This window comes from Nonomuraea sp. JJY05 (assembly GCF_043496855.1).
Classification (GTDB): Bacteria; Actinomycetota; Actinomycetes; order Streptosporangiales; family Streptosporangiaceae; genus Nonomuraea.
In genome coordinates, this window is record NZ_JBIEIS010000063.1 from 1 (window position 1) to 55,660 (window position 55,660).

At 71.8% G+C, this 55,660-nt stretch carries 53 protein-coding genes; 23 read left to right on the forward strand and 30 right to left on the reverse strand.

What is annotated here, in order from left to right:
- On the reverse strand, window positions 1-1,074 hold a 1,074-nt coding region (groEL, locus tag ACFKCF_RS55305; RefSeq protein WP_394504706.1), incomplete at its 3' end, for a chaperonin GroEL.
- 192 nt (window positions 1,075-1,266) lie between these two features.
- On the opposite strand from groEL, the gene ACFKCF_RS55310 reads away from it, so the two are divergent.
- Complete coding sequence (locus tag ACFKCF_RS55310) at window positions 1,267-1,878, forward strand: TetR/AcrR family transcriptional regulator (RefSeq protein ID WP_394504708.1); 612 nt, start codon at window positions 1,267-1,269, stop codon at window positions 1,876-1,878.
- Window positions 1,879-2,012: 134 nt separating this feature from the next.
- Here the strand turns inward: ACFKCF_RS55310 and ACFKCF_RS55315 are convergent, their stop codons facing one another.
- From ACFKCF_RS55315 to ACFKCF_RS55335, 5 genes are all read right to left on the reverse strand, one after another.
- Window positions 2,013-3,500 (reverse strand): MFS transporter, encoded by a 1,488-nt coding sequence (locus ACFKCF_RS55315; protein ID WP_394504710.1) that lies wholly within the window; start codon window positions 3,498-3,500, stop codon window positions 2,013-2,015.
- 126 nt (window positions 3,501-3,626) lie between these two features.
- Window positions 3,627-4,178 carry a TetR/AcrR family transcriptional regulator gene (locus ACFKCF_RS55320; RefSeq protein ID WP_394504711.1) on the reverse strand — a complete coding sequence of 184 codons (552 nt, stop codon included), beginning with the start codon at window positions 4,176-4,178 and terminating at the stop codon, window positions 3,627-3,629.
- A gap of 230 nt (window positions 4,179-4,408) precedes the next feature.
- Window positions 4,409-4,999 carry a TetR/AcrR family transcriptional regulator gene (locus ACFKCF_RS55325; RefSeq protein WP_394504713.1) on the reverse strand — a complete coding sequence of 197 codons (591 nt, stop codon included), beginning with the start codon at window positions 4,997-4,999 and terminating at the stop codon, window positions 4,409-4,411.
- Window positions 5,000-5,053: 54 nt separating this feature from the next.
- Window positions 5,054-5,224, reverse strand: a complete 171-nt coding sequence (locus ACFKCF_RS55330; protein ID WP_394504715.1) for a hypothetical protein — start codon at window positions 5,222-5,224, stop codon at window positions 5,054-5,056.
- 90 nt (window positions 5,225-5,314) lie between these two features.
- Window positions 5,315-6,037 (reverse strand): MerR family transcriptional regulator, encoded by a 723-nt coding sequence (locus ACFKCF_RS55335; RefSeq protein ID WP_394504716.1) that lies wholly within the window; start codon window positions 6,035-6,037, stop codon window positions 5,315-5,317.
- Window positions 6,038-6,273: 236 nt separating this feature from the next.
- Between ACFKCF_RS55335 and ACFKCF_RS55340 the strand changes: the two genes are divergently transcribed.
- The 5 genes from ACFKCF_RS55340 (at window position 6,274) to ACFKCF_RS55360 (ending at window position 13,302) form a co-directional block, all read left to right on the forward strand.
- Window positions 6,274-7,494, forward strand: coding sequence for an MFS transporter (locus ACFKCF_RS55340; protein ID WP_394504718.1), 1,221 nt, complete (start codon window positions 6,274-6,276; stop codon window positions 7,492-7,494).
- Between the two features lie 112 nt (window positions 7,495-7,606).
- Entirely contained in the window at window positions 7,607-10,465 is a 2,859-nt protein-coding gene (locus ACFKCF_RS55345) for an AAA family ATPase (protein WP_394504720.1), read from the forward strand.
- Between the two features lie 48 nt (window positions 10,466-10,513).
- Window positions 10,514-11,509, forward strand: coding sequence for an alpha/beta hydrolase (locus tag ACFKCF_RS55350; RefSeq protein WP_394504721.1), 996 nt, complete (start codon window positions 10,514-10,516; stop codon window positions 11,507-11,509).
- Window positions 11,510-11,578: 69 nt separating this feature from the next.
- Entirely contained in the window at window positions 11,579-12,535 is a 957-nt protein-coding gene (locus ACFKCF_RS55355; RefSeq protein WP_394504724.1) for an alpha/beta hydrolase, read from the forward strand.
- A gap of 41 nt (window positions 12,536-12,576) precedes the next feature.
- Window positions 12,577-13,302, forward strand: coding sequence for an alpha/beta fold hydrolase (locus tag ACFKCF_RS55360; protein WP_394504726.1), 726 nt, complete (start codon window positions 12,577-12,579; stop codon window positions 13,300-13,302).
- A gap of 21 nt (window positions 13,303-13,323) precedes the next feature.
- Here ACFKCF_RS55360 and ACFKCF_RS55365 read toward each other — a convergent pair whose 3' ends face one another.
- From ACFKCF_RS55365 to ACFKCF_RS55385, 5 genes are all read right to left on the reverse strand, one after another.
- A complete protein-coding gene (locus tag ACFKCF_RS55365) occupies window positions 13,324-14,184 on the reverse strand; it encodes a LysR family transcriptional regulator (RefSeq protein WP_394504728.1) in 861 nt (286 codons plus the stop codon).
- Window positions 14,185-14,296: 112 nt separating this feature from the next.
- Window positions 14,297-15,541: an NAD(P)/FAD-dependent oxidoreductase gene (locus ACFKCF_RS55370; RefSeq protein WP_394504729.1), complete on the reverse strand. Its 1,245-nt coding sequence runs from the start codon at window positions 15,539-15,541 to the stop codon at window positions 14,297-14,299.
- 120 nt (window positions 15,542-15,661) lie between these two features.
- Window positions 15,662-17,317, reverse strand: coding sequence for a helix-turn-helix domain-containing protein (locus ACFKCF_RS55375; RefSeq protein WP_394504731.1), 1,656 nt, complete (start codon window positions 17,315-17,317; stop codon window positions 15,662-15,664).
- A gap of 54 nt (window positions 17,318-17,371) precedes the next feature.
- Window positions 17,372-17,713: a TraR/DksA family transcriptional regulator gene (locus ACFKCF_RS55380; RefSeq protein WP_394504733.1), complete on the reverse strand. Its 342-nt coding sequence runs from the start codon at window positions 17,711-17,713 to the stop codon at window positions 17,372-17,374.
- Between the two features lie 31 nt (window positions 17,714-17,744).
- Window positions 17,745-18,503, reverse strand: coding sequence for a rod shape-determining protein (locus ACFKCF_RS55385; RefSeq protein WP_394504735.1), 759 nt, complete (start codon window positions 18,501-18,503; stop codon window positions 17,745-17,747).
- A 152-nt stretch (window positions 18,504-18,655) separates the two neighbouring features.
- Between ACFKCF_RS55385 and ACFKCF_RS55390 the strand changes: the two genes are divergently transcribed.
- Window positions 18,656-18,880 (forward strand): hypothetical protein, encoded by a 225-nt coding sequence (locus tag ACFKCF_RS55390; RefSeq protein ID WP_394504736.1) that lies wholly within the window; start codon window positions 18,656-18,658, stop codon window positions 18,878-18,880.
- Here the strand turns inward: ACFKCF_RS55390 and ACFKCF_RS55395 are convergent.
- Together ACFKCF_RS55395 and ACFKCF_RS55400 are read right to left on the reverse strand one after the other, a co-directional pair.
- Window positions 18,877-19,254, reverse strand: a complete 378-nt coding sequence (locus tag ACFKCF_RS55395; protein WP_394504738.1) for a hypothetical protein — start codon at window positions 19,252-19,254, stop codon at window positions 18,877-18,879. The genes ACFKCF_RS55390 and ACFKCF_RS55395 overlap by 4 nt on opposite strands.
- Window positions 19,255-19,461: 207 nt before the next feature.
- Window positions 19,462-19,842 (reverse strand): winged helix-turn-helix transcriptional regulator, encoded by a 381-nt coding sequence (locus ACFKCF_RS55400; RefSeq protein WP_394504741.1) that lies wholly within the window; start codon window positions 19,840-19,842, stop codon window positions 19,462-19,464.
- Window positions 19,843-19,936: 94 nt separating this feature from the next.
- Here ACFKCF_RS55400 and ACFKCF_RS55405 point away from each other — a divergent pair, with 94 nt between their 5' ends.
- Window positions 19,937-20,365, forward strand: coding sequence for a RidA family protein (locus ACFKCF_RS55405; RefSeq protein ID WP_394504743.1), 429 nt, complete (start codon window positions 19,937-19,939; stop codon window positions 20,363-20,365).
- 375 nt (window positions 20,366-20,740) lie between these two features.
- Here the strand turns inward: ACFKCF_RS55405 and ACFKCF_RS55410 are convergent, their stop codons facing one another.
- Together ACFKCF_RS55410 and ACFKCF_RS55415 are read right to left on the reverse strand one after the other, a co-directional pair.
- Window positions 20,741-21,121, reverse strand: a complete 381-nt coding sequence (locus ACFKCF_RS55410; RefSeq protein WP_394504745.1) for a DUF2255 family protein — start codon at window positions 21,119-21,121, stop codon at window positions 20,741-20,743.
- Between the two features lie 35 nt (window positions 21,122-21,156).
- Entirely contained in the window at window positions 21,157-22,146 is a 990-nt protein-coding gene (locus tag ACFKCF_RS55415) for an aldo/keto reductase (RefSeq protein ID WP_394504748.1), read from the reverse strand.
- Window positions 22,147-22,403: 257 nt separating this feature from the next.
- Here ACFKCF_RS55415 and ACFKCF_RS55420 point away from each other — a divergent pair, with 257 nt between their 5' ends.
- On the forward strand, window positions 22,404-23,306 hold the full coding sequence (locus tag ACFKCF_RS55420; protein WP_394504750.1) for a helix-turn-helix transcriptional regulator: 903 nt from the start codon (window positions 22,404-22,406) through the stop codon (window positions 23,304-23,306).
- Window positions 23,307-23,321: 15 nt separating this feature from the next.
- On the opposite strand, the gene ACFKCF_RS55425 is transcribed toward ACFKCF_RS55420, so the two are convergent.
- Window positions 23,322-23,909, reverse strand: coding sequence for a TetR/AcrR family transcriptional regulator (locus tag ACFKCF_RS55425; RefSeq protein WP_394504752.1), 588 nt, complete (start codon window positions 23,907-23,909; stop codon window positions 23,322-23,324).
- Window positions 23,910-24,044: 135 nt separating this feature from the next.
- Between ACFKCF_RS55425 and ACFKCF_RS55430 the strand changes: the two genes are divergently transcribed.
- Window positions 24,045-24,809, forward strand: a complete 765-nt coding sequence (locus ACFKCF_RS55430) for a class I SAM-dependent methyltransferase (protein WP_394504754.1) — start codon at window positions 24,045-24,047, stop codon at window positions 24,807-24,809.
- Between the two features lie 106 nt (window positions 24,810-24,915).
- Window positions 24,916-25,950, forward strand: a complete 1,035-nt coding sequence (locus tag ACFKCF_RS55435; RefSeq protein WP_394504756.1) for a hypothetical protein — start codon at window positions 24,916-24,918, stop codon at window positions 25,948-25,950.
- Here ACFKCF_RS55435 and ACFKCF_RS55440 read toward each other — a convergent pair.
- Entirely contained in the window at window positions 25,945-27,138 is a 1,194-nt protein-coding gene (locus ACFKCF_RS55440; RefSeq protein ID WP_394504757.1) for a cytochrome P450, read from the reverse strand. The genes ACFKCF_RS55435 and ACFKCF_RS55440 overlap by 6 nt on opposite strands.
- Window positions 27,139-27,311: 173 nt before the next feature.
- Here ACFKCF_RS55440 and ACFKCF_RS55445 point away from each other — a divergent pair, with 173 nt between their 5' ends.
- Entirely contained in the window at window positions 27,312-28,148 is an 837-nt protein-coding gene (locus ACFKCF_RS55445) for a hypothetical protein (protein ID WP_394504759.1), read from the forward strand.
- Window positions 28,149-28,343: 195 nt separating this feature from the next.
- The gene (locus ACFKCF_RS55450; RefSeq protein WP_394504812.1) at window positions 28,344-29,903 is read left to right on the forward strand and encodes a sulfatase; all 1,560 of its coding nucleotides are present in this window, start codon (window positions 28,344-28,346) and stop codon (window positions 29,901-29,903) included.
- Between the two features lie 64 nt (window positions 29,904-29,967).
- Here the strand turns inward: ACFKCF_RS55450 and ACFKCF_RS55455 are convergent, their stop codons facing one another.
- Window positions 29,968-30,486 (reverse strand): XdhC family protein, encoded by a 519-nt coding sequence (locus tag ACFKCF_RS55455; RefSeq protein WP_394504760.1) that lies wholly within the window; start codon window positions 30,484-30,486, stop codon window positions 29,968-29,970.
- Between the two features lie 52 nt (window positions 30,487-30,538).
- Between ACFKCF_RS55455 and ACFKCF_RS55460 the strand changes: the two genes are divergently transcribed.
- Window positions 30,539-31,327, forward strand: coding sequence for an SAM-dependent methyltransferase (locus tag ACFKCF_RS55460; RefSeq protein WP_394504761.1), 789 nt, complete (start codon window positions 30,539-30,541; stop codon window positions 31,325-31,327).
- A 42-nt stretch (window positions 31,328-31,369) separates the two neighbouring features.
- Here ACFKCF_RS55460 and ACFKCF_RS55465 read toward each other — a convergent pair whose 3' ends face one another.
- The 6 genes from ACFKCF_RS55465 to ACFKCF_RS55490 form a co-directional block, all read right to left on the reverse strand.
- A complete protein-coding gene (locus tag ACFKCF_RS55465) occupies window positions 31,370-33,067 on the reverse strand; it encodes a hypothetical protein (RefSeq protein ID WP_394504762.1) in 1,698 nt (565 codons plus the stop codon).
- Window positions 33,068-33,071: 4 nt separating this feature from the next.
- A complete protein-coding gene (locus ACFKCF_RS55470) occupies window positions 33,072-34,958 on the reverse strand; it encodes a glycoside hydrolase family 127 protein (RefSeq protein WP_394504763.1) in 1,887 nt (628 codons plus the stop codon).
- A gap of 27 nt (window positions 34,959-34,985) precedes the next feature.
- Window positions 34,986-35,792 carry a carbohydrate ABC transporter permease gene (locus tag ACFKCF_RS55475; protein WP_394504765.1) on the reverse strand — a complete coding sequence of 269 codons (807 nt, stop codon included), beginning with the start codon at window positions 35,790-35,792 and terminating at the stop codon, window positions 34,986-34,988.
- Entirely contained in the window at window positions 35,789-36,733 is a 945-nt protein-coding gene (locus ACFKCF_RS55480) for a carbohydrate ABC transporter permease (protein ID WP_394504767.1), read from the reverse strand. The genes ACFKCF_RS55475 and ACFKCF_RS55480 overlap by 4 nt, the downstream gene beginning before the upstream one ends.
- Before the next feature lie 4 nt (window positions 36,734-36,737).
- Window positions 36,738-38,003, reverse strand: coding sequence for an extracellular solute-binding protein (locus ACFKCF_RS55485; RefSeq protein WP_394504769.1), 1,266 nt, complete (start codon window positions 38,001-38,003; stop codon window positions 36,738-36,740).
- 65 nt (window positions 38,004-38,068) lie between these two features.
- Complete coding sequence (locus ACFKCF_RS55490) at window positions 38,069-39,091, reverse strand: LacI family DNA-binding transcriptional regulator (protein ID WP_394504771.1); 1,023 nt, start codon at window positions 39,089-39,091, stop codon at window positions 38,069-38,071.
- 370 nt (window positions 39,092-39,461) lie between these two features.
- Here ACFKCF_RS55490 and ACFKCF_RS55495 point away from each other — a divergent pair, with 370 nt between their 5' ends.
- Entirely contained in the window at window positions 39,462-43,112 is a 3,651-nt protein-coding gene (locus ACFKCF_RS55495) for a LamG-like jellyroll fold domain-containing protein (RefSeq protein WP_394504773.1), read from the forward strand.
- An 18-nt stretch (window positions 43,113-43,130) separates the two neighbouring features.
- On the forward strand, window positions 43,131-43,331 hold the full coding sequence (locus ACFKCF_RS55500) for a hypothetical protein (RefSeq protein WP_394504775.1): 201 nt from the start codon (window positions 43,131-43,133) through the stop codon (window positions 43,329-43,331).
- A gap of 10 nt (window positions 43,332-43,341) precedes the next feature.
- Here ACFKCF_RS55500 and ACFKCF_RS55505 read toward each other — a convergent pair whose 3' ends face one another.
- The 5 genes from ACFKCF_RS55505 to ACFKCF_RS55525 all read right to left on the reverse strand — a co-directional run bounded on the left by ACFKCF_RS55505 (window position 43,342) and on the right by ACFKCF_RS55525 (window position 48,598).
- On the reverse strand, window positions 43,342-43,926 hold the full coding sequence (locus ACFKCF_RS55505) for a 2'-5' RNA ligase family protein (RefSeq protein WP_394504777.1): 585 nt from the start codon (window positions 43,924-43,926) through the stop codon (window positions 43,342-43,344).
- The gene (locus ACFKCF_RS55510; RefSeq protein WP_394504778.1) at window positions 43,893-44,537 is read right to left on the reverse strand and encodes a hypothetical protein; all 645 of its coding nucleotides are present in this window, start codon (window positions 44,535-44,537) and stop codon (window positions 43,893-43,895) included. The genes ACFKCF_RS55505 and ACFKCF_RS55510 overlap by 34 nt, the downstream gene beginning before the upstream one ends.
- 34 nt (window positions 44,538-44,571) lie before the next feature.
- Window positions 44,572-45,126, reverse strand: coding sequence for a type II toxin-antitoxin system prevent-host-death family antitoxin (locus ACFKCF_RS55515; protein WP_394504780.1), 555 nt, complete (start codon window positions 45,124-45,126; stop codon window positions 44,572-44,574).
- A 63-nt stretch (window positions 45,127-45,189) separates the two neighbouring features.
- On the reverse strand, window positions 45,190-46,209 hold the full coding sequence (locus ACFKCF_RS55520) for a LacI family DNA-binding transcriptional regulator (RefSeq protein WP_394504781.1): 1,020 nt from the start codon (window positions 46,207-46,209) through the stop codon (window positions 45,190-45,192).
- Window positions 46,193-48,598, reverse strand: coding sequence for a glycoside hydrolase family 3 N-terminal domain-containing protein (locus tag ACFKCF_RS55525; protein WP_394504783.1), 2,406 nt, complete (start codon window positions 48,596-48,598; stop codon window positions 46,193-46,195). Before ACFKCF_RS55525 ends, ACFKCF_RS55520 begins: the two co-directional genes overlap by 17 nt.
- Window positions 48,599-48,998: 400 nt before the next feature.
- Here ACFKCF_RS55525 and ACFKCF_RS55530 point away from each other — a divergent pair, with 400 nt between their 5' ends.
- The 4 genes from ACFKCF_RS55530 to ACFKCF_RS55545 all read left to right on the forward strand — a co-directional run bounded on the left by ACFKCF_RS55530 (window position 48,999) and on the right by ACFKCF_RS55545 (window position 52,563).
- Complete coding sequence (locus tag ACFKCF_RS55530; RefSeq protein WP_394504784.1) at window positions 48,999-50,321, forward strand: extracellular solute-binding protein; 1,323 nt, start codon at window positions 48,999-49,001, stop codon at window positions 50,319-50,321.
- Window positions 50,318-51,244 (forward strand): carbohydrate ABC transporter permease, encoded by a 927-nt coding sequence (locus ACFKCF_RS55535; RefSeq protein ID WP_394504786.1) that lies wholly within the window; start codon window positions 50,318-50,320, stop codon window positions 51,242-51,244. The genes ACFKCF_RS55530 and ACFKCF_RS55535 overlap by 4 nt, the downstream gene beginning before the upstream one ends.
- Before the next feature lies 1 nt (window position 51,245).
- Window positions 51,246-52,136 (forward strand): carbohydrate ABC transporter permease, encoded by an 891-nt coding sequence (locus ACFKCF_RS55540; RefSeq protein WP_394504788.1) that lies wholly within the window; start codon window positions 51,246-51,248, stop codon window positions 52,134-52,136.
- Window positions 52,137-52,236: 100 nt separating this feature from the next.
- Window positions 52,237-52,563, forward strand: coding sequence for a rhodanese-like domain-containing protein (locus ACFKCF_RS55545; RefSeq protein ID WP_394504790.1), 327 nt, complete (start codon window positions 52,237-52,239; stop codon window positions 52,561-52,563).
- A 13-nt stretch (window positions 52,564-52,576) separates the two neighbouring features.
- Here ACFKCF_RS55545 and ACFKCF_RS55550 read toward each other — a convergent pair whose 3' ends face one another.
- The gene (locus ACFKCF_RS55550) at window positions 52,577-53,299 is read right to left on the reverse strand and encodes an SDR family NAD(P)-dependent oxidoreductase (protein ID WP_394504792.1); all 723 of its coding nucleotides are present in this window, start codon (window positions 53,297-53,299) and stop codon (window positions 52,577-52,579) included.
- Between the two features lie 107 nt (window positions 53,300-53,406).
- Between ACFKCF_RS55550 and ACFKCF_RS55555 the strand changes: the two genes are divergently transcribed.
- The 3 genes from ACFKCF_RS55555 (at window position 53,407) to ACFKCF_RS55565 (ending at window position 55,607) form a co-directional block, all read left to right on the forward strand.
- Window positions 53,407-54,042: a TetR/AcrR family transcriptional regulator gene (locus ACFKCF_RS55555; protein WP_394504794.1), complete on the forward strand. Its 636-nt coding sequence runs from the start codon at window positions 53,407-53,409 to the stop codon at window positions 54,040-54,042.
- 267 nt (window positions 54,043-54,309) lie between these two features.
- Entirely contained in the window at window positions 54,310-55,284 is a 975-nt protein-coding gene (locus tag ACFKCF_RS55560; protein WP_394504796.1) for a pirin family protein, read from the forward strand.
- Between the two features lie 2 nt (window positions 55,285-55,286).
- The gene (locus ACFKCF_RS55565) at window positions 55,287-55,607 is read left to right on the forward strand and encodes a tetratricopeptide repeat protein (protein ID WP_363985093.1); all 321 of its coding nucleotides are present in this window, start codon (window positions 55,287-55,289) and stop codon (window positions 55,605-55,607) included.
- Window positions 55,608-55,660: the final 53 nt, after the last annotated feature.

A 55,660-nucleotide genomic window follows, 5' to 3' on the forward strand; every position in this document is an offset into this window, starting at 1 on the left:
GTCGGAGTCGGTGCGCTCGATCTCGGCGCGGATCTCGTTGACCCGGCCGGAGATCTGCTCGGCGTCACCGGCGCCGTCGACGATCGTCGTCTCGTCCTTGGTCACCACGACCTTGCGGGCGCGCCCGAGCAGGTCGAGGGCGGCGTTCTCGAGCTTGAGACCGACCTCCTCGGCGATGACCTGGCCACCGGTCAGGATGGCGATGTCCTGCAGCATCGCCTTGCGGCGGTCGCCGAAGCCGGGAGCCTTGACCGCGACCGACCGGAAGACGCCCTTCATCTTGTTGACGATCAAGGTGGCCAGGGCCTCGCCCTCGACGTCCTCGGCGATGAGCAGCAGCGGCCTGCCCGACTGGACGACCTTGTCGAACAGCGGCAGCGCGTCCCTGTTGGCGGAGATCTTGCCGTTCACGACCGCGACGTACGGGTCGTCCAGGACGGCTTCGAGCCGGTCGGAGTCGGTGATGAAGAGCGGGGCGATGAACCCCTTGTCGAAGCGCATGCCCTCGGTGAGCTCGAGCTCCAGGCCGAAGGTGTTGCTCTCCTCGACGGTGATGACGCCTTCCTTGCCGACCTTGTCCATCGCCTCGGCGATGAGCGAGCCGATCTCGGGGTCGGCGGCGGAGATGGAGGCGGTGGAGGCGATCTGCTCCTTGGTCTCCACATTCTTGGCCAGCTTGGAGAGCTCCTCGCTGACGCGCTCGACGGCGGCCTCGATGCCCTTCTTCAGGGCCATCGGGTTGGCGCCGGCGGCGACGTTGCGCAGACCCTCGCGCACCAGCGCCTGGGCGAGCACGGTGGCGGTGGTGGTGCCGTCACCCGCGACGTCGTCGGTCTTCTTGGCGACCTCCTTGACCAGCTCGGCGCCGATCTTCTCCCACGGGTCCTCGAGCTCGATCTCCTTGGCGATGGAGACACCGTCGTTGGTGATCGTGGGGGCGCCCCACTTCTTCTCCAGCACGACGTTGCGGCCCTTGGGACCCAAGGTCACCTTGACGGCGTCGGCGAGCTGGTTCATACCGCGCTCGAGACCGCGACGGGCGTCCTCGTCGAACGAAATCATCTTCGAAGCCATGCTCTCTCTCCTGCTCACGATGGGGGTTTGCCGGGACGGCGCCCGCGACGGACGGCCCGCGGGCACGCGGACCTCGCCGTCCCGGCGGTTGGCACTCTCCAGGGGCGAGTGCCAGGCGTCCCCCGCACTTTACCCACAACTTGCGCGCCACGCACATAGTGCGCGGTACGCAATATCGGATAGAGTCATTCCATGAACGACGACGCCGTGGACCTCCGGGCCCGCAACAGACAGGCCACCCGGGAGGCGATCGGCCATGCCGCTCTGCGCCTGGCCATCGAGCAGGGGCCCCACGGGCTGGCCCTCGTCCGCGTCCATGACATCGCCACGGCCGCGGGCGTCTCTCCTCGCACGTACAACAACTACTTCTCCAGCAGGGAGGAGGCGATCTGCGCCTTCCACGCCGACCAGGCCAGGCGCGCGGGGCAGGCGCTGCGGGACAGGCCCGCAGGCGAGCCGCTCGACCAGGCCGTCATCGCAGCCGTGGTCGAGCTCTACACCGACCCCGAGCCCGACCGGGCCGGGCTGCGCATGATCATGTCGACGCCGGAGCTGGAGGGGGAGGCGCTGAAGACGTTCACCATGGCGGAGGGGCCGCTCGCCGAGGCGATCGCGGCGCGTACCGGCCTCGATCCCGGGCGCGACCTGTTCCCCGCCGTCGTGGCCGCCGCGGTGGCCGGCGCCATCCGGGTGGCGGGGCGGCGCTGGCTGGAGCCCGGCAACACCGACTCGTTCGCGGCCATCCTGCGCCGCGCCCTGTCCGTCGTCCTGCCCACCGCGCCGCCCGAAGGACTGGGCGGATAGGGGCGCTCAACCCTGCGCCCAAGCCTGGCCGACCGGGCGCAGGGGCGCTCAGCGCCGCGCCGAAACCGGGTCCAATCGGGCTTAGGGGCACTTAGTGCCGCGCCGAGGGCTGGTCCCGCTGGGCGGAAGGGCGCTCAGTGCTGCGCCGAGGCCAGGTCCAGCCGGGCGGGGGTGCGCCACCAGACGGCCACGGCCGCCAGCAGCATGAGGACGCCGCCGTACAGGCTGGTCGTCCGCAGTGATTCGGTGAAGGCGAGCATGGCCTGGGCGGCCAGGTCGGAGGTGCCGAGCGCGCGGGCGGCCGCCAGCGCTCCGCCGAGCGACTCGCGGACCGCGTCGGTGGCTCCTTCTGGGAGCTGGGCCCGGTAGAGGGCGGCGGCCAGGCTGCCCAGCACCGCGACGCCGAAGGTGCCGCCGATCTCGTACGAGGTCTCCTCGATGGCGGCCGCGCTGCCCGCCTTGTCCGCCGGGGCGCCCGACATGATCACGGCGGAGGCGATGGCCAGCGAGCCCATGCCCGCTCCGATCAGCAGGATCGACACGGCCACCCACAGGTAGGTCGTCGGGGCGACCCAGAGCACCACGAAGCCGAGCGCGCCGATCACCAGGCCGCCGGCCAGCACCGTGCGCGCGCCGATCCGGGCGGCCAGGGCCGGCGCCAGCGGCGAGAGGACCGCGGCGCCGACCGCCATGGGCAGCATGGCCAGGCCCGTCTGCAGCGGCGAGTAACCCTGGACCAGCTGGGCCCACTGGACCATGAGCAGCATCATGCCCGCCATGGCGATCGAGGTGGTGAAGGCGGCCACGGTGCCGGAGGCGAAGGCGCCGCCGCGGAACAGCCGGATCTCCAGGAGGGGGTCGGAGCGGCGCAGGCATCGGCGTACGAACCAGGTCAGAGTGATCGCGGCCAGGACGGTCGCGGCGGCGGTCCAGGCGTCCAGGCCCTCGGTGGCCACGTGCTTGATGGCGTAGACCAGGGCGATCATGCCGACCATCGACAGCACCGTGCCCAGGGCGTCCCAGCGGCCCGGGTGGGGGTTGCGCGACTCGGGCAGCAGGAGCAGCCCGGTGACGACGGCGACGGCCATGATCGGTACGTTCACCAGGAACGCGGCGTGCCAGCTGAAGGCCTCCAGCAGCAGCCCGCCCACGATCGGGCCGAGCGCGCCGCCCACCGCCGCCATCGCGGCCCACACGCCCAGCGCGGTGGCCCGCTCGCGGGCGTCGGTGAACAGATTGCGGATCATCGACAGGGTCGACGGCATGATCGTCGCGCCGCCGACGCCGAGCAGCGCCCGTACGGCGATCACCTCGGCCGGGCTGTCGGCCCACAGCACGGCGACGGAGGCCAGGCCGAAGAGGGCGAAGCCTACGATGAGCATGCGCTTGCGCCCCCAGCGGTCGCCCAGCGCGCTGACGGCCACCAGCAGGCCCGCCACGACCAGGGAGTAGATGTCGATCATCCACAGCAGTTCGACCGCGCCCGGCCGGAGATCGGCTGAGATCTCCGGGAGTGCCACGTTGAGGATGGTCATGTCCATCGTGATCAGCAACAGGCTGGCCGACAGGACGGCCAGCGCCGCCCAGCGTTTGGGGTTCAGCTCGGTCATCGTGTTCGTCATGAGGGTCCTCCGAAAAAGGGGTGGGGCGCAGGGTCACGCGGCTGACCCCGGCGACCTGGGGTGATGCCGGTCGTCGGGGTGGCTGGGCACGCATGGGGGTGGAGGACGCCTGCTCGGGCTCCTGCTTCAGCCGGCGTCGGCGTCCTCCGCCGCCACCAGCTTGCGCAGGCGGTCGTGGAGAGCCTGCTCAACCGGCTCCGGCAGAGGGGTCGTGCTCGTGGCCCGCCACAGCCACAGCCCGTCGACGGCCAGCTGGGCCAGGAGCAGGTCGATGTCGTGAGGGTCGGTCGAGGTGGGCGGCGGGGTCCAGCGGGCGATGAGGTCGTCCCACACCTCGGCCAGCTCAGGCGTGGTGACCGACTCGACCATGAATGCCAGCTCCGCCTTGCTCGCCGAACCGTGCGCGCCCACCCGTACGTAGGCCTCGACAGCCTCCTGCGGGGACGCCTCCGCCAGCGGTTTGCCCAGCTCGGCGACGAGCTGCGCCTCCCACGCGTCGGTCAGATGCCTCTGGATCGCCACCAGCAGCTCGTCGCGCGTGCGGAAGTGGTACATGAGCCCGCCCTTGGTCACTCCGGCCTCCTCGGCCGCCGACTCCAGCGTCAGGGCGGTGATGCCGTCGCGCTCCGTCACGCGGATGGCGGCGTCCAGGATCCGGGTCCTCTGGCTCGGTCGCATACGCGTAACTATACCATCCAGAAGGTACAGTTACTGGCCGACACAGCAGCCCTGACCGACACCATGCGCGCTCCGGCGCGGGCTCGGGCGAGGTGCGGGCTCGGGCGAGGTGCGGGCTCGGGCGAGGTGCGGGCTCGGGCGAGGTGCGGGCTCGGGCGAGGTGCGGGCTCGGGCGAGGTGCAGGGTCGGGCAGTCGGGGCTGGGGCGGGCGGTCGCGGCGGGGGGCGAGGTCAGCTGGGGCGCAGGGCCTTGAGGGTGAGGTCGACGAGGGCGTCGGCGTACTCGGGGGTGAGCGGGCCCGAGCGGTGCAGCCAGCGCTGGAACAAGGGGGCGTACAGAAGCTCCAGGGCCAGGTCGAGATCGGCGTCCTCAGCGATCTGACCCGCGCGCTGCGCGCTGCGCAGCCGGACCTTCTTGGCCTCGTCGACCGGCCCCGCCAGCTTCTCGCGATATTGGGCGGCGAGGTCGGGGTCGTTGATGATCTCCATGTTGAGCGCCCTGATCGGCGCCTCGAACCCCGGGTCGGCGAACTCGGCCACCGTCGCCCGCATCACCAGCTTGAGATCGGCCTCGATGTCGCCCGTGTCGGGCAGCGCGATGCCGTCACCGACCTGGCTGAGGGCGAGAAAGGCGTCGAAGATCACCGCTCCCTTGGAACGCCACCAGCGGTAGATCGTCTGCTTGCCGACGCCCGCGCGGGCGGCGATGGCCTCGATCGAGACCTTGGCGTATCCCATTTCGGAGACCAGCTCGCGGGCCGCTTCGAGAACGGCCTGCCGGGAGCGCTCACTGCGGCGGGCGGGGTCGGGGCGCTTGGACATGTGGTTCAGCATAGCAGGCAGACGAGACGACACGTTCCGTCTCGGTTTACAGTTTCACAGCGAGCGTACCCACTCCAGCCGCTCCACGGCGACGAACCGGCCGAGCAGCCCGCCCGCCGAGTGGCAGACCAGGTGCGCGCTCGGCAGGCCGTGGGCGTCCATTCGTGGACGGCCACCCCGCCGACCTGACGGCTGGGCGAAATCGGCCACATCGACCAGCACCATGAGCGCTCCGAGGCCCTCGGGTTCAGTCAGTCGGGGTCTGGGACGTCATATCGATGCCGGCCGAGCGCATTCCCGCCTCGACCAACTCGGTCAGCCGAGCCCAGGCCGGCTTCTGCTCTTGTCCGTGGTGGCCGAGCAGGCTGTAGCGGATCGCGGCGTCGGCGCGGGCCTGGAGTCCGGCCGGGACGGGCAGCAGCGAGGGATGGGCGAGACAGTAGTCGGCCAGGCCTGTGGCGAGCTCGTCAAGCCGGGGTCGTCCGGCTCCCACTCGGCGGCACGCCACATGCGCTTGATCAAGGAGACGTCCCGAGGGTCGTCGAGGGCGCGCTCGACGCGGGAGACGTGGTCGTCGAAGCCCTCCGGCGCCAGGGCCCTGATCAGCACCAGGCCCTCCCGGGCCATCGTCACGTCGTCCGGGGTGAAGCCGAACTCGGCGGCGGCCTTGTCCAGCTTCGCGAGAACGCCGTCGGGCGGCAGGGCGCGGTCGCCGGTGGCGAGCCGGCGCAGCATGTCACGCCGCGCGATCAGATCGTCGATCCGATCGTTGAGGCGCCGTTCGACGTCGGCGAGCGCGGCGGCGAACCGGTCAGGATCGGCGTCGAGTATCGCCCTGATCTCGGCCAGCGGCACGCCGGCCGCGGCCAGCGTACGGATCTGGAGCAGCCGCAGCGGGTCGGCCGATCCGTAGCGCCGGTAGCCGGAGTGGTCGCGGCGGGGCTCGTCGATCAGGCCGTGCTTGTGGTAGTGCCGCACGGTCTTCACCGTGACGCCGGCGAAGGACGCCGCCTGGCCGATCGTGATGCCGTCCGTCATCTGCTCAGCGGGCCTCGTGATCGTGGGGTGCCGGCGAGTTCGCGCACGGCGTCCGCGACGGCACGGAAGTCGCGTGACCGTGCGTCTCGGAAGCTGTCGGCTCATCTCATTCGGAGATGACAGTCATCGCCGATCATCGCTTTCGGAGAGGAAGGGTGAGCGCGGGCCGGCTGTTGGACGCGACACGAGGGATCCCGAAGCCCTCGATGAACCGCTTCCGTTCATGAGAGGTTCCTGTGACCGCTTCCGTCCAACCCCAGACCGGCCGGCAGATCGCGTCGCCGGCGGCCGCGCCATCAGGCTGGCTCGTCGCGCTCCTGGCCGTCGCCACCGGAATGACCGTCGCCAACCTGTACTACGCGCAGCCACTGCTGTCCGCGCTGAGCGCGTACTTCACGATCGGCACCGCCGCCGCCGGCGGGCTGATCACCGCCACCCAGATCGGCTACGTGGCGGGCATGCTGTTCCTCGTCCCGCTGGGCGACCGCGTCGAGAAGCGCCGGCTGGTCACGATCCTGCTGTCGGTCACCACACTGGCGCTGCTGGTGGCGGGGACCGCTACGAGCTTCCCGATCCTGCTGGCCGCCTCACTGATCGCGGGCGGCACCTCGGTCGTCGCCCAGATCCTCGTCCCCTTCGCCGCGAGCCTCGCCCCCGACCACGCCCGCGGGCGCGTCGTCGGCCGGGTGATGAGCGGCCTGCTCACCGGCATCCTGCTGTCGCGCACCCTGAGCAGCCTGGTCTCCCAGGCCGCCGGTTGGCGCGTGGTGTTCCTGGGCTCGGCCGTGCTGATGGCCGTGCTGGCACTGGCGCTGCGCTCGGCCCTCCCCCGCCACGCCCCCAGCACGAACGCGTCGTACGCCCGGCTGCTGCACTCCATGGTGCTGCTGGTGCGCACGCACCCGGCGCTGGTACGGCGCGGCCTGTACCAGGCGGCGATGTTCGGCGCGTTCAGCGCCTTCTGGACCACGGTCTCGTTCGTGCTGACCGGCCCCGGCTTCCACTACTCGGGCTTCGGGGTGGGTATGTTCGCCCTGGTGGGAGCGGCCGGAGCGGCCGTGGCCCCGTTCGCGGGACACTGGGCTGACCGCGGGCTGGTGCGCCCGATGACCGCCGCGGCGATCGCCGCCGCCGCACTGGCGTCCGGGCTCGCCGGACTCGGCCGGCACAACATCCTCCTGCTGGCCGTCGCCGCCGTCCTGCTCGACATGGCCGTGCAGACCACGCTCATCCTCGGCCAGCACACCATCTACCGGCTGGACGCCGGCGCACGGGCACGGCTCAACAGCGTCTACATCGCCACGTTCTTCGCCGGAGGCGCCTTCGGCTCCCAAGCCGGCTCGATCATCTACCACGCCTACGGCTGGACCGGCGTCACCGTCCTGGGTGCCGCGCTGCCCGTCCTCGCCCTGCTCTACTGGGCCACCGAAGGCCGCGCCAGTGCCCGCACCGCGTGACGGTCACGCGGCACGAAAATCGCCCAAAGCATCAGTAACTGGCAGAATAAGGCCGCCTGCCTGGAGAGCCGGTCGAAGGCGCGGTGGGCATCGGTACGACGGGGGACACACCATGGATGAGCCGATGGTCGCCGCCGGTCGGGGTTCTTCCTGGCCGGGGGTGCGCATCGACGGCGCAGGCGAGGGACGCGGGACCCCGCGGCCGGCCGGCCCCACCGCGGCGGCGCTGGTAGGCAGGAAGGCCGAGATCGCCCACATCCTGGACGCGATCGACGGGGACCGGAGCGAGCCGCGGACGATGCTGCTGCTCGGGGAGGCCGGTACGGGGAAGACGGCGCTGCTGGCGGCCGCGGCCGAGCACGCGCGCGGGATCGGAAGCCTGGTGCTGACCTCGCGCGGCTGTGAGGCCGAGGTGGAGCAGTCGTTCGCCGCCCTGCACCAGTTGCTGCTTCCGCTGCTGCCCGAGACGGGCGATCTTCCCGAACACCAGCAGGAGGCGCTGAAGGCGGCGTTCGGGATCGTCGCCACCACCCGGCAGCACGACCCGATGCCGCTGCGCCTGGGAGTCCTGAACCTCCTGGCCGGCGTCTCCCGGCGCCGGCCCATCCTGCTGATCGCCGACGACGCGCAGCACTTCGACCGCGACTCGCGCGACGTCCTCGGTTTCGTGATGCGCCGCCTGGCGGCCCACGCCGTGACGGTGCTGCTCGCGGCACGGGGCCACACGCCTCCGGACGGCCTCAATCCGGACCTGCCCGTGCTGACCCTGGCGCCGCTGAGCCGCCGGGCGGCCGCGCACCTGCTGGACGCCCAGCCGGAGCCGCCCACCGGCCGGGCCCGGACCGACCTGCTCCAGCAGGCCGCCGGAAACCCCCTGGCCATCATCGAACTGTCCCGAGCCGTACGGGCGGGGCAGACGGTGCCCGGCGGCGGGCTGCCGCAGACCCTGCGCATCCAGGAGATGTTCGCCGCCCGGTTGCGCGCCCTGCCGGCCGGCACCCAGCGGCTGATCCTCTACGCGGCCGCCTCGTCGGACCACGAGGACCTGGAGACCATCATGGCCGCGGCGCGAGCCGGATCTGATCTCGGGGTGTGGGCGCCCGCGGAGGACGCCGGTCTCATCACCGTCGCGGGCGGCCGGGTCGCCTTCCGGCATCCGCTCGTGCGTACGGCCTCGTACGACGGAGCGCCGGCGCACCTGCGCCGGCAGGCGCACACCGACCTCGCGGCCGTCCTCGACGCCGATCCCGCGCGCCGGGCCTGGCACCTGGCCGCCGCGTGCCTGCGGCAGGACGAGTCCGTCGCGGCGGCGCTTGAGGACACCGCGGAGCTCGCCGAACGGCGTGGCGGCTTCTTCGCGGCGGCACGGGCGCTGGAACGGGCCGCCGAGTGCAGCCCGGACGCCGCGGACCGGGCACGGCGGTATGCCAAGGCGCTGCGAGCCGCCCAGAACGCCGGCGACCCCTCGTGGGTACGCGAGCTGTACGACAAGGTCACCGCGCTGACCGCAGACCGGGACCTGCTGGGCGTCGCGGCCTGCGGCGCCGGCATCGCCCTGTCGCTGTCCGGCCACCAGCGGCAGGGGTTCCAGGTGCTGATGAGCGCGCTGGAGCCGGATCCGCCCAAGGACGGCATGACGGTGCTCGCCATGGCCGCCGTGCTCCAGGCGGTCGCCTTCCAGTCCGGCCTGCCCGAGGTGAGGCGGCCGATCGCGACCCTGCTCGACGGGCTCGAGGCGGGAAGCCACGACACGCCCTACTCCGAGCTGACGACGAGCGAGGCCTTCGAGGCGGTCCGGTCGGTGGCCCTGGCCGGGGCCGACCCCGTCCACGCCCCCGAGCTGTTGCGGCGGATCCGCCGCCGGCACGGCACGCCGGAGCCGCCGGCCGGCCTCGCGGACATGACCCACCTGCACGCGACCGGCGCGATCGCCTGGTACGCCGACGAGTCCGAACTGTGCGTGGAGTCCTTCCGGCAGGCCTACGCCCTGCTCACCGCGTACGGCTCCATGGGCAACGCCGCGCCCACGCTCGCGGCGATGGGCTCGGCCCTGATCGACACCGGACGGTGGGCGGAGGCCGAGGAGCATCTGGAGGAGACCGCGACGCTGGCGGCCGTTCAGAAGCTGAGGCATCTGGAGATCGACGTCGAGGCGCTGCGGGCGACCCTGCGAGCCCTGCGCGGGCAGCCCGACGACATGCCGGCCGACCCCGCCTGGACGGCCGTCGGCCTGGAGGAGAACCGTGCCACCCATGCCCGCCTGCTGCGCGCCGCCGGCACGAGCGCCGCGGCCGCGGGGGACTTCGACGGGGCGTTCCGCCACTTCCGGCCGCTGTTCGGCGAGGACGGCGTACCCCTGCACTATTTCCTGTCACCCCGGTCGGTCGTCGACCTGGCCGCGGCCGCCCAGCGGACGGGCCGGCAGGAGGAGGGGGCGCGCGTCGTCGCGGCGGTGCGCGCCGCGCTGGGCGAACGCCCGACGACCCGGATGACGCTGCTCGTGCACCACGCCGCCGCCCTGACCGGTGACCCCAAGGACGCCGAGCACCACTTCCGCCTCGCCACGGTGAACCCGGCGGGGGAACAGTGGCCGCTGGCCCGCGCGCAGGCCCGGCTCCACTACGCGCAGTGGCTGCGCAGGACACGGCGGCCCCTGGACGCCCGCCCGCTCCTGGCCACGGCGCTGGAGTCGTTCACCCGGCTCGGCGCCCAGGGCCTGGCCGACGAGGCGCGCGTGGAACTGCGGGCCAGCGGCGTCGCCGCCGCGCCCACCCAGGCGGACCCGCTGGCGGAGCTGACCGCCCAGCAGCGCCAGATCGTACGGCTGGCGGCGCGGGGACTGCGCAACCGGGAGATCGCCGAGCAGCTCATGCTGTCTCCCCGCACGGTCGGCTCCCACCTCTACAACGTCTATCCGAAGCTGGGCGTCAGCAGCCGTCACCAGCTCCGCGATCTCTTCGACGACCTGTGACCACCTGCGCGTACGATCGGCACACTCGGCGAGCGAAAGGCAAGGGACGTGGGAACTGACCCCGCCACGGACGGCGGCGCCTGCGAGGGGCCGGCCGTCGTCCTCGATCCCCTGGTCCAGAGGCTCGTCGACGCCTCGTCGGCACCGCCGTACCTGCACCAGCTCGGCCCGGTCGACGGCCGGCAGGCGCTGCTGGAGACCCAGGACCACCAGCGCGACGACTTCGACGTGGCGGCCGAGTTCCAGGTGGCGCCGGTGGGGCCGTCCGGGCTCGCCGGCTTCTGGGTGTTCCGGCCGGCCCGCCCGGCCCGTCCTCTCCCGGTGGTCGTCTACGTCCACGGGGGGCGCTGGATGCTCGGCGACGCGCGGACCCACGCCCGGATGATCTGCGAGCTCGCCGCCGCCAGCGACGCCGCGTTCGTGGTCCCCGAGTACACCCGCACGCCCGAGGCACGCTATCCGGTCGCCGTCGAGGAGTCGTACGCGGTGCTGACCTGGGTGGCCGAGCACGGCGCCGACCTGGAGCTGGACGGCCGGAGGCTGGCGGTCGCCGGCGACTGCGCGGGCGCCACCATGGCCACGGCGCTCACCATGATGGCCAAGCGGCGCGGCGGGCCGCGCATCCGGGCCCAGCTGCTCTACTACCCGATGACCGACCCGCGCTGCGACACCGGCTCGCAGCGGCAGTTCGCCTCCGGCTATCTCCTGACCCGCGCGGCGCTGGAGTGGTACTGGCAGCAGTACACCGACGACGAGCACGAACGCGCCGAACCCGTCGCCGCGCCGGCGCGGGCGACCACGGCGGACCTCGCGGGGCTGCCGCCGGCCCTGATCGTCTCCGCGGAGGCCGACGTCGTCCGGGACGAGGGCGAGCAGTACGGGCGCCGGCTGCTGGAGGCGGGCGTGCCCGTCACCGCGGTCCGCTACCTCGGCACCGTCCACGACTTCGCGTCGCTCAACCCGGTGCGGGACAGCCCGCCGGCGCTGGCCGCCGTCCGGCAGGGTGGCCTCTTCCTCAAGGACGCCCTGGCGGCCCGGCACTGACCCGTCCTGACCACAAGAGCAGTCAACTTACTGATGCGTCCCGGCGGCCGGGTTGCAATGCTGACCGGTATGTCCGATATCAAGCCCGTCCTCGAAGAGGCCGCACAGGCGTTCGCCGAGGCCACCAAGAACCCGCCGTTCCTCTACGACCTCGGCCCGGTCGAGGGACGCAAGGCCGTCGACGCCGTCCAGGACGGCGACGTCCCCGTGCCGGACGCCGACGTCGAGGACCTCACCATCTCCGGCGGCCCGTCGGGCGAGGTCTCCGTCCGGATCTTCCGGCCGGCCGGCGCCCAGGGCACCCTGCCCGTCATCCTGTACGTCCACGGCGCCGGCTGGGTGTTCGGCAACGCCCACACCCATGACCGGCTCGTCCGCGAGCTCACCGTACGGGCCCAGGCCGCGACGGTCTTCGTGAACTACAGCCTCTCCCCGGAGGCGAAGTACCCCACCGCGATCGAGGAGATCTACGCCGCGCTGCAGTGGATCTCCGAGCACGGGGCCGAGCACGACCTCGACCCGGCCCGCATCGCGGTGGCCGGCGACTCGGTCGGCGGCAACATGACCGCGGCGACCACCATCCTGGCCAAGCGGCGCAACGGGCCGAAGCTGGCCGCGCAGCTGCTGTTCTACCCGGTCACCGACGCCGACTTCGGCACCGGCTCCTACGAGCAGTTCGCCACCGGTTACTTCCTGAGCCGCGACGGCATGAAGTGGTTCTGGGACCAGTACACGACCGACCCCGCCCAGCGAGCGGAGATCACCGCCTCGCCGCTGCGGGCGAGCCTGGACGAGCTCGCCGGGCTGCCGCCGGCGCTGGTCATCGTGGCCGAGGCCGACGTGCTCCGCGATGAGGGTGAGGCGTACGCCGCCAAGCTGCGCGCCGCCGGCGTGCCGACCACGGCCGTGCGCTACCAGGGGATCATCCACGACTTCGTCATGGTCAACGCGATGCGCGACACCTACGCCGCGAAGGCGGCCACCCAGCAGGGCGGCGAGTTCCTCCGCGACGCCCTGCGCGCGTGAGCGCCCCCGGACCGCGTACCCCTGATCAAGGAGACCTCCCCATGACGGAAAGCACCACCCCCACGGTCGTCCTCGTGCACGGCGCGTTCGCCGACGCCGCCAGCTGGAGCGGTGTCATCGCCGAACTGCAGGAGCACGGCATTCCTGTGGTGGCCCCGCCCAACCCGCTGCGCGGCCTGGCCTCCGACGCGGCGTACATCGCCTCCGTGGCCGCCCAGATCGGCGGCCCCGTCGTGCTGGTCGGCCACTCCTACGGCGGCGCGATCATCACCGTGGCCGGCGCGGCCGCCAATGTGGTCGGCCTCGTCTACGTCGCCGCGTACGTGCTGGAGGACGACGAGAGCCTCGGCGAACTGCAGGGGCGTTTCCCGGAGTCGCCGCTGGGCGCGAACCTGCGGCAGTCGGCCTACCCGGTCGAGGGCGCCGAGCCCGCGGTCGAGCTCACGATCGCTCCCGAGGCGTTCCCGGAGATCTTCGCCGCGGACGTCCCCACCGAGGTCACCAAGGTTCTCGCGGTGGCGCAGCGACCGCTGGCCGCGGCGGCGTTCACCGAGACCGCGGCCACGGCGGCGTGGCGGACCAAGCCCTCCTGGGCCCTCGTCGCCACCGCCGACCAGGCGATCAACCCCGAGGTCCAGCGGTTCGGCGCCAAGCGGGCGGGCGCGACCGCCGTCGAGGTCGAGGGCGCCTCGCACGCCGTCGCGGTGTCCCGTCCCAAGGACGTGGCCGACCTGATCCGCGAGGCGGTCCGGGCCACCTCGGCCTGACGTACCCGCAGGCGGCGGGGATCAGCTGATGTGCCGGAGCAGCGCCGCGACCGCCGGCGGCGCCTCCCCGCGGGGCCGGACCACCATGACCTTCCACCTCGGCGCGTGCTGGGCGAAGCGGTGGACGGTCAGATCCGGGAACCTCGCCGCGATCGACTCCGGCATGATGCAAACGCCCAGGTCGTGGCGGACGAGCTCGGACGCCGCCACGATGTCGTTCACCTCGAACGTGGTGGTGCGCTCGACCAGGGCAGCGCGGAACGCCTGGTCGACCGAGTGCCGGATCGCCCAGCCGGGCGCGAAATCCACCAAGGGCAGGCCGGCCGCGTCGGCGAGCGTCACCGGCCCGTCCCCGGGCAGTTCGCGTCCGGCCGCGCTCACCAGCACCATCTCCTCCCGCGACAGCAGCCGGGTCACCAGGCCCCGCTGCTGCTGGCGGTCCAGCGCGACCACCGCGAGGTCCACGGCGCCCTCGCGCAGCGCCTGCCGGATGTCGACGACCGCGGCCTGCCGCAACCGCACCACGACGCCGGGATGCTCCTCGCGCAACCTGGCCAGCGCGCGATGCAGGTCGGCCCAGACTCCCTGCATCGTGCCGACGGTCACCCGGCCTCGCAGCTGTCCCCGTACGCCGTCGACCGCCGCCCGCGCCTGCTCGGCGGCCCGCAGCGCCGCCCGCGCGGCCGGGATGAATGCCTCACCGGCCGCGGTCAGAGCCACCCGGTGGGTGGTGCGGTCGAACAGCGGAGTCCCCAGGTCGCGCTCCAGCGCGCGTACGGTGCTCGAGACGGCCGACTGGACGACGTGCAGACGCTGTGCCGCCGCCGTGAACCCGCCCTCTTCGGCGACCGCGACGGCCACCTCCATCTGCCGCAGATCCACACGCCCTCCCTGACCATGTCATCTCGACAGGAGATGACACTGCCCATCCATTATCACCTGCTGCGGCGGGCTCGACCGGCGCGTACCGGGGTCGCGGTCACCGCGGGCCGGTTCAGCGGAGGGGGTCGAAGTCGGCCAGGGCAGCGGGTTGCTTGCCGGTGGTGATCTGTTCGGCCAGCAGCCGTCCCGTGATCGGGCCGTGGGCCAGGCCCCACATGCCGTGCCCGCCCGCCACGTAGACCGTGGGAGCCACCGTCGCCCCGATGAGCGGCCGTCCGTCCGGGGTGACGGGGCGGGGCCCCACCCAGACGTCGGTCCGCTCCTCCCAGTGCACGCCCCGCAGCAGCGGACGGGCGGAGGCGATGATGGCCTCCAGCCGGGCGGGCACCCGCGGGGCGTCCGGGTCCCGGAACTCCATGGTGCCCGCCACCCGCAGCCTGCCCTGGTACGGCGTGCACGCCACCCGTACGCCGGGCAGGTAGAGGGGGCCGGGGACGGGATGGTCGACCGGCACGGTGAAGGAGTAGCCACGGCCCGCCCGAACCGGGACGCGCACGCCCCACTGCCGGGCCAGCCGGGGCAGCCACGCGCCGGTGGCGAGCACCACCGCGTCGGCGGACAGGACGGTGCCCTTGGCCGAGCGGACGATCACCTTCCTGTCGTCGGTACGCACGTCGTCGACCTCGACGGCGTACACGGTCGCGCCGCGTCGCATGACGGCCTTGCCCAGGGCGTGCACGAAGGCGCCCGGGTCGACGTAGCGCTGACCGTCGATCCGTACCCCTGCCCTCAGCGCGTCGCCGGCGAGCGGGGCGTGCTCGGTGAGCCGGTCGCCGTCCAGCACGGTGTGGTCGACCCGCTGCCCGACCGCCTGGAGCCTGCGCAGCTCGCGCAGCAGGCCCTGGGCCTGGCGTGGCGTGCGGAACGCGGCCGTGATCGGCGCCGCGACGACCGGGGCCGACACGCCGTCGGCGGCGAGCACCTCGTACGCCTCGACGCATTCGTCGTTGAGCGGCACGTTGGCACGCGCGGCGCGGGTCCAGGACCGCCAGTGGCTGTTGGCGGCGAAGCGGGCCAGGAACCTCCAAAGGCCCGGGTCGAGGCTCGCGGGCACGTGCAGCGGCGCGGCCGGGTTGAGCAGCGAGAGCAGGCCGTAGCGCAGGACGGCGGGCTCGTTCAGCGGGATGGCCAGGCCCGGCGCGATCCATCCGGCGTTGCCCCAGGACGCGCCGGCCGCCACTCCCCCGCGGTCCACCACGTCGACCTGGACGCCGCGTTCCTGCAGGAACCACGCGGTCGACAGGCCCACGATGCCCGCGCCCACCACGATCACCGATCGCGGCCAGTTGCCGACCATGTCCAACCTCCAACGGGACGAATGACGGGGTGTCGCAGTCAGCATGGCCCCGGCGGCGACCTGCGGCGTTGTGGGCGGGCGACAATCGCGGCGCCGCCGTTGTCGGTCCGGCACAACGGATCAGTGGCGGGGCTCGTCCTCGATGGCGGCCAGCATGATGATCATGGCGAACCGCTTGCGGCCGTCGTTCAGGTCCAGCGGAACGAGCTCGTCCATCTTGCGCAGCCGGTTGCGCACGGTGTTGGGATGCACGTCGAGCCGCTCGGCGGCCAGGGCGAGGTCGCCCTGGCTCATCAGCCAGGCCCGCAGCGTGGCCACGAAGCGCGTGCCGTGGGTGGTGTCGTGCCGCAGCAGCGTGCTCACCGGCCCGCGGGCGGGAGTCCGGCCGGTACGCGCGGCCGCGCGCAGCCGCCGCAGCAAGATGTCGCCCCAGGACTCGTCGTAGGCGGGCGGGACGGCGCCGGGCCTGGCGCTCTCGTGCAGCGCCAGGCACTCGTCGGCTTCCTGGCGGGCTGCGGGCAGTTCCGCGACCTCCGCGGGTGCGCCGATCCCGGCCGTGACGCGTACCTGAGCGGGCAGTTCGCGGCGGAGGGCGGTGATCCACTGGCGGGCCGCATCGGCCTGCTCGGCCAGGATGACGGTGTAGAGCGTGTCGCCGAGCAGCGCGCTGCGGCCGGGCCTGGACCAGCCGAATCCGGTGGTCGCCTGCTCGAAGGCCAGCAGCAGCGCGGCGTGGCGATCAGGGGTGTGCGCACGGACCGCGATGACCCGCATCGGCTGTGGCGCCAGGCCCAGCCGGCTGATCACCGTCTCGGCGTCAGAGCTGCCCTCCAGCAACCGGATGACCAGGTCCGATTCGACCTGCCGCTCCAGGTCGGCGCTGGCCCGGGAGCGCAGCAGGTGCAGTGCGACGGTGCGCGCGCCGTCCGCCAGCGCGCGCAGATGAGCGCCGGCCAGCGGGCGCTCGCAGGTCACCCACACCCAGCCGAGCAGCTCACGGCCGGCCCGCGCCGCCACCGCCATCCGCCCGGTCAGGCCGTGCCCGGCGTCGGCGGGGACGAACACCGGCTCGTCCGTCGCCGCCAGCCGGGCGAACACTCCCTGCCGCTGGAACAGCTCGCGCAGCCGGTCGGGGACGCGCCGGGCGAGGATGGTCTCCAATCGGGCCGGGTCGCCTGCCTGCTGGGAGCGGGAGTAGGCCAGCACCCGCGAATGGCGGTCCTCGATGGTCACCGCCCCGCCGATGACGTCGGCCAGGCTGTCGGCCAGGGCGAACAGGTCGGTCGGGCCGCGTCCGGAGGCGGTCTCACGGCTCTCCAGCACCAGCCCGTACACCACGCCGGCGAGCTGGCTCCACGAGACGGCGGGGTCGGCCAGCAGGACGGTCACCCCGTGCCGGTCGCCGAGCGCGGCGGCGTCCCGCTCGACGTCCCCGCCGCTCCCACCCCCGCCGCCGCTCCCACCCCCGCCGTCGCTCCGCTCCCCGCCGTCGCTCCCGCCCCCGGCATCGGTCCCACCGCCGGCGCCGACTCCGCTTCCGGCGCCGGTCCCGGCGGGGCGGACCAGGACCGCTGTGGCTCGGGACGCCGCGGCCCACTGCACCGCCTCGGCGATCGAGGTGGTGCCGACGGCCAGGAGCAGGTCGCCGGCGGCGTGGCGGTCGGTGGCATCGGGCATCGCCACGCTGCGCAGCCAGGTCGAGCGTGCCTCGGTACGGCCGCACAGCCGCACGCCGTACCCGCCGAGCACGTTCACCAAGCGGTCCAATGTGATCATGGTCAACTCCGGGTCGGCGGAAGGGAGCGGGCTGCCCCGCTCCCTTCCGCGGTGTCAGGCGGCCTCGTGCCGCCGCTGGCAGTCGATGCAGTTGCGGGCCAGCGGCCGGACCTTGAGCCGTTCGAACGGGATGGCCGCCTGGCAGCCCGCGCAGCGGCCGTAGGTGCCGGCCACCAGCCTGTCGTAGGCCTGGGACAGCTCGGCGACGGCGCGCTCGGCGGCGGTGATCGAGACGACCAGCTCCTGCCACGTGTCGTCGGCGCCGCTGCCGTCCCGTTCCTGCACCCGCAGCCCGTCCAGGTGCCGCCTGCGCTGCTCCAGCTGCTGCTGCAGGTCCTGGCGCAGCGACTGGAGCTGCACGCTGCTGAGGTGTGCGGTCGCGTGATGCTCGGTCATGATGGAAGGTCCTTTCTGCGAAGGGAATACGTCAGCGGGCGCGCAGGCCGAGGCTCTCGGCCAGAGCCGGCTGCAGGCACAGGCGCATCAGGCCGCGGATGGTGGCGTGCTGCGGCTGGGGCGCCACGTTGATCGGCAGCGGCAGCGCGGCGCGCAGGCGGCTCAGCAGCTGCTCCTGATGAGCGCCGCCGCCGGTGACCACCAGGCCCGGGGCGCGCGACCCGGTCGGCAGGCGGCGCAGCAGTCCCGCCGTCATGTCGACGACGCTCTCCAGCGCGTACGACGGCAGCCCCGCGGCGGTGGTGGCGCCGAGCTGGAGGGAGACCGCGTCGGCCACGGCCCCCTCACCGATGGCCACGGCCTCGACGATGCCCGCCCCGACGTCCAGCACCAGGCAGGGCCGGGGATCGAGGACGTCCAGGCCGACGCCGACGGCGGCGGCCAGCGGCTCCTCCACCAGCATCACCTCGCACTCGGCGATCTCGGTCACCGCGGCGTGGACCGCCCGGCGGTCGCTCGGCGACGCCGCCATCGGCACCCCGGCCAGGACCCGTGCCGGCGGCCGGGTGTCGTAGAGCCGGGTGTCCTGCAACACCAGGCGCACCAGCCGAAGGCAGGCGCCCGGGTCGGCCACCATGCCGTACCGGATGGGCCGCACCACCTCCGCCGCGCCGGAGGCTCGCCTCATGATCGCCGACGGCCGGTCGGCGACGGTGTGCCCGCTCAAGGCCAGCGATCGGGTACGCGCGGTGCCCAGGTCGAGCGCCACGAGGCGCCGCATCGAGCTCATTTCGCGCTCCCACGTGCCACCGGGCCGGGCCGCCTGACGAGGACGGCCGAACCGGGTCCGCGGAGGGATCTGACAAACGGCATGACGATAATCAGCTCCTAGCCGACGTCGAGGGAAAGACAGGTGGCCCTGTCACTTCTCCTGCCACAGGGATGATCGGCGGACGTCTCCAGGCGCAACGGCACGCACGGACCCGGCGCCCGGCGGACGCCCAGGACGCTGACGCCCAGGACGCGGGCGCCCTGGACGCGGGCGCGGGGGCCCGGGGGCGCGGCGCCCGGAACGCGGGCGCTCTGGACCCGGGCGCGGGCGTGGACGTGCCGTCAGACTCCGCGGCGCGCGTGGCCGCAGAGCGCGACGGGGAAGACGTCGGCTAGGTGAGCGGCGGGCTGCGCGATCCCGCGGTGCGGTGCGCCAGCTGTTGAGGATCGCGGAGCGTGTCCGCGTCCGAGCCCGGTGGCGGCAGCAGCGCCAGATGGGCGAGCTCGCTGTGGCGTTCGCCGCGCAGCGGCGGCCACAGCGACAGCACGTGGTGCTCGCGGACACCGCTCGCCTGCGGCGGCAGGCTGGACAGGTCGGTGTCCCATCCGCCCAGGCTCCACGCCGGGCCGGAGGCCTCTTGCACGACGACGGGACCACTTGCCCTGCCGGGGGCGGCGGTCAGCATCAGCGCCACCAGGGACAGCAGGACCAGGACCATCACGCCGACGAACGCGATGGACCTTTGTGGTGTTCTCCACGGTCCCGTCATAGGGCCGACCATAGCCCACACCATCGCAAAAGGCATGTTACGGACGTTGACCAGCAAGGCCCGCGCATCCTCCAGGACCTCAAGCAGTCGCCGCTCCGCCCCGGCTACGGCGGCAATTCCGCCACCTCGAGGGCGCGGATGTGATCTTCGAGGCACGAGCGGCTCTTGTCGCCGCGGATCGCCCCTCGTCCCGCCTGCGTGAGCTGTTCAGGCGTGGAAGCCGCGGCGGGCGGCCTCGATGTGACCGAAGTACTGGTGGGTCCAGCCGCAGATCAAGTCCACGGTTGCGCGCAAGGCCTGGCCCGGCTCGGTGAGGGTGTACTCCACCCGTGGCGGCACGGTGGGGTGGACCTTTCGCTCGGCGAGGCCGTTGCGCTCCAGCATGCGCAGGTTCTGGGTGAGCATCTTGTGGCTGATGCCCTCGACCTCGTCCCGCAGCTCGCTGAAGCGCAGGGTGCGCTCACCGAGAGCCTCGATGATCAGCAACGCCCACTTGTTGGCGACATCGGAGAAGATCTCCCGCGCCAGGGAGTCCGCGCGCCTCAGATCCGCTTCATCGGACGAGCCGCTGAACTGCTTGGTCACCATCCGGTTCCCCAGTCACTAGAAAGTTCGTTCTTCCACGTCAGCGAACACTCTCCTATGGTTTCTCAGTAACCGCAAGAGACTACGGAAACGACTGATGGGAAAGCTCATGGCCGTCGCGCTCATCAACCCTGACAAGCACGTCCGAGTCCCGATCTACCACCACGTGGCGGTGGCGACGGGTAGCAGGCAGGTCCACATCGCGGGACAGGTCGCCTGGGACGAGAACGGCGAGCTCGTGGCACCCGGCGACCTCGCCGGACAGGTCGCCCAGGTCTATCGCAACCTCGCCAAGGCGCTCGACGCGGCCGGAGCGACGTTCCACGACGTCGTCCGCTTCACGTGGTACGCCGCCGGCTGGAAGAGGGAGATGTACGACGCCTTCAACGCGGGCATCGAACAGGCGGCCCGCGAATTCGACATCGCCACGCCACCGCTCGCGCTGATCGGGGTGGAGATCCTCTTCGAGCCCGGCATTCTCATCGAGGCCGAGGTCACCGCAGTCATCGATCAAGAACGCTCGTGAGCCGGGGCCGGCTGGGGGCGGACGTCGTGCTCCCCCACGGGGCGAACTTCCCGGCGCTGGTGCGTAAGAAGGCGCCGGACGGCGGCAACGGGCTCATCGACGCCGCCCGCCTGAGCGAGGCCACCACCCGGGCAGGTCGCGATGACCTTCGGGCGGGTTCCGGCCGCCCATCGGCGCGGGGACGACGGCGCGCAAGCAGACCGGTCCGTGCTCGGCGGCAGCCGCTGGTCGATCGTCGCCGGGGGCCAGGGGGCTGACCGGACCGCGATATCGGGCCGCCGCTGGAGGTCGCATGAGAGCGGCGGCCGAGCGGGAGATCACCGCGGGAACGACATCACCCGCCTGGCCGGCACCGGCGATCGACGGTGCCGTCGGTCATGGTCGTGGCAGGAGCTTGAGGGTGGTGGCTCGGGCCTGGGTGGCGACCATGGGGGTGACATAGGTGCTGCCGTAGCGGCGGTACTTGGTGCGGTAGGCCGCGTCGATCCGGTCGTTGACGCCCGGATCGTTCTCCTCGGCCAGGGCGACGTCCTTGTCGATGCCGCCCGCGGTGATGTGGGCGTGGTGGCTGGCTCGGGCGGCCCGGTACCAGGTGCCGTCGGGGCCTCGGTAGGAGCGGATGTAAAGATCGTCGCCGTCACGGACGATCCAGATGGGCACCGGGGTGCGCGGCGTGCCGTCGTCGCGGACGGGCGCGATCCGCAGCTCGTCCGCCGTGCCGATGCGGCTGAGCTCGTCGCTGGTCCATGAAGCCATGACGAAGGTCCCTTCCTGGTGGTGGTGACGGTGGGTCACAGGCCGGTCATGCGTTCGAGGTGGTCGGGGTAGCGGGCGCCCTGGATGTCGATCTCGGCCGCGGCGGTGTCGATCCGTTCGAGGTCATCGGTGGTGAGCTCGACGTCGGCGGCGCCGATGTTCTCCTCCAGGCGCTCCAGCCGGCGGGTGCCGGGAATCGGGACGATCCAGGGGTGCTGGGCCAGCAGCCAGGCCAGGGCGATCTGGGCGGATGTGGCGCCCTTGCTCCGGGCGATGGCGCCCAGGAGGTCGACGAGTGCCTGGTTCGCCTTCCTCGCCTCGGGGGTGAAGCGCGGGATGCTCGCGCGGATGTCGGTGCTGTCGAAGGCGGTGGCCTCATCGACCTTGCCGGTGAGGAAGCCCTTGCCGAGCGGGCTGTAGGGGACGAACCCGATGCCGAGCTCCGCCAGGACGGGGAGGACCTCCTGCTCGGGCCTGTGCCACCACAGGGAGTACTCGCTCTGCACGGCGGTCACGGGCTGGACGGCGTGGGCGCGGCGGATGGTCCCGGCGGCCGCCTCGGACATGCCGAAGTGCCGGACCTTGCCCGCCTGGAGCAGCTCCTTGACCGCTCCGGCGACGTCCTCGATCGGCACATCGGGGTCGACGCGGTGCTGGTAGTACAGGTCGATCACCTCGACGCCCAGCCGCTGGAGCGAGCCGTCGACGGCCTGCCGGATGTGCTCGGGCCGGCTGGACAGCCCGATCTGGCGGCCGTCGTCGTCGAAGGCGAATCCGAACTTCGTGGCGATCACGACCTGATCGCGCACGGGGGCGAGGGCCTCACCGACCAGTCGCTCGTTGATGAACGGCCCGTAGACCTCGGCGGTGTCGAAGAACGTGACGCCACGCTCCACCGCTGCCCGGATGAACGCGATCATCTCCTGCCGGCTGCCGGGGTTGGGGCCGTAGCTCTGGCTCATGCCCATGCAGCCGAGCCCGATCTCCGAGACCTCGAGGTCACGTCCGAGAGTTCGCTTGTTCATGGTCATCTCCTCTCTGTCGCACCGCAGCAGCGGGGGTGCCCGACGGCGTCGCGGCCCGCACGGTGCCCGAGGCTCGGCGCCTTCGCGGGCAGCACGATGGAAATCAGGCTGCGGTCGGGCCGGCCGGGTGCGTCCGGCACGCACGACTCCGGCACCGGCCAGCAAACCCCTGATGAGACAGACGCAGGAAGTTCCTGCTGTTCCCTGTACTGACAGAACACCCCACAGCAGCAAAACCCGGCCTACCCTGGGAAAACATGGACAACCGCAGTGAGGTCCGCGAGTTCCTGGTCTCGCGGCGAGCCAAGATCACCCCACAGGAGGCCGGCCTGCCCGCCTACGGCGGCCACCGGCGCGTGCCCGGGTTGCGGCGCGAAGAGGTCGCCATGCTCGCCGGCGTCAGTGCCGAGTACTACGCCCGCCTGGAACGGGGCAACCTCAGCGGCGTCTCCGAGAGCGTCCTCGAATCGCTTTCCCGCGCCCTGAAACTGGACGAAGCCGAACGCGCCCACCTGTTCGACCTGGCCAGAACCGCCAACGCCGGCCCCGGCGCCCGCCGCCGCCCCGCCCAGCAGCAGATCCGGCCCGGCATCCAGCTCCTGCTGGACTCCATGACCGACGCGGCCGCCTACGTCCGCAACGGACGCCTGGACATCATCGCCGCCAACCGGCTCGGCCGGGCACTGTACGCACCCGTCTTCGACGATCCCGTCAGGCCCGTCAACCTCGCCCGATTCCGGTTCCTCAACCCTCGCGCCCGGGACTTCTTCCCCGACTGGGACGAGTCCGCCCACACCACCGTGGCCCTGCTGCGTACCGAAGCAGGACGCGATCCCTACGACCGGTCCCTGACCGACCTGGTCGGCGAACTCGCCACCCGCAGCGAGGAATTCCGCACCCTGTGGGCCGCCCACAACGTCCGCCTGCACCACACCGGCGTCAAGAACTTCCACCACCCCGTCGTCGGCGACCTCAGGCTCCCCTTCGAAGCCATGCCCCTGCCCGCCGACCCCGGCCTGACCCTCACCGCCTTCAGCGCCGAACCCGGCACCGCGGCCCACGACGCGCTCGCCCTCCTCGCGGGCTGGGCCTCCACGCTCGATCCACAGGCGAGCGAGCCCGGCGAAGCGACGAGGACGCCCGATCTGCGCCGGACCTGAACCGGTCCCGGCCGGTCATCGTTCGACGCCGGCGATGACCGTCGCCACCATCTTGCGGACGGCGGCGGGCTCCGGCGGGGCGCCCGTCCGGTCGGCGAACAGCAGGTGGCCGGTCCCGATCAGGGTCGGAGCGAGCGTGTCGACGTCGGCGTCGGCCGCGATGCGCCCCAGGTCCCGCTCCGCGCGGAGGTAGGAGGCGATCATGACGCAGGCCTCCGTCAGGACCGGGACGCCGGCCGGCCAGGTCCGGCGCAGCCGGGCGCGCAGCTCGTCCCGGAAGGTGACGAGGGCGACGATCGACACGGCGACCGACCCGAACAGGGCCGTCAGCGAGTCGGCGAGGTTGCCGGCGACGGTGCCGGTCCCGGCGGATTCGCGCAGCGCGGCGGCCTGGGCGTCCATCCGGTCGACGCGATCGAGCACGAACTCGGCGAGGAAGGCGTCGAAGTCCTCGAAGTGCCGGTGCAGAACGCCCTTGGCGCAGCCCGCCTCGGTCGTGACCGCCCGGCTGGTCAGCGCGCTCGGCCCGTCCCGCGACAGGATCCGGTCGGCGGCGTCGAACAGCTGCTCACGCACGTCGCGGAGGGCCACCCCGGTCGGCACCGCGCATCCCGCCTTCCATCGTCCGGCCTCGCCAGGTTGACGAGTGGGCACATGCCCATTCATAGTGGGCGCATGCCCACTATAGCGCAGCCGGGAGGCTCTCCTCCCGAGCCCGAGCCGCATCAAGCTCGGCAAATGGCGGAATCGTTCGGCGTGGACGCCGAACGCTATGACCGGACCCGGCCCCACTACCCCGACGCCATGGTGACCCGGATCGTCGCCGGCAGCCCCGGCCCCGACGTCCTCGACGTGGGCTGCGGCACCGGCATCGAGGCCCGGCAGTTCCAGGCGGCCGGCTGCAAGGTGCTCGGGGTCGACCCCGACGCGCGGATGGCCGGCTTCGCGCGGCGCGAAGGGCTCGAGGTCGAGGTGTCGACGTTCGAGACCTGGGAGCCCGCCGGCCGGGACTTCGACGCGGTCATCGCCGGACAGGCCTGGCACTGGGTGGACCCGGCCGCCGGCGCGGCCAAGGCGGCGCAGGTGCTGCGTCCCGAGGGACGGCTGGCCGTGTTCTGGAACGCGTTCCAGACCCCGCCCGATCTCAGTGAAGCCATGGCCGCGGTCTACCGCAGGATCATGCCCGACGCGCCGATCTACCAGCGCGGGTTGTCCGACCCGGACGCGTACGCGGCGCTGCGCGCCAAGGCCGCCGACGGCATCCGGCAGGCGGGCGCGTTCGGCGAGGTGGAGCAGTGGCGGTTCGACTGGGAGCGGACCTACACCCGCGACGAGTGGCTGGACCTGCTGCCCACCACCGGCGTCCACACCCGGCTGCCGGCGGCCACGCTGCAGGAGGTGCTCGCGGGCGTCGGCGCCGCCGTCGACGCGGCGGGAGGCCACTTCACGATGCGGTACGCCACAGTGGTGGTCACCGCGGCACGCGGCACCGGCGCCTCCTGACTCGCTTCGGAGCGGGCCGGACGGGGAACGTACTCAGCACACTCGGGGAGCGTACGGTCGGTGAAGTCGCCGCCTCCTTGACGGCGGGCTGACGAGGAGAAGACGCATGTCCCCCCGCCGCATCCATCTCGTCGGAAGCTATCCGGCCGCGGACGCCCACCAGGCCATGACCGTCATGGCGAGCACGGTGGGCCCGTATCTCAGGACGCTGGCGGACGGGGAGGTCGGCGCCCGCCGCAACTGGATCCTCCACGTCATCGACGGCCTGCGCGAGCATCCGGACGTCGAACTGCGGACCGAGGGGAACTGGTCCGACTACGACGACCGTCCGGTCTTCAGGGTGAGGCGCGGGCACCGGCTCACCGCCGCCTCACTGCGCACCGGTCACGCGGCCGCCGCCGGGGAGAGCTACGAGGCGTTCAAGGAGATCCGCGCGGAGCACGGGCTGGAAGGCGTGTCGTTCCAGGTCGGCATCCCCGGCGACCTGGACCTCGCGCTCTTCTCCTTCGGACCGGCGGGGGCGTTCACCCGCCGCGGGGCCTTCCGGGGCGCGCTCGCCCGGGAGATCGCGGAGATCTCCCGGTGGGGCGGCCGGGACGTGCTGTTCCAGCTCGAGGTGCCCGCCGAGCTGGTCATGGTGGCCGGTGCCCCCCGCCCGCTGCGGGCGGCGGTCGCGCGAGCATTGGTCCGCGGCATGGTCAAGCAGGCCGCCGCCGCGCCGGCGGGCACCCGCTTCGGCGTCCACCTGTGCGTCGGCGACCTCGGCAACCGGGCGCTGAGGCGGTTGGACGACGTCGGACCCGCGGTGTCCCTGGTCAACGCGCTGCTGCGGGCCTGGCCGCGGGGCCGCCCACTGGAGTTCGTCCACGTTCCGCTGGCGGCGGGCGACCTGCCCCCGCCGGTGGAAGCGGGCTTCTACCGGGGCCTTGCGTCCCTGGCCGCGCTGCCCCAGGGCGTCAGGTTCGCCGCCGGGCTGGTCCACGAGGCCCAGGAGGAAGCCGACCAGCGCAGGATCCTGGGCCTCGTGGAGAGCGCCCTGGCCCGTACGGTGGACGTCTCCCCCGCCTGCGGGCTGGGCAGGCGTTCGGCGCGCGACGCCCGGCGCGTCCTGGACAGGGCGGTCGCCCTGGCCGAGTCATGACGCCCCGACGCTCACCACCAGCCCGCGGATCTCGTAGCCGCCGATGTCGTTGTTGAAGCTCACGCGCGGCGCCGCCGCCATCCGCACGCCGTCCATGGCGAACAGGCGGCTGAGGAAGACGTCCGTCTCCAGGATGGCGATGCCCGCTCCCGGACACCGGTGCGGCCCGTCGCCGAAGGACAGCGCCGCGCCGCTCGTGCTCCCCTCGATGGCGCGGCCGGGGCAGATCGACAGCGGCTGCGAGCCCACGGCTCGGGGGTCGGTGTTCGCCGCGTCGACGAACACCTCGATCACCGCGCCCGGTGGCACCGTGACGGGCCCGTCGTCGCCGACCAGGTCCAGGGCGGCGGTGGTGCGCCGGCGCAGCCGCCCGACCACGGGTTCGAGCCGCAGGATCTCGTGCAGAACGGCGAGGCGGCCGAGCTCGTCGGCGGCGCGGTAGCGCTGCAGCAGCGCCTCGTCGGTGAACAGGTGCCAGGCCGCGGCGCAGATGAACTCGCGCGTGGTCACCATGCCGGCCGCTGCGAAGGTCAGGCACTCGCCGAGGATCTCGGCGTCCGTGCATCCCTCGGAGATCAGGTGCGAGATGAGGTCGTCGCGCGGCTCGCGGCGGTGGGCGCGGATCGCCGGGCGCACGTCGGCCAGGTAGACGCTCAGCCAGCTGACGTTCTGCCTGACCAGCCAGTAGATGCCGGTCAGGCTGGTCAGGCCGGGCCTGCCGAACTTCTCGGGGAAGAAGCGTTCCAGCCTGCCGCGGATCCCGGGCCTGCTGGACGTGAGGCCGATGATCGCGCTCGCCACCTCGATCGCCATGCCGAAGCTCAGCTCCGACAGCTGCGCCTGCCCCGTCGCCCGCAGCTCGGCGAGCCGGCTCTCCGCGACCCGCGCCATCAGGTCGCGATAGCGCTCGTCCACCCTGCGGGGCGTGAAGTACCGCGCGGTCTGGCGGCGGTCCTCGCGATGCTCGGGCCCGTCCCGGTAGAGGACCGGTCGGCGGATCCTGGCGGGCAGCTTCTCCACGGTCTCGATGCCCAGCCCGGCCTGGACGGTGTCGTCGCTGCGCAGCACGGCGCGGGCCTGCGCGTAACCGCGGACCTCCCACGTTCCGTCGTCGGCGCGCCGGACCGGGCAGAGCCCGGGTGGGGCCGCGCTCCGGATCTTGCGCGTGTCTCCGCTGTGGTCGTTCACGCCGGCACGTCTCCCCTGATCGTCGACCGCCGTTGACCATGCTCGTCCCCGTTCGGCGTGAGATCAAGGGAACAGAGCGCCCGGGAAATACCGGATGTCATGGTTCGACTTGACTGATGATCTTCGATGCACCAGATTGTTCGCGACTTTTCGGACCGTTCCCAAGGAAACCCATGAAGCGAGCCATCATAGGTGTCGCCGTGGTCGCGGGCGTGGTGCAACTCACCGCCACGCCCGCGCAAGCGGCACCCAAGATCGACCCGGTCAAGGCGCTCAAGGCCGAGTTAGCCGACGGCAGAGCCGTCAACGTCCAGTCCACGGCGAAGGTGACGTACACGCGCAGCCTGGTCGTCACCTCGGGGCTGGAGGGCACGATCGGGTTCGACCGGCGCGGCGCGGCCGCGTCCGATGTGGCCCAGACCCTGCAGTACAGCGAGGACCTCCTGCGCAGCGTGAAGAAGTCGAGGCCGGAGGAGGTCGAGGCCCTGCGGCAAGGGCCCATCAATATGATCTCCACGCGGGACGTGAGCTACGTCTCCGGCCCGGTGGTCGATCACGCGTTGCCCCAGGGCACGAGCTGGGTGCGCTACGGGCAGGTCAGCCCGCCGCCGAGCAACCTGGTGCTGGAGATCCTGGAGCCCGCCACGCTCAAGACGCTCCTGTCCCACCGCACCTCCTGGCGTGACGGGGTGTTGAAGGGCTCCATCAAGGCCACCAAGCTCGCGGCGGTGTCCCCCTCGTTCGTGTCGCGCTTCGGTACGCGGTCCAAGAGCGGCCGCGACGGCAAGATCGCCTACACCCTGTGGTTCGGCGGGAACGGCCTGGTCGAGCGGCTGTCCGCCAAGGCCGTCCTGCCCATCAACGACGGCTCCCTGACGGTCGAGTCGAGCACCCGCTACTCGGACTGGGGTCGCGAGGTCACCGTTCTCCTGCCTCTGCAGGGAGACGTGCTCGACCGGGAGCAGCTCGGAGACAAGGTGCCGGCCGAGGTTCCGGGCATCTGGAGCTAGACACCGGCCGTTCGCCCCGGCCGCGCCCATGAGGGCCGGCCGGGATTTCCCAGCTCCGGAGCATGCCCTCGCGGGTGGTATGAAGTTGATTGAGTGCTTTGTCCTGAATTACCGTGCATCGCACCCCCAACCTCCCGTCCCCTGCCAAAGAGGCTGTTCTCCCCGATGTCCGGATATATCAGGAAAAGCTTGGCGGTGGCGCTGGCCGTCGTCCTCGCCTTGACCGTCGCGTCCCCGGCGGGCGCCGGCACCGTCGCCGCACCCAAGCGGCCGAACATCATCTTCTTCCTCGTCGACGACATGTCCGCCGAGCTGCTCCAGTACATGGACACGGTCAAGAGCCTGAGCCACGACGGCACCACGTTCACCGACTACTACGTGGCCGACTCGCTCTGCTGCCCGTCCCGCGCCACCATGTTCACCGGGCAGTTCCCGCACAACACGGGCGTGCGGACCAACCAGGGCTACGACCACGGCGGATACGGCGCGTTCGCGAAGCACGAGGGCAGGACGTACGCCGTCTCCCTGCACCAGGCCGGATATCGCACGGGCTACCTCGGCAAGTACATCAACGAGTATCCCGCGAGCCCCGGCTACCACGTCCCGGCCGGCTGGGACGAGTGGCACGTGACGGCGAGCGGCGGCTACAACGAGTTCAGGTACAAGCTCACCCGCTATGTCAAGGAGGAGGCGGGCGGCCGGCGGCCGATCGACGCCTCCGGAGGCGAATACCTGGTCGACGAGCTGGGGCAGCGGGCGGTGGGCTTCCTCGAGCGGTCCCGCCGGTACGCCCCCGGCGAGCCCTTCTTCCTCCAGGTCTCCCCGTTCTCACCGCACAACAGGGTCAACGTCAAGCCCGGCGACACGGAGCCGCGCTTCCCGCCCGCGCCGCGCGACCGGCCGAAGGACCGCTTCCCCGCCGGGGAGTTCCCCCATGGCGACTGCGGCGGCCCCGACTGCGACTCCATCGACGTGACCACCCTGCCGTCGTTCAACGAGGACACCGCCGACAAGCCCTCCTGGGTACGGCGGGCGCCGATCGGCCCGAAGATCACCGAGAAGCTCCGCGAGGACTTCCGCAACCGGATCCGCATGGTGCAGTCGATCGACGACATGGTGCAGCGCGTCCTGTCCGCGCTGACCGAGCAGGAGAAGCTGAACACGTACGTCGTCTTCACCAGCGACAACGGCTTCCACCTCGGGCAGCACCGCCTGGTGCGGGGCAAGGCCTCGGCCTACGACCACGACGTACGGGTGCCGCTCCTGGTCAGGCGCCCGGCCTCGGGGCCGCGCGGCGACCTCGTGAGCCACGCCATCGCCCAGAACGTGGACCTGTTCGCGACCTTCCTCGACATGGCCGGCGTCGGCGCGGCGACGCGCGACAGCCGCGACGGGCGCAGCCTGCTGCCCCTCATCCAGGGCCGGAACGTCACCGGCTGGCGCGACGCGGCGCTGATCGAGCACGTCAAGCCGAACCCCCACGCGCCCGGCCAGCCCGACCCCGACGCGGACGCCATGAAGAAGGGCAACTCCCGGCCGCCCAGCTACTCCGCCGTGCGCACGGCCGGAGAGCTCTATGTCGAGTACAAGGGCGATCCGACGCCCGAGTACTACAACACCGTCACCGATCCGCGCGAGGAGTCCAACGACCCCCGCAACGCCAGGACCGCCGCCCTGAGCAAGGTCCTCGACGGCCTGAGGAGGTGCGGCAAGCCGGGCGCGGTGGACTGCTGGTCGGCCGCTCACCTGCGCTGACCGATGGGCGCGTCCATGCGGCGGGCCTTGCCGGCGTCGCGCAGGCGGGCGTGCTGACCAGCGGTTAGAAGGCGAACCCGCCCGGGCGGGCGTTGCGGTCGGCGATCAGCCCGGCCAGGGTGGCGACGGCGATCTCGGGCGGGGTGCGCGAGCCGATGTTGAGCCCGATGGGCCGGTGCACCCGGGCGATCTCCTCCGGCGGCACGCCGAGGTCGGCCAGCGCCCGCACGTGCGGCGCGGTGTGGCGGGCGCTGCCCATGATGCCGACCCACCGGACGGGATGTTTGAGCACGTCGCGAAGGATCGGTCCGATCTCCTCGCGATGATGGTCGGTGAGCACCACGTCGGCCGTGGCGTCGAGGAAGGCGCCGAGTTCGGTAACCGCCGTGAACCCCTCGAGACGGCGCTCAGCATCGGGCTCGAAGAGGACCGGGCGGAAGCCGAGCTCGGCGCCGAACCTCAGCAGGCACTCGGCCACCGGCGAGGCGAAGACGGCCACCAGCGTCCGCCCGGCAGGCTCGGCGGGAGCCTCGCTGTGGGCCACCGCACACGCCGGGTCCTCTGCATCATGGGTGTGGGCCATATTCGCAGTCTGACACGCCGCCTGCGGCCCGCCACGTGGATAGGCTTCCAAAATGGACGCCGACCCCAGGATCGACCGTACGAAGCCGCATTCCGCCCGGGTCTGGAACTACCTGCTCGGCGGGCAGGACAACTACGACGTGGACCGCGAGGCCGGGGACACCCTGCTGCGCATGTTCCCCGATTTCGCGCAGGTGGCCATGCTGCAGCGCGAGTTCCTCCGGCGAGCGGTCACCTACCTCGTCACGGAGGCGGGCATCCGGCAGTTCCTCGACATCGGCTCGGGCCTGCCCACCGCCGACAACACGCACGAGGTGGCGCAGCGCCTGGCCCCGGAGTCCCGCGTCGTCTACGTCGACAACGACCCCCTGGTGCTCGTGCACGCCCGCGCCCTGCTCGCCGGCACCCCGGAGGGCGGGACCGCCTACGTCGACGCCGACGTGCGCGACCCCGACGCCATCCTCGCCGCGGCGGCCGAGACCCTGGACTTCTCCCGGCCGATCGGCCTGATGATGCTCAGCATCGCCGGCCAGATCCCCGACGACGACCTCGCCGCCGGCCTCGTCCGCCGGTACGTCGCGGCGCTGCCGCCCGGCAGCCACCTGGCGCTGTCCGACGGCGCCGACGTCAACCCCTCGCTGGTGGCGGCCGTGAGCTCCTACAACGAGCGGGCCGCCTTCCCCTACACGCTGCGCAGCCCCGAGCGGCTCGCCGTACATTTCGAAGGGCTCGAGCTCGTGGACCCGGGCGTGGTCTCCACGCCGCTCTGGCGGCCCCCGGCGGGCGCGCCGCCGCGGCCCGCGGAGATCAACGCGGTCTGCGGCGTGGGACGCAAACCCTGACGTACGGGCGGTCCGGCGGGCCGTGCCGGACCGCCGCGCGGGTCAGGTGAGCTGGATGTAGTCGAGTTCGGCGTATCCGGTGCCGCCGGCGAAGAACGGCGAGCCCTTGGCCAGGCGGATCACGTTGTACCCGGCCCGGAGCGTCACGGTGACGCTGACGGTGGCGCCGAACTCGCCCCACGCCGACGTGGGCGGGTAGCTGACCGTGCTCCAGGCGCCGCCGTTGTAGGCCAGGCCCTGGGTCGCGGTGGCGCCGGTGCCGTTGGCGTAGCCGATGGTCATCGTGTACGAGCGCGCCGTGGGCACGTTCACCACGAAGTCGACGTAGCTGTCGGTACGCGGCGTGCCCGAGTTGTCGATCCGGCCCACGTAGCCGCCGCCCGACGCGCTGGAGGCGCTCAGCCGCTGGGCGCGGAAGACGGAGGCGTTCTCGGCCTCGTAGCGCTGCTGGTAGGAGGGCACCCCGCTGACCGGCTCGACGACGAGCTGGTAGGCGCTGGTGGCCACCATGTTGGGCACGGACACGCTGAGCTGGCCGCCGCTGACCGTCCGGGTGGTCGTGGAGACGGTGGTGGGGGCGGTGACGGCGGTGAAGCGGCCGCTGGACGGGGTGGAGGTCAGCGTGACGCGGACGCTGGAGCCGAGTGCGCCGAGGCCCGTGAGGTTGACGGTGTTGGTGCCGGCCTCGTTGCCGAACACCACGTTGACGATCTTGCGGGTCCCATCGTAGGAGGCGAACCCGTCCAGGCCCGTCGTCGTGGTCGTCGACGTCGTGACCATGTTCCCGGCCATGTCGCCGTACCACTTGTACAGCCACCAGGTGCCGGTGGGCTGGTTGTTGTTGACGACCAGGCCGTTCATGGTGCCGTACTCGTACCAGAAGGCCCGGTGCGCGGACTCCACGCCGCCCCGCTCCAGCTTGGCGACGTAACTGGCGATCCGGCCGGGCACGTCGACCTCGCTGGTAGCGGCGTACTCGTTGATGGAGATGCGGCGCGGGCTGATGCCGAGCGAGGACTCCAGGTTGCGGTAGTCGGCGATGTCGGAGGCGATCCGGGTGGGGTTCTGCAGCTCGTGCCAGCAGATGATGTCCGGCAGGGTGCCGGTGTTCTTGGCGTTGGTGAGGAACGACTGCATCCAGGAGCGGTTGTAGGTGGCGGTGCTGGGGCCGACGATCGGCGTGAGCGTGTCGAGCGCGCGCACCGCCCGGTACGTACGCGCCCAGGCGTCGTTGAAGTTGCCCGCCGCGGCGGTGTTCCAGGTGTAGTCGGGCTCGTTCCAGAGCTCCCAGCCGATGACGTTCGTGACCGAGGTGGCCGACAGCCGGGCGTTGACCATGGTGTTGACCTTGGCCAGCCAGTCGTCCCAGCTCACCCACCTGTACGGGAAGTCGGGATAGATGTCCGGCATCCGGATGAACTCGCCCGCGCCGACCCGGGTGGCCTGCGGGGCCACCAGCAGGGAGTCGCCGCCGGGCGGCTGGCCGTTGGGGCGCTGGCCGACGCCGGGCGCGGGCTGGGTCAGGGAGTTGACCTTGATCGGGAGGAGGGTGGAGTCGGCCGGCCGGGAGTTCTCGGCCAGGCCGTACAGGCCGCCGGAGGCGACGTGGGTGACCGGCCGGAACGGCTGCGCGACGTTGACGGTCAGCGTCGCGCCGGCGGCCGCGGCCGGGGGTGAGGTGGTCACCAGGGCAGTGGCCGTGGTGACCAGGGCTAAGGCGAGCACTCGGAATCGGGACATCGTGTCACTCTCCTTCGATGGGCAACCAGACACGCATGCTCGACGGGCCGCGACGGGCCCACGAGTGGTACGGCCGCAGCGGCACGTCGAACCACTCGACGTCCGCCGCGGAGGCAGCCGCGGCGCCGGAATAGGCCCACGGCCGGTCGGGGGGCGCGGCCAGGCGGCCGCGGACCAGCACTCCGCCGGGCTCGGATCGGGGGACGGCCCGGGGGTCGATCGCCAGGGCGTCGAGCCCGCCGGAGTGCGGGAGGTCGTGGGACTCGGCGCACAGGACCTCCGGGCCGCGCTCGACGGCGACGCAGCCGCGTACGGCGTCGATGCGGGGGTCCGGCCAGGTGAAGCGGGGCTCCATCGGCAGGTCGAGCGTGATCACCTCGCCCGCCCGGAACGCGCGCCGCACCGTGGCCATGCCGGGCTCGACCGGCCGCGCCCGCCCGTCCTCGGCGAGCGTGGCCCCGGCGGCCCAGGCGGGGACCCGCAGCGCGAGCGTCCAGAGCCCGTCCTCCAGGATCCGCACGCGGACGGTTCCGCTGTCGGGGTAGGCGGTCTCGACCTCCACCGCGATCTGCCGCCCGTCCGGCAGCTCGGCGCGGACGGTCGAGGGGGCGTACTGGTGGAGCTGCAGGCCGTCGTCGTCGGTGGTGGCGAGGTAGCCCTGGAGGCCGGCCAGGGTGCGGGCGACGTTGGTGGGGCAGCAGGACACGTCGAACCAGGCGGCCCTGACGCCGGCCTCGGCGCGCGGGCTCACCTCGTCCGGGTCCGCCGGCCGGCCCGGGGCCCGCTGGTGGAGGGGGTTGGCGTAGAAGAACGCCGTGCCGTCGGAGCTCGGGGAGGTCGCGACGACGTTGTAGAGCGTGCGCTCGATCAGGTCGGTGTAGCGGACGTCGCCGGTGGCGAGGTGCAGGCGCCAGGACACCATGATCGAGGCGACGCCGGCGCACGTCTCGCAGTACGCCCGGTCCGGCGGCAGCTCCCAGTCCTCGCCGAAGCCCTCGTCCTGGTGGCGCGAGCCCATCCCGCCCGTGATGTACGTGCGGCGCGCGACCGAGCGCTCCCATTGCCGCTCCACGGCTCGCAGCAGCTCGTCGTCCCCGCGCTCGACGGCGACGTCCACGGCGGCGGCGGTGAGGTAGAGCGCGCGGACCGCGTGGCCGCGCCACACGTCGGCCTCCCGGATGGGGATGTCGTCCTGGAAGTAGGCGCGCCCCAGGGGGATGTCCCTGAGCGTGCCGTGCCCGCGGCGGTCGAGGAAGATCCGCGCCTGCTCGACGTAACGCTCCTCCCCCAGCGCCCGGCCGAACTCGGCCAGGCCGACCTCGATCTCCGGATGCCCGCAGATCCCGGGCAGGCCGTCCGGGCCGAAGGTGCGGCACACGTGGTCGGCGGCGCGCCGCGCGACCCGTACGAGGTCGTCCTCGCCGTGCGTGCGCAGCCGGGCGACCGCGGCCTGCAGGAGGTGGCCGGTGTTGTAGAGCTCGTGGCCCATCTCCAGGTCGCTGTAGCGCGGCGGCTGCGTGCCGTGCCCGAAGCAGGTGTTGAGGTAGCCGTCCGGGTCCTGGGCGCGGGCGATCCGCACGGTGAGCCGCTTGATCGCCGCCTGCGCGCCCGGGTCGCCGGTGCGGGCGCTCTCCCAGGCCAGGGCCTCCAGGAGCTTGTAGACCTCCGAGTCGGAGAACGACCAGCCGGGCCGGTCGGGCCCGGTCGTCCCGTCGGCGACCTGATCGAAGTTGGCGAGCCAGCCGAGGCGCTCCATCCACGACTCGCAGTGGGCGAGCGTCGCCGCGGCGTTCACGGCCTGTCGGCTCCCCCAGAACCCTCCGCTGATGGAGACCTGCGCGAGCCCGAGGGGGCGTACCCGGCCGTGGGACGGCAGCACGGGGCTGGTCATGTGGTGAACCTTTCGACGAATTGCTGATCAGTCCTTCACGGCGCCCGCGGTGACCCCGGCGGCGATGTAGCGCTGCGCGAGGACCAGCAGGAAGGCCGCGGGGACGGACGCGATCACGGCGGTGGCCATGATCGAGTTCCACTGCGTGGTGTTGTTGCCGATGTAGCGGAAGATGCCGAGCGTGATCGGGATCACGTCGCTGTTGCGGTTGAGGGTGGAGGCGAAGATGAAGTCCGACCACGCCCACAGGAACGCGAAGAGCGAGACCGTGATCACCGAGTTGCGGCTCAGCGGCAGGATGATCGACCGGAACGTCCGCCAGGTGCTCGCCCCGTCGATCTGCGCGGCGGCCATGAGCTCGCCGGGGATGCTCGCCATGAACGCCCGGAAGAGCAGCACCCCGAACGGCACGGCCAACGTCGAGTCGGCGACGATCAGGCCGGGGACGGTGTTGAGCATCCCGAGCCTGATGTAGATGGCGTAGAAGCCCATGGCCATGACGACGGCCGGGATCATCTGCGCGACGAGGAGCAGGAAGTCGATCCCGCGCGCGCCGCGCGGGCGCAGCTTGGCCAGCGAGTAGCCCGCGGGCAGGGCGACGAGCAGCGTGAGCGCTACGGTGCCGAGGCCGATGAACAGGCTCGTGGCCAGGGCCGGCAGTTGCTGGGCGAACGCCGCCGCGTACCCCTCGAACGTCGGGTTCCAGGGGAACCAGTGGGGCGGGTCCGCCCGCATGTCGCCCGTCCTGGTGAGCGAGACGTTGAACATCCAGTAGACCGGGAACAGCATCACCCCGACGAGGACGACGCCTGCCACGGTCTTCCAGGTCTTCATGCGCGCTCCTCCTTCCGTTGCAGGTGCACGTGCAGGAGCCCGGCGGCGAAGGCGATGAGGATGAGCACGTTGCCGACGGCCGCCGCCGGCGAGAAGTCGGGCTGGCCGGTGCCGAACGCCTCCCGGTAGGACCAGATGGCCAGCGTCGTCGAGGCGTCCGCCGGGCCGCCCTTCGTCATGATCCAGATGATGTCGACGACCTTGAGCGTGTAGATCAGGCCGAGCAGCAGCGTGATCGCCGACACCGGGCGCAGCAGCGGGAAGGTGATGCGCCAGAAGCGCTGCCACCCGTTCGCCCCGTCCAGGCCGGCGGCCTCGTACAGGTCGGCGGAGATGTTCTGCAGCCCGGCGTACAGGATCACCAGGTTGAACGGGATGCCGAGCCAGATGTTGGCGATCGTGACGGCCAGCAGCGAGGTGTCGGGAGAGGTCAGCCAGTTGATCTGGCCGATCCCGAACGCCTCCAGCGCCGCGTTCACGATGCCGTTGTCGCTGTTGAGCATCCACGACCAGGTCGAGGCCGAGACGATCAGCGGCAGCAGCCACGGGACGAGGAACATCGCGCGCAACACCGCCGACAGGCGGAAGTTGCGGTGGAAGAAGACCGCGAGGGCCAGGCCGATGGCGTACTGCGCCGCGATGGACACCAGCGTGAACAGGGCCGTGTTGCGCAGCGCCCGCAGGAAGGTGTCGTCGGACAGGATGTCGCGGTAGTTGTCCAGCCCGGTGAACTCCGGGTCGCCCCGCACGAACGCCCGCGGCGTGTAGTCGTGCACGCTGAGGTCGATGTTGCGGTAGAGCGGATAGGCGTAGAAGACGAGCAGGTAGATGACGAGCGGCGCGAGGAAGGCGTAGGCCGTCCACTGCCGCGAGCGCCCCCGCCGGGGAGCCGCGTGCGCCGCCCTGCTCATCGTCACCGCCTCGCTGCTGAGAGAGGTCATCGGATCAGCCGCCGGTGGCCTGCTTCGCCTGGGCCTGCGCCTGCTTGAGGGCGTCGGCGGGGGTGGCCGAGCCGCTCAGCGCCTTCTGCACCCCGGTCCACAGCGCCTCGGAGATCTTCGGGTACTTGGTGCCGAGGTTGTCGCTGGTCCGGCCCTTGGCCGACTTCACGGCGTCGACCCACGGCTTCAGGCTCGGCTCCTTGGCGAGGATGGCCTGCTGGCCCTCGGCGGTGGAGGGGATGTAGTACGCGAACGTCGTACCGGTCTCCACCAGGCCCTCGGGCGTCGTCATGCACTCGAGGATCTTCTTGGTGGCGTCGTAGCGCTTGGTGTCCTTCTGCACCGGAACCGTGATGAACTCGCCGCCCGTGGGCGTGGGAGCGGTGCCCCCGTCCTTGCCGGGGATCTGCACGATGCCGGTGGGGAAGCCCGCCTTCTTGGCGCTGTCGATCTGCCAGGTGCCGTTCTCGGCGAAGGCGAACTCCCCCGTCAGGAACTGCTCCCAGGTGGTGTTCTGCGAGTTGCTGATGACGGAGTTGGGGGCGGTGCCGTCCTTGACCCACTTGGTCCACAGGTCGAGCGCCGCGACGGCCTCGGGCGAGTCGAGCTGGGTCAGCTGCGCGCCGGAGCCCCAGAACCACGGCAGGAACTGGAACGAGCCCTCCTCCGTGCCGATGGCCGAGAACGTGATCGGCTTCTTGCCCGCGGCCTTGACCTTCTTCAGCGCCGCGTTGAGCGTGGCCCAGTCCTTGATCGAGCCGGGGTCGACGCCGGCCGCGTCGAGGATCTTCTTGTTGTAGTAGAGGGCGAGGGTGTTCGCGCCGATGGGGATGCCGTACGTCTTGCCGTCCAGCTCGCCGGCGGCGATGAGGTTCTTGTCGAACCGGGCCGTGTCCAGGCCGAAGTCGGCCATCGTGGTGAGCATCCCGGCGTCCGCGAGCGTCGAGACGGCGGGGTTGTCGAGGAGGATGACGTCCGGCGCGTTGCCCTCCTGGCCGGCGAGCAGCGCCTGGTTGGTCAGCGCGGTGGTGTCGTAGGCGGTGCGCTGGATGGTGACGCCGGCCTGCTTGCCGCAGGTGTCCACCCGCTTGGCCCAGGCGGAGGACGCGTCGTGCTGCGGGTACGGGTCCCACCAGGTGTACGCGCCGGCGCCGCCCGCGGAGGCGGCGGTGGTGGAGCCGCCGCCCTGGGGAGCGGACGCGCAGGCGGACAGGGCCAGAAGGGCGGTTCCGAGGGCCGCCGCCTTCGCGGAAACCGACGTGCGGTTCATCGAGGCCTCCAATGTTAGCGCTCACAGCCGAGCGCGGCCGGGAAGGTGTGGATCGGGCCCGCGAACTAGCGGGCGGTCGGGGGCGCGGTGCTGCCGCGCGAGACCAGTTCGGGAGAGATGAAGCGCACGACGAACGGCTCGTCGCGGGCCGCCGGCGACTCCACGCGGCGCACGAGTTGGCGTACCGCCATGGCGCCGAGCCGGTCGGGCGCGCTCTCGATGAACGAATAGGGCAGGGAGAAGGTCGCGGCGAACTCGGCGGAGTAGCGCCCGATGACCGAGAGGTCCTCGGGCACCCGCAGGCCCCGCTGGTGGGCGACGGAGGGCAGGGCCGCGGTGGCCGCCTCGTTGTTGAGCAGCAGGCCGGTGGCCGAAGGGTAGGTGTCGAGCAGGTCGTTGAGCAGGCGGCCGACCGCGGGCTGGCTGGACTCGCCGTACACGGCGTGCAGGGTGACGCCGAGCTGGCGGGCCCGTTCGAGCGCGGCGTCGCGCAGGCGCCACACGTACGCGCCGCCGCGCTCGACGACGTGCTCGGGCTGCGAGATCAGGATGAGCTCGCGGTGGCCGAGCCGGTGAAGGTGCTCCACCATGACCCGGCCGGCCTCCTCGAAGTCGAGGTCGAACACGTCGAGCCCCGAGCAGTCGCCCGGCAGGCCGACCAGGGCGCCCGGCTGCGGCGCGGCCCGCATGATGGGCAGCCTCAGGTCGACCTGCGCGATGTTCATCAGGACGACGCCGTCCACCATGCGCGAGTCGGTGATGCGCCGCAGCGCCCGCACGCCGTCGGTCTCGGTGACCAGCAGCGTGTCGTAACCCAGGTCGCGGGCGGTGTTCGTGACGCCCAGGATGTACTGCATCATCGCGGGCGCGAACTCGTCTTCGTGGAACTGGGCGAGCAGACCGAGGACCTTGGTCTGGGATGTGGCCAGCGCTCGGGCGCCCGCGTTCGGCGTGTAGTCGAGTGCCTCGGCGGCCGCCAGCACGCGGCGGCGGACCTCCTCCGAGATGGGCCGCTTGCCCGACAGCGCGTAGGACGCGGTGCTGCGGCTCACCCCGGCTTCCCGGGCCACGTCTCCGATCGTCGCCACTCTCACCTCCTGTACGTAGTTGAACCGGTTCGACAGTTGCGTCGCGAAAACCCTCGGATCGCCGACCGGCCGGGGCCCTTTCCTGGGGATCAGCAGATCGATCGGCCTCACGGCCGGTCGCGGCCGGGAAAGGCTCCACCTGCGGACCGCCGGAATCAGCGAACCGGTTCAACGATGTGGCTCGACTGTCGCGCCGCCGGTGAGCGGGCGTCAAGAGCGAGAAGGGCGGGCGATATCGAATCGTGACAAGCCGGAAATGCCCATTGACGCGTGGGGCGCGGCTACGTAACCTACGCGAAACCCTCAGTTGCGTTCACCGATCACCCTCCCTGAGATTTTGTTAACGCTCACACCTCCCAGGGACATCGTGATGACCATCAAGGCCATGTGGGCCGGGCTGCTCCCGGCCGCCCTCGTCGCCGCCTTAACCACGGGCGTCGCGGAGGCGCGGACCGTGGATCCGCCCCCTCCCGTGCTCCTCTACACCTTCGACTCCGACGACCTCGCCACCGGCTCCATCACCGACTCCTCAGGCAACGGCCTGAACGGAACGCTGGTCAACGGCTCCACCGCCGCGCTGGTCGAGGGCGCGGGCGGTGGCCACGCGCTGAGCCTGCCCGGCGGCGCGCCGGCCTCCGACGGCGCCTACGTGCGGCTGCCGCTGGACGCGATCAAGGGCAGGACCGACCTGACGGTGTCGGCGCGGGTGAAGTGGGACGGCACCGCCGCTCCCTGGCAGTGGATCTACGCGCTCGGCAAGGACACCAGCCGCTACCTGTTCAGCACGCCGTACAACGGGGACGGCGTGCTGCGCACGGCGGTCACCACCTCGGGCGGCGGCGGGGAGGCCAAGGTCACGGGCTACGCCCCGCTGCCGGCCGGCGCCTGGAAGACGCTCACGGTCACCCTCGACACCGCCGCCAAGCGCGTCACCACCTACCTCGACGGCGCAGCCGTGGCCTCGGCCCCCGCCACCATCAGCGCCGCGCAGCTCATCGACGCCGCCACGACCTCGGCCGGGTTCATCGGCCGCTCGTTCTACCAGGACCCGCTCTTCGACGGCGCGATCGACGATTTCCGCGTCTACGCCGCCGCGCTGTCGGCGGAGCAGGTGGCCGCCGTCACCGGCGGACAGCCGCCGGCCCCGACGGGTCTGGCCCAGAGCGCGTTCTCCATCCGGACCACCATCGGCACCGCGCCGGCGCTGCCGGCCGCCGTCCGCGCCACCTTCAGCGACGGCTACGACCGCGAGCTGCCCATCGCCTGGTCGCCCGTGGATCCCAAGGACTACGCCGCCGCCGGGACCTTCACCGTGACCGGCACGGCCGGCGGCAGGCCCGTCACGGCCGAGGTCACCGTGATCCGCGAGGGCCAGCTCGTCATCGACCTCGCCGAGGACACCGGCCCCTTCCACGGCGGCGCGTCCGGCACGCTCTACGGCCTCTACGGGCCGGGGGTGCCGACCAACAACCTGATCGAGGGGATGCGCCTGCGCACCGTCTCGACCAAGGCCCAGGACGGCCCGCAACACCCCGGCGCCGACGCCCTGGAGGTCGTCAAGCCGCTGGCCGACAGCACCGACGGCGACGTGTACATCTACATGACCGACATCCACCGCGGCTTCCCCTACCAGTGGCCCGGCGGGACGCCACAGGAGAAGCTCGACCTGTACCAGCAGAAGATCGCCAAGCAGGTGGACCAGGTCCTCCAGCTCGACCCGAAATATCAGGACAACATTGTCTTCGTGCCGTTCAACGAGCCCGAGGGCAACATGTTCGGCACCGGCGAGTGGAGCTACAACCGGGTCAGCTGGCTCAGCGACCCGCGCGACTACTTCAAGGCCTGGGACGAGGTCTACACCCTCATCAAGGGCAGAATGCCGGCCGCCCGGATCGCCGGCCCCAACACCAGCGTGCTGTACTCCCAGGTCAAGGGCTTCCTTGAGCACGTCGTCGAGGCCGGCACCGTGCCCGACGTGATGACCTGGCACGAGCTCAGCCACCCCGAGCAGGTCAGGGCGAGCGTCAAGCGCTACCGCGAGATGGAGGCCGCGGTCTTCGCCGGCACGAAGTACGCCGGGAAGCGGCTGCCCATCAACGTCAACGAGTACGCCTTCAACTACCACACGTCGGTGCCCGGCCAGATGATCCAGTGGGTGTCGGCCATCGAGGAGTCGAAGGTCGACGCCGACATCGCCTACTGGAACATCGACGGCAACCTGTCCGACTCCGCCGTGCAGGCCAACCGGGGCAACGGCCAGTGGTGGCTCTTCAACGCCTACGGAAGCATGAGCGGCCACACCGTGCGGGTCACGCCGCCGTACCCGGGGCAGAACTACACCCTGCAGGGCGTCGCCACGCTCGACCCCGGCAAGAAGCAGGCCCGCGCGATCTTCGGCGGCGCCGACAGCGCCGGGCACATCCGCTTCGAGAACGTCCCCGCCGGGGTCTTCGGCCGCGCCGTGCACGCCTGGGTGCGGGAGATCCCGTGGACCGGCCAGGTCGGGGACTCGGCGCAGCCGGAGATCGTCGCCGAGCGCGACGTCGCCGTCAAGGACGGCACCGTGGCCTTCGACTTCGGCGCCGGTGACCTGCCGAGGCTCAAGGAGTCGTCGGCGTACGAGATCGTCCTCACCCCCGCGGGCTCGGGCAGCGTGACGGCGCCCGCGCCCAAGCTGTGGGAGGGTTCGTACGAGGCCGAGGACGCGAAGTACACCGGCGGCGGCTACAGCCGCAACGGCCCCGAGGGCTCGCCGTCGGACGTGTCGAAGTTCTACACCTCCGGCCGCTACGACGTGGGCGGGCTGCGTACCGGATCGGACGGCGTGCTCGACTTCACCGTCGAGGTTCCGCGGGCCGGTCGCTACGACCTCAGCGTGTTCGCCAACTCGCTGAACACCTTCGACCGGGTGCGCGAGCAGGGTCCGACCAACGTCTTCGTCCGCGTGGACGGGGGCGCGGAGCAGGAGCTGTTCCTGCCGCTGGGCTACAAGTGGGTGGTGTGGGACCACGCGGACACCACCGTGGAACTCACGGCGGGCAAGCACGTGCTCTCCCTGGCCGCGCGCAGCCTCGACGGCGCCAGGGCCACCAAGGGCGACGCGATCGTCGACCGGATCCGGCTCTCGCTGCCCGACCCGGCGGCGGCGACCTCGATCTACGAGGCCGAGCTGGCCGACCTGCGCGGCGCCCGCCCGTCCTACTCCGCGCACGGCCCTGGGCTCTCGGGCACTGGGCTCTCGGGCACTGGGCTCTCGGGCTCCGGCGTCGTCGCGGCCCGGCGCGACCAGTCGGCCACCTTCTGGGTGTACTCCGCCCAGGACGCCCCGGCCGCCCTGGACCTCAAGCTGCTCGGCTCCGGCAAGGCGTCGGTGACGGTCAACGGCGTGCGGGTGCTGGACCGCGCCCGGCACGGCGACTCGACCGCGGCGGTGTCGCTGTCCGGCGGCGTCAACAAGGTCACGGTCACCGGCAGGTCCGGCACGTCGCTCATCGACCGGCTCGAGGTGCGGCCCGCCGCCGGCGCGCTGCCGGCCACCGTGTACGAGGCGGAGTCCGCCCGGCTCGCCGGGACGGCGAAGGCGTCACCGCTCTCGCTGGCCGGTGGCGGGAGCGCGGTCACCGGGGTCGGCGGCACGCCCGGGAACGCCAACACGCTCACCTTCGACGTGCGGGCGGCGGCCGCGGGCACGTACGCCATGCGCGTGCGCTACTCCAACCCGGAGCAGTCGGCCGCCACGCACTACAACCCGGACCCGCTGGCCAGGCACGCCGACATCTCGGTGAACGGCGCCGCGGCGCAGCGCGTCCTGTTCCCCCACACCTTCCACGAGAACAACTTCTGGGAGCTCACGGTCCCGGTGCGGTTGAAGAAGGGCGAGAACACGGTGCGCTTCTCCGCCGAGGAGCTGCCGAACTTCGACGGCACCACGTACGCGTCGGAGACCTTCCCCGGAGTGCTCCTGCGCGCGCAGTACGCCCCCGTGATCGACAAGATCACGCTCGCCCCGTACAGCGGCTGACCCCCATCGGTGCCGCCCGTGCCCCGGAGTCTCCGGGGCACGGGCGGCATCGACGTCCAGCAGGGCGACCCGTTCGCGCATACCGGCGATCCCGTGCCCGCTGCCCGCGCTCGTCGTGGCGGCACCGTGTCCCCGTCGGCGATGTCGATGCGCCGCAAGCAGCCGCTGCTCAACGGCCCGTCACCGGCCGACCCGGAGGTCACCTTCCACAACCCCTGAGACGCTGCTCTCATCCGTGAAACGTCGGCCTCTGGCGCAGCGGGAAGCGCGAGACCGCCGTCCAGCGGGCCCCGTCGAAGCCGGCCAGCTCCACGGAGGTGACGCGGGTGGTGAACGGCAGTCCCGGCGCGACGGCGGACTCGACGCCCTCCAGCACCTCGTCGTCGCCGTAGCCAATGGACAGGTGCGGTACGGCCTCGCCGTACCGGCCGCCGTACGGGCGCAGCGCCGGCCACCTGCCCGTCACGCTCCGCGTGAGAGCGGCGAACGGCTCGGCGGGCTCCGGCCCCAGGTAGAGCAGGCCGGGAAAGCGGGCGCAACCGGAGAAGGTCGCCTCGAAGGGCTCGTGGGCGGCGAACAGGGCCGCCAGCTCCGCCACCGTCGCCTCCCCGATCTCCGGCCGCGGCAGGAACGGATAGAGCACCGTGACGTGCGCGATCACGCCGAACCGGGCCGACGGGTCGAACAGCGCTCGCTGGCCGCCGACGACCGGCTCGGCTTCGGGCACGGGCACCACGAGGACCGTGGCGCCGACCGGGTAGGGAGCCGCCCCGCCCGCGCTCAGCTCGCGTCCCGGGTGCCGTACCAGCGCCACTCGGTCAGCCGCGGGCGATCGGGGAGAGCGATACGCCCGGTCGCCCAGAGCAGGATCTCCCAGGCGTCACCGTCAACGGCGGCGTGGTGGGGGAAGAGCCGCTTCAGGACCCGTTCGCACAACTCCCTCGGCGGCGACCACTCCAGATCCAGCCCCTGAGCGAGGTCATGCGTGTGCACGAGGACCTCGACGACGGCCATGGCGGCGAAGCCCTCCGGGTCCGAGGCCCCGAAGACGTGGTAGGCGACGGTGTCCGAGGGGGCCGCGCGCAGGACGGACACGAGCAGTCCTCCGCACGCCTCCACAATGGTCAGCAGGCCCTCGGCACCCCCGGCCCGGTCGGCGAAGATGACGTTCGCCGGGCCACCGCTCCGGTCGCTGCTGGTCCGGAACGGCAACAGCCCGGACGTCGGCGGCTTGGCGAGCCCGAACCTCGCGGCGTAGGTGAACAGGTCGTCGGCCAGGTGCTCGAGCGTCTCCCAGCACGTCCACTCGAGCGTTCCCGCCTTGGCCTCCCACGCATGGGCATCGGCATCCCGCAGGGCGTCGACGGCCAGAGCCACGACCCGACGCACGTCCTCTCCGCCGACCAGGGGTTCCACGCTGCGCACGAGAAGGATCGTAGCAACGGCCGGCGGGGGCCGGTCAGCTCCGGGTCGGGGTGAGGGCGCGCAGGGCCTCGCGGAGGTCGGCGCCGGCGCCCGCCGCGACGACCCCGCCCTCGCGGTCGACGGCCACGGCGGAGAAGAGCGGACCGGCCGGAGCCTCCGGGTCGCAGGTGAGGGTGATGGCGTGCCCGTCGAGCAGCAGGGCGTCGGCACCCGTCCGGGACGGGGGCGCGGCCCGGTCGATCAGGTCACGGGCCGAGATCAGGGCGGCCACCGGGGTGCGGTGGCGGCCCAGCAGCACAGGGCTCTCGTCGTACGGCTGGGTGACCTGCCGGACGAGATCGCCGAGCTTGGCCCGGGCCGTCGAGAGCGGCACGAGCGGGAGCCCGCTCAGGATCCCGGACACCTTGGAGAGCGGGACGAGCGCGGCCCACTCCCAGCGTTCGCGGGTGATCAGGATGGTCTCGCCGTTCCTGGCGGCCTTGACGACGGTCCCCCAGCGGGCGCGGGCCTCCTCGACGCCGAGCGGGGTGCCGTAACGGGCGTGCAGTTCGGCGTAGGAGGGCGGCTGGGCGACGGATTCGTTGATCACCCGAGAAATGGTAAGGCGCCTTACGGAATATGTGCAAGGCGCCTGACAAAACTCGGGAACCGGTCAGGCGCGCTCCGCCGTGGAGGCGCGGACGATGAGCTCGGTGGCCAGCTCGACGTGGTGGGAGTCGATCTTCTCGCCGGCCGCCAGCCGCAGCGCCGTACGCACCGCCACCCCGCCCATCTCGGGCAGCGGCTGGCGGACGGTGGTCAGCGGCGGGGAGGCCATCCGGGCCATCTGGGTGTCGTCGAACCCCACGATGCTCAGGTCCTCCGGGATGCGCAGGCCCCGCGCCCTGGCGGCCTCCATGACTCCCAGCGCGCTCTCGTCGCAGCCGGCGAAGATCGCCGTCGGCGGCTCCGGCAGGTCGAGCACGGCCGCGCCGTACTCCAGGCCGTCCGAGTAGCGGAAGTGCCCGGAGCGCGTGTACGCGGGCGGCACCGGCGCCCCTTCGGCCTCCATGGCGGCGCGGTAGCCGTGCAGGCGGGCCTGGTTGCAGGCGGCGGTGGCCGGTCCGCCGAGGTAGGCGATGCGCCGGTGACCGAGGGACAGCAGGTGCTGGGTGGCGGCCAGCCCGCCGGCGAAGTTGGTGGAGCCGACGCTGGTCACGCCGGCGTGCGGCAGGTGGAGCGGGTCGATCACGACCAGCGGCAGCTGGACGCGGGACAGCGCGGTCAGCTGCCGGGTGGTCAGCTGGTCGCACGTGACGCAGATCAGCGCCCGGCGCCCGGCGGCGGCCAGGTCGCGGGCCCACGCGGCGGGGTGGTCGATCTTCTTCCGGACGCTGACGACGATGCCGACGCCGAGCTCGGCCCCGGCCGCGACCACACCCTGAATGATCTCCGTGGAGTAGGTGCTGAAGTCGTCGTCGAACTGCACCTCGATGGTGTCCGTCGCGACCGGCCCTTCTCGGCGCGGCGACGGCGCGATGTAGTCGTGCTCCCGCAGCAGCGACTGCACCAGGGAGCGGGTGGTCGGCGCCACGTCGCTGCGGCCGTTGAGCACTTTGGAAACCGTCGCCACCGACACGCCCGCCGAGGCCGCGACCGTGGCCAGCGTGGCGCGTCTAGAACTGGACGGCATCGTTTCCTCCCTCCGGTTCGACCGACACGGGCGTATCCAGGCGCCGATCGTGGCCGACGACCCTGGCCGGGCCGGTCAGCCGCACCGTGCCCCGGCACGGCAGGTCGGCCGCCGACGTGCCGACCAGCACCTCGATGTCTCCAGGCTCCACGATGCGCCTCAGGTCGCGTCCAGTGAAGGCCGTCCGGTCGGCGTGCACCCGGAAGGTCACGCGGGCGCTCGCCCCGGGTTCCAGCCGGACCCGGGCGAACCCGGTCAGCTGCCGGACCGGCCGGGTGACCTGGGCCAGGACGTCGTGCAGGTAGAGCTGGACGACCTCCTCGCCGGCCCGGTCCCCGGTGTTGCGCACGCTGATCGCCACGCCGAACTCGCCGTCGGTGGCCACCTCGGCGTCGCTGATCCGCAGGTCGCCGACCTCGAAGGCGGTGTAGGAGGTGCCGTGACCGAACGGGAAGAGCGGGGTGGGGTCGAGGTTGCTGATGCCCTGGCTGTCGGCGCCCAGCGGCGGCTGCAGGTACGTGCCCGGCTGCCCGCCGTGCCCGCGCGGGATCTGCACTGGCAGCCGGCCCGACGGCTGGACCCGGCCGGACAGCACGCCGGCGATGGCCGCGCCGCCCTCCTCGCCGGGCATGAACGCCTGGACGAGCGCCGCCGCGCCCGCGTGCACCCGGCCCAGCGCGTACGGGCGGCCGGAGACGACGACGGCGACGACGGGCGTGCCCGTCGCGGCCAGCTCGGCCACCAGGTCCTCCTGCACCCCGGGCAGGCGCAGGTCATCGGCGTCGCAGCCCTCTCCCGAGGTCCCGAGGCCGAACAGCCCGGCGAGGTCGCCCACGGCCACCACGCACAGGTCCGCCCCGCGCGCCGCTTCGAGCGCGGCGGCGAACCCGGCGCGGTCCTCGCCCTGCACCTCGCAGCCCCGCTCGTGGACGATCTCGGCCTCCGGCAGCTCGGCCCGCAGCCCGTCGAGCAGGCTGGGCGCCTCGATGCCGAGCCCGAGTCCGGGGTGGCGGGGCAGCACGTGGTTGGGGAAGGCGTAGCAGCCCATGAACGTCCGCGGATCGTCGGCGCACGGCCCGACGACCGCGATCCGGCGCAGCCCGGGACGCAGCGGCAGGGCGTCGCCGGCGTCGAGCAGGATCACCGACCGCTCGGCCAGCTCGCGCGCCAGCGCCCGGTTGCCCGGCGAGTCGAGGTCCACGCCGTCGGCCCCGGACACGGACGTCTCGGGCGTCCAGTCCGGGTCGAGCAGCCCGAGCTGCACCTTCTGGGTGAGCAGGCGGCGCACCGCCCGGTCGATCAGCGACTCGGGGATCTCGCCGCCGCGCACGCGCTCGACCAGGTGCGGGCCGAAGCCGAGCGTGTCGGGCAGCTCGACGTCGATGCCCGCGGTGAGGGCCTGCACGCCCGCCTCGCCGGTGTCGGCGGCCACGCGGTGCATGCTCGCCAGGAACGGGATCGCCCAGTAGTCCGACACGACCGTCCCGGTGAAGCCCCACTCCTCGCGCAGCACCTCGGTCAGCAGCCAGGGGTCCGCCCCGGCCGGCACGCCGTCCACGTCGGAGTAGGAGTTCATCACCGACCGCGCGCCGCCCAGCGCGATGGCGGTCTCGAACGTCGGCAGGATCATGTCCATCAGCTCACGCCGCCCCATCGGCACGGGCCCGTGGTTGCGGGCCGCCCGGGAGGCGGAGTATCCGGCGAAGTGCTTGAGGGTGGCGATGATCCCGGCCTTCTCCAGCCCGCGCACGTAGGCGGCGCCCAGCATCGCGACGAGGTAGGGGTCCTCGCCCATCGTCTCCTCGACCCGGCCCCACCGGTAGTCGCGCACCACGTCCAGCACGGGTGACAGGCCCTGGTGCACGCCCACGGCCCGCATGTCCCGGCCGATCGCGGCCGCCATCCGCTCCACCAGCTCGGGGTCGAACGTCGCCCCCCACGCGATGGCCGCCGGGTAGACGGTCGCCCCGTACGTGGTGAACCCGGTCAGGCACTCCTCGTGGACGATGGCCGGGATCCCGAGCCGGGAGCGCTCGACGACGGCCCGCTGCAGCCTGACCACCTCGGCGGCGCCCTCCCGCGCGGTCACGGGCGCGCTGCCGTGCACCCGGGTCAGGTGGCCGAGCCCGTGCCTGATCGCCTCGTCGAGGGGGAGCGTGCCGGAGGCCGCGAACACGTCCTGCATCGGCGCGACGTTCAGCGTCTCGGCGTCCTGGGCCGGCTCGTGCTGCATGTCGTTGCCGATCCACCGGCTGCCGAGCTGGCCGACCTTCTCCTCGAGGGTCAGCTCCGCGAGGAGGGCCTCGACTCGGTCGGCCACGGGACGCGCCGGGTCCTGCCACGGGCGGAGCACGCCGTCCATCGCGGGGGTCCGATCCAGAGCCGTCATCTGCTCTCCTTAAAGCCGATTCCCGCCGTGAGTATTTCGAAATGTTTCGATGTCGTCGAGTGGCCTGCGAGCAAGCGTCTCCGATTACAGACGACCAGATGAACGCCGCGCCTGAGTACTTTACACACGCGCTGCTCGGATGGGCAGATTCCCGGATACGACGGTCTTGACAGGCCCATGGTCGAAACCTAAATTGACGGACCACGCGGTATGTCGCAAATGTTTCGACGAGCTCACTCAAAGGAGACGTGACGAGCGGCATCGGCAGGCGCCCGTCCCCGGCCGCCCGCCAGCACCATCCGACGATCAACGAGCCGCGCGGCCAACCCCCCGGCGTTCAAGTACGGAGATCAGCGTGGAGAACAGGTCAACTTCTCGCCGCACCTTCCTCAGCCTCTCCATGGGAGTTCCCCTGGGAGCCGCACTGACCGCCTGCGGAGGCTCCGGGCCGACCCAGGCCGGCGCCGGTGGCGGCGGTGGCAGCACGAGCACAGGTGGCGGCAGCGGTGCCGGCAAGGCCACCTACTGGTATCTCACCGGACAACCACAGGAAGGCATCCGCACCCGCGCCGTCGAGCGCTTCAACAAGGCCAACCCGAGCGGCCAGCTCGCGACCACGATGTTCCAGAACGACGCCTTCAAGACGAAGATCAAGACGGCGATCGGCGCGGGCGAGGCCCCCACCATCATCTGGGGCTGGGGCGGCGGCGGCCTGAAGAGCTACGTGCAGGCCGGCCAGGTCGACGACCTGACCTCCTGGTTCGACCAGAACGCGGCTCTGAAGGACAAGCTGTTCCCGTCCTCCTTCAACGCGGCCACGGTCGACGGCAAGATCTACGCGGTGCCGGTCGAGGCCGTGACGCCGATCGTCCTGTTCTACAACAAGAAGGTCTTCGAGAAGGTCGGCGCGCAGCCCCCGCAGAGCTGGGGCGACATCATGGACCTGGTCAAGAAGTTCAACGCCGCGGGCGTCGCGCCCTTCTCCCTCGGCGGCCAGTCGCGCTGGACGAACATGATGTGGCTGGAGTTCCTCTTCGACCGCATCGGCGGCCCCGAGGTCTTCCAGGCCGTCTTCGACGGCGAGAAGGACGCCTGGAGCAACCCGGCCGCCATCGAGGCCCTGACCAAGATGCAGGACCTCATCAAGGCGAACGGGTTCATCAAGGGCTTCTCCTCGATCACCGCCGACTCCAACGCCGACCAGGCGCTGCTGTACACCGGCAAGGCCGCGATGATGCTGCACGGCGGCTGGACGTACGGCAACATGCGCGACACCGGCGGCGACTTCGTCAAGGGCGGCCACCTCGGGTACATGAACTTCCCGCCGGTGGACGGCGGCAAGGGCGACCCCAGCGACACCGTGGGCAACCCGGCCCAGTACATGTCGATCTCCTCCAAGGCGTCGGCCGCGGAGAAGGAGATCGTCAAGAAGTTCCTCGCCACCGAGATGAACTCCGACGCGCAGAGCAAGGACTGGATCAGCAACGGCTTCGTGCCGATCGTCAAGGGGACCGACTCGCAGTTCGGCACCGACCTCGACGGCACCTGGCAGCGGTTCGTCTACGACGTCGCCAGCAAGGCCAAGTCCTTCCAGCAGTCCTGGGACCAGGCGCTCAGCCCGACCGCGGCCGAGGTCCTGCTGGACAACATCTCCAAGCTGTTCCAGCTGTCGATCTCGCCGCAGCAGTTCGCCACGAGCCTCAACGAGGTCATAGGCAAGTGACGGTCCCCCCGATCTCCGCCAGGGGAAACGCGCCCGTGGCCGCCGTGCCCGGCGGCCAGGGGCGCGGCCTGGCCTGGCTGGCCGTGCCGGCCCTGCTGTTCTTCGTCGGTTTCGGCGTCATCCCGCTCATCGGGGTCTTCGTGCTCAGCTTCACCGCCTGGGACGGGCTCGGCGAGATCCGTCCGGCGGGCTTCGACAGCTGGCGCGCCGTGCTCTCCGATCCCGGGCTGCCGCACGCGCTGTGGGTGACGTTCCTGGTCATCGCGATGTCGTGGGTGGTGCAGACGCCGGCGAGCATCCTGCTCGGCACGTTCCTGGCCGGCTTCCAGCGCTATCGCGCGGTGTTCTCGGTGATCTACTTCATCCCGCTGCTGCTCAGCTCGGCCGCCATCGCGATCACCTACAAGGCGCTGCTCGACCCGAACTTCGGGCTCGGCGCCGGGCTGGGGATCCCGATCCTCGTGCAGGACTGGCTGGGCGAGCCCGTCCTCGCCTTCAGCGTCGTGATCTTCGTGGTGTCGTGGCAGTTCATCCCGTTCCACTCGCTGATCTACCAGGGCGGCGTCCGCCAGATCCCGCGCTCGATGTACGAGGCCGCCGAGATCGACGGCGCCGGCCGGGTCCGCATGTTCTTCAGCATCACCCTGCCCCAGCTCAAGTACACGATCATCACGTCCTCGACGCTCATGGTCGTGGGTTCGCTGGTCTTCTTCGACCTCATCTTCGTGCTCACCGCCGGCGGCCCCGGGGACGCCACCCGGGTGCTCGCCCTGGAGATGTACAAGAGGGGCTTCCAGGCCAACCTGATGGGCCCGGCCAGCGCGATCGCCGTCATCCTGGTCCTGGTGGGCCTGGCGCTGGCGCTGCTGCTGCGCCGCCTCGGCGGCCGGGACGCGACCCACAGCCAGCTGGAAGGTGCCTGACATGACGACGACCCTCGCGAAGAACACCTCGCAGGCGGCGGCGCGGCACACCGCTCCCGGCACCAAAGGAGTGACCCGCCGCCCCAACTGGCTGGGCGGCGCGGTCGCCTGGTTGTGGCTGGCGGTCGTGGTCGTGCCGATCTACTGGATCGTCATCACCAGCTTCAAGTCGCAGAGCAACTACTACGTCGAGAACCCGCTCCTGCCGCCCTCCGAGCCCACGCTGGCCAACTACCAGCTGGTCATCGAGTCGGACTTCGTCCGCTATTTCATCAACAGCGTCGTCGTCACGGTCGGGGCGGTCGCGCCCGCCGTGGCGGTGTCGTTCATGGCGGCGTACGCGATCGTCCGCAGCGGCAAGGGGCGGTTCCTGCGCTGGACCAACTCGGCGTTCCTCATGGGCCTGGCCATCCCCCACCAGGCCACGATCATCCCGATCTACCTGATCATCATCAAGCTGGGCCTCTACGACACGCCCATGGCGCTGATCCTGCCGTCGATCGCGTTCGCGATCCCGCTGTCGGTGCTGATCCTGTCGAACTTCATCAGGGACGTGCCCAAGGAACTGTTCGAGTCGATGCGCCTCGACGGCGCCAGCGAGCTCGGCACGCTCTGGCACCTGGCGCTCCCCCTGACCAGGCCCGCCGTGGTGACGGTGACCATCTACAACGCCCTGACGATCTGGAACGGGTTCCTGCTGCCGCTGATCCTCACCCAGAGCCCCGAGCAGCGCACGCTGCCGCTGGCGCTGTGGACCTTCCAGGGCCAATACAGCATCAACGTGCCCGCGGTGCTCGCCTCCGTCGTCCTGACCTCGGTGCCCATCCTCATCCTGTACGTGGTGGGCCGCCGCCAGCTGCTGGCCGGCCTGACCGCCGGATTCGGCAAGTAGACGGGGAGGCGGACGCCCCAGATTGCAAAATCGGACTGCGGTCCGGTAACGTCTTCACACGTAACCGGACCGCAGTCCGACTTATTCTGGAGGCAATGACATGACCGCTCTCATCTCCCGGGACGACCTCGCGGCGGCCATCGAGGCAGGCACCGTGACCGTGGTCGACGCGCTCGGCGACGCGTACCACGCCAAGCAGCACCTGCCCGGCGCCATCCCCCTGACCCTGGCCGACGTGGACGCCCAGGCATCCGCGCTGCTGCCCGACAAGAACGCCGCGATCATCACGTACTGCTCCAACCCGGCGTGCCCGAACAGCGGCCACGTCGCCGACCGGCTCACCGCGCTGGGCTACACCGACGTGCGCAAGTACCGCGAGGGCATCGAGGACTGGACGGCCGCCGGGCTGCCCGTCCAGTCGTCCTGACCCGCCCTTCCGCCTACTGGCCGAAGCTCCCCACCAGCGCCTCCACCCGGTCCTGCTTCGTGTACAGCTCCCAGAAGCCGTCCGCGAGGACGTCCGGGTGGACCACCTCCGGCTCGAAGTCGAGCGACACCAGGGAGGAGGTGATCGCCTGGTGCGGCACGCTGCCCTCGATCAGCGCGCCCACGTTGACCGCTCCCACGTACACGCCCTTGCCCGCGAGCTCGGCGTTGAGCGTGTGGAAGTAGTTGCGCAGCGCCGCCTGCGCCATGCCGGCGTTGCCGAGGGACGGCGTCGGGTAGATCCCCGACTGCCCCGCCGTGAACAGGATCGCGCCGTCGCCCCGCTCGACCATGTCGGGCAGGACCTGCCGCACCAGGGCCACGGCCGAGAGCACGAACCGGTCGAGGATCACCCGCGCGTTCTCGACGTCTACGTCGAGCGTCGCCGCGATCCCCTCCCCCATGCTCCCGCCGCCGGGGCTGAACACGGCGACGTCGATCCGCCCGTACGCCTCCTTGATGGCCCCGATCGCGCCGGCGAGCCGATCGGGCTCGTAGACGTCGGCGGTGAAGCCGGCCGCCTCGACGCCGTCGCGGGCGAGCTCGGCGACGAGGTGGTCGAGGTTCGCCCTGGTCCGGGCGACGAGGGCGATCCGGAAGCCCTGACGGCCGAAGCGGCGGGCGAGGGACAGGCCCATGACCGGGCCGGCGCCGAAGATGGCGAGGGTTCTGAGCATGACAGCTCCTTAATGCATTCAGCTAAGTTGACCGTTGTCCCAAGTTCTGGCGCTGGAAGCATACGCACAAGTTGGGAGTGTTCTCAAGTTCGTCTACGATGGGCGGCATGACGACCCCCGCCAGACCACTGCGCAGAGACGCGCAGCGCAACCGCGACCTGCTGGTGACGGCCGCGAGGGAGCTGTTCGCCGCCCGCGGGCTGGACGTCCCCCTCGACGAGATCGCCCGCACGGCGGGGGTGAGCAGCGGCACGCTCTACAACCACTTCCCGAGCCGCGAGGACCTCGTCGACGCCGTCTTCGCCGACCGCACGGCCACCGTGGTGCAGATCTCGGAGCACGCCCTCTCGCTGCCGGACGCGTGGAGCGGGCTGGTGCACTTCCTGGAGCGGGTGTGCGAGCTACAGGCCGCCGACCGCGGCTACAACGACCTCGTCTCGAACCGGGGCCCGCAGCCCACTCCGGCCGGCGACCCGGCACGCGGCTACGCGATGATGTCGCGGATCATCGAGCGCGCGCACGAGGCCGGGGTGCTGCGGCCGGACTGCACGCTGGAGGACATGGCGTTCGTGACGTGGGGCATCGCCCGCACGGTCGAGGCCACCGCCGCCGTGCGGCCCGAGGTGTGGCGGCGGCATCTGGCGTTGATCCTCGACGGGTTCCGCGCGCCGGCGGCGCATCCGCTGCCGGAGCCGCCCCTGCGGCCCGACGAACTGGGGCGCATCATGCGAGAGTGCGGCTGACCGGCGCCGTCGACCTCGAGCACGTACGGCGTCAGCTCCCGAGCGAGCGCGCCGTCCCACAACTCATCCGCGGTGCCCCCGACGAGCAGCAACGGCTCGGCGGTCTGGCCCACGTAGGCGAGCAGCCCTGCCAGCGGCCCGAAGTTCCCGCCGGGAACGACGACGACAGATCGCATGGCCCAAAGGTTACGCGCGAGCGGGAATGCCCGAAGGGGGTCACGCGTTGACGCGAGCAACCGATTGAACTTTCAACCAACAGGAGGGGTCATGCCCGCCATCACCGCTGACACCCTGGCCCTGCCCCGCGTCGCCGCGCCCGACCCGGCCACCGTCGCGCGGCGGTCCGTGCGGTCGGTGACGACCGCGCCCAGCGGGTTCGAGGGCGAGGGCTTCCCGGTACGGCGCGCGTTCGCCGGCGTTCCGCAGTCCGCGCTGGACCCGTTCATCCACATGGACCAGATGGGCGAGGTCGAGTACGCGCCCGGCGAGCCCAAGGGCACCCCCTGGCACCCGCACCGCGGCTTCGAGACCGTCACCTACATCATCGACGGCATCTTCGAGCACCAGGACTCCAACGGCGGCGGCGGCACGATCACCGACGGCGACACCCAGTGGATGACCGCGGGCTCGGGCCTGCTGCACATCGAGAAGCCGCCGGAGCACCTCGTGGTCTCGGGCGGGCTGTTCCACGGCGTCCAGCTGTGGGTCAACCTGCCGCGCGCGCACAAGTTCCACCTGCCCCGCTACCAGGACATCCGCGGTCGTCAGGCGGCGCTGCTCGCCTCGGCCGACGGCGGCGCACTGCTGCGGGTGATCGCCGGCGAGCTGGACGGCCACGCCGGTCCGGGCGTCACGTTCACCCCGATCACGATGGTGCACGCGACGGTGAGCCCCGGCGCCCGGCTGGAGGTGCCGTGGAACCCCGCCTACAACGCCCTGGCCTACGTGCTGGCCGGACACGGCTACGCCGGGGACGAGCGCACGCCGGTGCGCAAGGGACAGCTGGTCGTCTTCGGCCAGGGCGGGGCGATCACCGTCGCCGCCGACCCGGCCCAGCCGCAGGCCGAGCCGAACCTGGAGGTGCTGCTGCTCGGCGGGCAGCCGATCCGCGAGCCGGTCGTGCAGTACGGCCCCTTCGTGATGAACAACCGCGCCGAGATCCTTCAGGCGATGGAGGACTACCAGGCCGGCCGCCTGGGCGTCATCCCCGCCGAGCGCCTTCCGCACACCGGACAGGAGTGAACATGCCGATCGAGAAGCTGGCCGAGGAGTACAAGCGCGGGCGCCGGTTCTTCGACTCCCAGGACTACATCGGGGCCGCCCGCATCCTGGCCCAGGTGGTGGCCGCGGCGCCGGACAACCTCGCGGCCCGGCTGCTGCTGGCCCGGGCCTACTACCACTCGGCCCAGCTCGGCCGGGCCGAGGCCGAGCTCCGGCTGGTGCTGGAGCGCGACCCGGCGGAGGGGTACGCCTGCCTGCTCCTCGGTCGCACGCTGCAGCGCCAGAACAGGCCGAAGGACGCCGAGCCGTACCTGCGCATGCATGCCGCGATGACCGGCGAGTGACATGCGCGACGCCGAGCGCCGCCCTCTTTGGAAGGCGGCGCTCCGGCCTGCGG

Excerpts from the sequence above, each read along its gene's own strand:
- ACFKCF_RS55310 (WP_394504708.1), top strand. The coding sequence starts at position 1,267 with ATGAACGACGACGCCGTGGACCTCCGGGCCCGCAACAGACAGGCCACC.
- ACFKCF_RS55315 (WP_394504710.1), bottom strand. The coding sequence starts at position 3,500 with ATGACGAACACGATGACCGAGCTGAACCCCAAACGCTGGGCGGCGCTG.
- ACFKCF_RS55320 (WP_394504711.1), bottom strand. The coding sequence starts at position 4,178 with ATGCGACCGAGCCAGAGGACCCGGATCCTGGACGCCGCCATCCGCGTG.
- ACFKCF_RS55325 (WP_394504713.1), bottom strand. The coding sequence starts at position 4,999 with ATGTCCAAGCGCCCCGACCCCGCCCGCCGCAGTGAGCGCTCCCGGCAG.
- ACFKCF_RS55330 (WP_394504715.1), bottom strand. The coding sequence starts at position 5,224 with ATGGTGCTGGTCGATGTGGCCGATTTCGCCCAGCCGTCAGGTCGGCGG.
- ACFKCF_RS55335 (WP_394504716.1), bottom strand. The coding sequence starts at position 6,037 with ATGACGGACGGCATCACGATCGGCCAGGCGGCGTCCTTCGCCGGCGTC.
- ACFKCF_RS55345 (WP_394504720.1), top strand. The coding sequence starts at position 7,607 with ATGGATGAGCCGATGGTCGCCGCCGGTCGGGGTTCTTCCTGGCCGGGG.
- ACFKCF_RS55355 (WP_394504724.1), top strand. The coding sequence starts at position 11,579 with ATGTCCGATATCAAGCCCGTCCTCGAAGAGGCCGCACAGGCGTTCGCC.
- ACFKCF_RS55360 (WP_394504726.1), top strand. The coding sequence starts at position 12,577 with ATGACGGAAAGCACCACCCCCACGGTCGTCCTCGTGCACGGCGCGTTC.
- ACFKCF_RS55370 (WP_394504729.1), bottom strand. The coding sequence starts at position 15,541 with ATGGTCGGCAACTGGCCGCGATCGGTGATCGTGGTGGGCGCGGGCATC.
- ACFKCF_RS55375 (WP_394504731.1), bottom strand. The coding sequence starts at position 17,317 with ATGATCACATTGGACCGCTTGGTGAACGTGCTCGGCGGGTACGGCGTG.
- ACFKCF_RS55380 (WP_394504733.1), bottom strand. The coding sequence starts at position 17,713 with ATGACCGAGCATCACGCGACCGCACACCTCAGCAGCGTGCAGCTCCAG.
- ACFKCF_RS55385 (WP_394504735.1), bottom strand. The coding sequence starts at position 18,503 with ATGAGCTCGATGCGGCGCCTCGTGGCGCTCGACCTGGGCACCGCGCGT.
- ACFKCF_RS55390 (WP_394504736.1), top strand. The coding sequence starts at position 18,656 with ATGATCGGCGGACGTCTCCAGGCGCAACGGCACGCACGGACCCGGCGC.
- ACFKCF_RS55395 (WP_394504738.1), bottom strand. The coding sequence starts at position 19,254 with ATGACGGGACCGTGGAGAACACCACAAAGGTCCATCGCGTTCGTCGGC.
- ACFKCF_RS55400 (WP_394504741.1), bottom strand. The coding sequence starts at position 19,842 with ATGGTGACCAAGCAGTTCAGCGGCTCGTCCGATGAAGCGGATCTGAGG.
- ACFKCF_RS55405 (WP_394504743.1), top strand. The coding sequence starts at position 19,937 with ATGGGAAAGCTCATGGCCGTCGCGCTCATCAACCCTGACAAGCACGTC.
- ACFKCF_RS55410 (WP_394504745.1), bottom strand. The coding sequence starts at position 21,121 with ATGGCTTCATGGACCAGCGACGAGCTCAGCCGCATCGGCACGGCGGAC.
- ACFKCF_RS55415 (WP_394504748.1), bottom strand. The coding sequence starts at position 22,146 with ATGAACAAGCGAACTCTCGGACGTGACCTCGAGGTCTCGGAGATCGGG.
- ACFKCF_RS55420 (WP_394504750.1), top strand. The coding sequence starts at position 22,404 with ATGGACAACCGCAGTGAGGTCCGCGAGTTCCTGGTCTCGCGGCGAGCC.
- ACFKCF_RS55430 (WP_394504754.1), top strand. The coding sequence starts at position 24,045 with ATGGCGGAATCGTTCGGCGTGGACGCCGAACGCTATGACCGGACCCGG.
- ACFKCF_RS55435 (WP_394504756.1), top strand. The coding sequence starts at position 24,916 with ATGTCCCCCCGCCGCATCCATCTCGTCGGAAGCTATCCGGCCGCGGAC.
- ACFKCF_RS55445 (WP_394504759.1), top strand. The coding sequence starts at position 27,312 with ATGAAGCGAGCCATCATAGGTGTCGCCGTGGTCGCGGGCGTGGTGCAA.
- ACFKCF_RS55455 (WP_394504760.1), bottom strand. The coding sequence starts at position 30,486 with ATGGCCCACACCCATGATGCAGAGGACCCGGCGTGTGCGGTGGCCCAC.
- ACFKCF_RS55460 (WP_394504761.1), top strand. The coding sequence starts at position 30,539 with ATGGACGCCGACCCCAGGATCGACCGTACGAAGCCGCATTCCGCCCGG.
- ACFKCF_RS55465 (WP_394504762.1), bottom strand. The coding sequence starts at position 33,067 with ATGTCCCGATTCCGAGTGCTCGCCTTAGCCCTGGTCACCACGGCCACT.
- ACFKCF_RS55470 (WP_394504763.1), bottom strand. The coding sequence starts at position 34,958 with ATGACCAGCCCCGTGCTGCCGTCCCACGGCCGGGTACGCCCCCTCGGG.
- ACFKCF_RS55475 (WP_394504765.1), bottom strand. The coding sequence starts at position 35,792 with ATGAAGACCTGGAAGACCGTGGCAGGCGTCGTCCTCGTCGGGGTGATG.
- ACFKCF_RS55480 (WP_394504767.1), bottom strand. The coding sequence starts at position 36,733 with ATGACCTCTCTCAGCAGCGAGGCGGTGACGATGAGCAGGGCGGCGCAC.
- ACFKCF_RS55485 (WP_394504769.1), bottom strand. The coding sequence starts at position 38,003 with ATGAACCGCACGTCGGTTTCCGCGAAGGCGGCGGCCCTCGGAACCGCC.
- ACFKCF_RS55495 (WP_394504773.1), top strand. The coding sequence starts at position 39,462 with ATGACCATCAAGGCCATGTGGGCCGGGCTGCTCCCGGCCGCCCTCGTC.
- ACFKCF_RS55520 (WP_394504781.1), bottom strand. The coding sequence starts at position 46,209 with ATGCCGTCCAGTTCTAGACGCGCCACGCTGGCCACGGTCGCGGCCTCG.
- ACFKCF_RS55525 (WP_394504783.1), bottom strand. The coding sequence starts at position 48,598 with ATGACGGCTCTGGATCGGACCCCCGCGATGGACGGCGTGCTCCGCCCG.
- ACFKCF_RS55530 (WP_394504784.1), top strand. The coding sequence starts at position 48,999 with ATGGGAGTTCCCCTGGGAGCCGCACTGACCGCCTGCGGAGGCTCCGGG.
- ACFKCF_RS55540 (WP_394504788.1), top strand. The coding sequence starts at position 51,246 with ATGACGACGACCCTCGCGAAGAACACCTCGCAGGCGGCGGCGCGGCAC.
- ACFKCF_RS55545 (WP_394504790.1), top strand. The coding sequence starts at position 52,237 with ATGACCGCTCTCATCTCCCGGGACGACCTCGCGGCGGCCATCGAGGCA.
- ACFKCF_RS55550 (WP_394504792.1), bottom strand. The coding sequence starts at position 53,299 with ATGCTCAGAACCCTCGCCATCTTCGGCGCCGGCCCGGTCATGGGCCTG.
- ACFKCF_RS55555 (WP_394504794.1), top strand. The coding sequence starts at position 53,407 with ATGACGACCCCCGCCAGACCACTGCGCAGAGACGCGCAGCGCAACCGC.
- ACFKCF_RS55560 (WP_394504796.1), top strand. The coding sequence starts at position 54,310 with ATGCCCGCCATCACCGCTGACACCCTGGCCCTGCCCCGCGTCGCCGCG.
- ACFKCF_RS55565 (WP_363985093.1), top strand. The coding sequence starts at position 55,287 with ATGCCGATCGAGAAGCTGGCCGAGGAGTACAAGCGCGGGCGCCGGTTC.